General features: G+C 41.5%; 50 protein-coding genes and 1 tRNA gene (1 of these 51 cut by a window edge). 29 read left to right on the top strand and 22 right to left on the bottom strand.

Annotated elements, in window-relative coordinates:
• On the top strand, positions 1-306 hold the 3' portion of the coding sequence (locus AN213_RS07825) for a phosphoribosyltransferase (protein ID WP_054560872.1). It extends 261 nt beyond the left edge of the window; 306 of the gene's 567 nt are visible here — the last part of the coding sequence; the start codon falls outside the window, past its left edge; its stop codon occupies positions 304-306.
• Between the two features lie 216 nt (positions 307-522).
• On the opposite strand, the gene AN213_RS07820 is transcribed toward AN213_RS07825, so the two are convergent.
• Together AN213_RS07820 and AN213_RS07815 are read right to left on the bottom strand one after the other, a co-directional pair.
• Positions 523-2,442: a hypothetical protein gene (locus AN213_RS07820; RefSeq protein ID WP_055198190.1), complete on the bottom strand. Its 1,920-nt coding sequence runs from the start codon at positions 2,440-2,442 to the stop codon at positions 523-525.
• Between the two features lie 361 nt (positions 2,443-2,803).
• Positions 2,804-3,460, bottom strand: coding sequence for a Crp/Fnr family transcriptional regulator (locus tag AN213_RS07815; RefSeq protein WP_055198188.1), 657 nt, complete (start codon positions 3,458-3,460; stop codon positions 2,804-2,806).
• Between the two features lie 269 nt (positions 3,461-3,729).
• Here AN213_RS07815 and AN213_RS07810 point away from each other — a divergent pair, with 269 nt between their 5' ends.
• Positions 3,730-3,960 (top strand): YgjV family protein, encoded by a 231-nt coding sequence (locus AN213_RS07810; protein ID WP_054560869.1) that lies wholly within the window; start codon positions 3,730-3,732, stop codon positions 3,958-3,960.
• A 2-nt stretch (positions 3,961-3,962) separates the two neighbouring features.
• Here AN213_RS07810 and AN213_RS07805 read toward each other — a convergent pair whose 3' ends face one another.
• The 5 genes from AN213_RS07805 to AN213_RS07785 all read right to left on the bottom strand — a co-directional run bounded on the left by AN213_RS07805 (position 3,963) and on the right by AN213_RS07785 (position 6,736).
• Positions 3,963-5,603 carry an amidohydrolase gene (locus AN213_RS07805; RefSeq protein WP_055198186.1) on the bottom strand — a complete coding sequence of 547 codons (1,641 nt, stop codon included), beginning with the start codon at positions 5,601-5,603 and terminating at the stop codon, positions 3,963-3,965.
• A 93-nt stretch (positions 5,604-5,696) separates the two neighbouring features.
• Positions 5,697-5,930, bottom strand: a complete 234-nt coding sequence (locus AN213_RS07800; protein WP_054560867.1) for an EF-hand domain-containing protein — start codon at positions 5,928-5,930, stop codon at positions 5,697-5,699.
• 4 nt (positions 5,931-5,934) lie between these two features.
• Positions 5,935-6,168: an EF-hand domain-containing protein gene (locus AN213_RS07795; RefSeq protein ID WP_054560866.1), complete on the bottom strand. Its 234-nt coding sequence runs from the start codon at positions 6,166-6,168 to the stop codon at positions 5,935-5,937.
• A gap of 103 nt (positions 6,169-6,271) precedes the next feature.
• Entirely contained in the window at positions 6,272-6,499 is a 228-nt protein-coding gene (locus AN213_RS07790; protein WP_054551189.1) for a hypothetical protein, read from the bottom strand.
• A gap of 9 nt (positions 6,500-6,508) precedes the next feature.
• Positions 6,509-6,736, bottom strand: a complete 228-nt coding sequence (locus tag AN213_RS07785) for a cag pathogenicity island protein Cag25 (RefSeq protein ID WP_055020997.1) — start codon at positions 6,734-6,736, stop codon at positions 6,509-6,511.
• Between the two features lie 312 nt (positions 6,737-7,048).
• Between AN213_RS07785 and AN213_RS07780 the strand changes: the two genes are divergently transcribed.
• The 4 genes from AN213_RS07780 to AN213_RS07765 are packed head-to-tail and all read left to right on the top strand — an operon-like array spanning position 7,049 to position 10,890.
• Complete coding sequence (locus AN213_RS07780; RefSeq protein WP_055198184.1) at positions 7,049-8,506, top strand: HAMP domain-containing sensor histidine kinase; 1,458 nt, start codon at positions 7,049-7,051, stop codon at positions 8,504-8,506.
• Position 8,507: 1 nt separating this feature from the next.
• Entirely contained in the window at positions 8,508-9,035 is a 528-nt protein-coding gene (locus tag AN213_RS07775; protein ID WP_055198182.1) for a hypothetical protein, read from the top strand.
• Between the two features lie 2 nt (positions 9,036-9,037).
• On the top strand, positions 9,038-10,381 hold the full coding sequence (locus AN213_RS07770; RefSeq protein WP_055198180.1) for a sigma 54-interacting transcriptional regulator: 1,344 nt from the start codon (positions 9,038-9,040) through the stop codon (positions 10,379-10,381).
• A gap of 8 nt (positions 10,382-10,389) precedes the next feature.
• Positions 10,390-10,890, top strand: coding sequence for a DUF1543 domain-containing protein (locus AN213_RS07765; protein WP_055020994.1), 501 nt, complete (start codon positions 10,390-10,392; stop codon positions 10,888-10,890).
• A gap of 1 nt (position 10,891) precedes the next feature.
• Here AN213_RS07765 and AN213_RS07760 read toward each other — a convergent pair whose 3' ends face one another.
• From AN213_RS07760 to pdsR, 4 genes are all read right to left on the bottom strand, one after another.
• Entirely contained in the window at positions 10,892-11,101 is a 210-nt protein-coding gene (locus tag AN213_RS07760; protein WP_054551195.1) for a hypothetical protein, read from the bottom strand.
• A gap of 50 nt (positions 11,102-11,151) precedes the next feature.
• A complete protein-coding gene (locus AN213_RS20215) occupies positions 11,152-11,322 on the bottom strand; it encodes a hypothetical protein (RefSeq protein ID WP_156426462.1) in 171 nt (56 codons plus the stop codon).
• A gap of 116 nt (positions 11,323-11,438) precedes the next feature.
• Complete coding sequence (pdsS, locus tag AN213_RS07755) at positions 11,439-13,562, bottom strand: proteobacterial dedicated sortase system histidine kinase (RefSeq protein WP_055198178.1); 2,124 nt, start codon at positions 13,560-13,562, stop codon at positions 11,439-11,441.
• Positions 13,562-14,251 carry a proteobacterial dedicated sortase system response regulator gene (gene pdsR, locus AN213_RS07750; RefSeq protein WP_054560858.1) on the bottom strand — a complete coding sequence of 230 codons (690 nt, stop codon included), beginning with the start codon at positions 14,249-14,251 and terminating at the stop codon, positions 13,562-13,564. The genes pdsS and pdsR overlap by 1 nt, the downstream gene beginning before the upstream one ends.
• 219 nt (positions 14,252-14,470) lie before the next feature.
• On the opposite strand from pdsR, the gene pdsO reads away from it, so the two are divergent.
• Genes pdsO through AN213_RS07735 form a run of 3 tightly spaced genes read left to right on the top strand, consistent with a single transcriptional unit; the run spans position 14,471 to position 17,810 of the window.
• Entirely contained in the window at positions 14,471-15,208 is a 738-nt protein-coding gene (gene pdsO / locus AN213_RS07745; protein WP_055198176.1) for a sortase-associated OmpA-like protein PdsO, read from the top strand.
• Between the two features lie 26 nt (positions 15,209-15,234).
• A complete protein-coding gene (locus AN213_RS07740) occupies positions 15,235-17,235 on the top strand; it encodes a marine proteobacterial sortase target protein (RefSeq protein WP_055198173.1) in 2,001 nt (666 codons plus the stop codon).
• Complete coding sequence (locus AN213_RS07735) at positions 17,223-17,810, top strand: class GN sortase (protein WP_082422949.1); 588 nt, start codon at positions 17,223-17,225, stop codon at positions 17,808-17,810. Before AN213_RS07740 ends, AN213_RS07735 begins: the two co-directional genes overlap by 13 nt.
• Here the strand turns inward: AN213_RS07735 and AN213_RS07730 are convergent.
• On the bottom strand, positions 17,717-18,664 hold the full coding sequence (locus tag AN213_RS07730; protein ID WP_055198171.1) for a DMT family transporter: 948 nt from the start codon (positions 18,662-18,664) through the stop codon (positions 17,717-17,719). The genes AN213_RS07735 and AN213_RS07730 overlap by 94 nt on opposite strands.
• Positions 18,665-18,786: 122 nt before the next feature.
• On the opposite strand from AN213_RS07730, the gene proB reads away from it, so the two are divergent.
• The 5 genes from proB (at position 18,787) to AN213_RS07705 (ending at position 24,667) form a co-directional block, all read left to right on the top strand.
• Positions 18,787-19,890, top strand: coding sequence for a glutamate 5-kinase (proB, locus tag AN213_RS07725; RefSeq protein ID WP_054560854.1), 1,104 nt, complete (start codon positions 18,787-18,789; stop codon positions 19,888-19,890).
• Between the two features lie 64 nt (positions 19,891-19,954).
• Positions 19,955-20,926 carry a GGDEF domain-containing protein gene (locus tag AN213_RS07720; RefSeq protein WP_055198169.1) on the top strand — a complete coding sequence of 324 codons (972 nt, stop codon included), beginning with the start codon at positions 19,955-19,957 and terminating at the stop codon, positions 20,924-20,926.
• Between the two features lie 66 nt (positions 20,927-20,992).
• Complete coding sequence (locus AN213_RS07715; protein ID WP_054560852.1) at positions 20,993-21,352, top strand: glutathione S-transferase N-terminal domain-containing protein; 360 nt, start codon at positions 20,993-20,995, stop codon at positions 21,350-21,352.
• Positions 21,353-21,432: 80 nt separating this feature from the next.
• Positions 21,433-22,917, top strand: a complete 1,485-nt coding sequence (gltX, locus tag AN213_RS07710) for a glutamate--tRNA ligase (RefSeq protein WP_054560851.1) — start codon at positions 21,433-21,435, stop codon at positions 22,915-22,917.
• A gap of 223 nt (positions 22,918-23,140) precedes the next feature.
• Positions 23,141-24,667 (top strand): arylsulfatase, encoded by a 1,527-nt coding sequence (locus AN213_RS07705; RefSeq protein ID WP_054560850.1) that lies wholly within the window; start codon positions 23,141-23,143, stop codon positions 24,665-24,667.
• On the opposite strand, the gene AN213_RS07700 is transcribed toward AN213_RS07705, so the two are convergent.
• The gene (locus AN213_RS07700) at positions 24,664-24,921 is read right to left on the bottom strand and encodes a hypothetical protein (protein ID WP_054560849.1); all 258 of its coding nucleotides are present in this window, start codon (positions 24,919-24,921) and stop codon (positions 24,664-24,666) included. The genes AN213_RS07705 and AN213_RS07700 overlap by 4 nt on opposite strands.
• 183 nt (positions 24,922-25,104) lie before the next feature.
• On the opposite strand from AN213_RS07700, the gene AN213_RS20480 reads away from it, so the two are divergent.
• Both AN213_RS20480 and AN213_RS07690 read left to right on the top strand, forming a co-directional pair.
• The gene (locus AN213_RS20480; protein ID WP_055198167.1) at positions 25,105-30,426 is read left to right on the top strand and encodes a S8 family serine peptidase; all 5,322 of its coding nucleotides are present in this window, start codon (positions 25,105-25,107) and stop codon (positions 30,424-30,426) included.
• 333 nt (positions 30,427-30,759) lie between these two features.
• Positions 30,760-31,602, top strand: coding sequence for a MipA/OmpV family protein (locus AN213_RS07690; protein ID WP_054560847.1), 843 nt, complete (start codon positions 30,760-30,762; stop codon positions 31,600-31,602).
• On the opposite strand, the gene AN213_RS07685 is transcribed toward AN213_RS07690, so the two are convergent.
• Genes AN213_RS07685 through AN213_RS07675 form a run of 3 tightly spaced genes read right to left on the bottom strand, consistent with a single transcriptional unit; the run spans position 31,586 to position 33,863 of the window.
• Positions 31,586-32,776 (bottom strand): ATP-binding protein, encoded by a 1,191-nt coding sequence (locus tag AN213_RS07685; protein WP_054560846.1) that lies wholly within the window; start codon positions 32,774-32,776, stop codon positions 31,586-31,588. The genes AN213_RS07690 and AN213_RS07685 overlap by 17 nt on opposite strands.
• The gene (locus tag AN213_RS07680) at positions 32,773-33,462 is read right to left on the bottom strand and encodes a response regulator transcription factor (protein WP_054560845.1); all 690 of its coding nucleotides are present in this window, start codon (positions 33,460-33,462) and stop codon (positions 32,773-32,775) included. Before AN213_RS07680 ends, AN213_RS07685 begins: the two co-directional genes overlap by 4 nt.
• Positions 33,462-33,863 (bottom strand): DUF3019 domain-containing protein, encoded by a 402-nt coding sequence (locus tag AN213_RS07675; protein ID WP_055020985.1) that lies wholly within the window; start codon positions 33,861-33,863, stop codon positions 33,462-33,464. The genes AN213_RS07680 and AN213_RS07675 overlap by 1 nt, the downstream gene beginning before the upstream one ends.
• A gap of 538 nt (positions 33,864-34,401) precedes the next feature.
• Here AN213_RS07675 and AN213_RS07670 point away from each other — a divergent pair.
• From AN213_RS07670 to AN213_RS07660, 3 genes are all read left to right on the top strand, one after another.
• Positions 34,402-35,103: a DUF3581 domain-containing protein gene (locus tag AN213_RS07670; protein ID WP_054560843.1), complete on the top strand. Its 702-nt coding sequence runs from the start codon at positions 34,402-34,404 to the stop codon at positions 35,101-35,103.
• Between the two features lie 95 nt (positions 35,104-35,198).
• Positions 35,199-36,434 carry a DEAD/DEAH box helicase gene (locus AN213_RS07665; RefSeq protein WP_055198165.1) on the top strand — a complete coding sequence of 412 codons (1,236 nt, stop codon included), beginning with the start codon at positions 35,199-35,201 and terminating at the stop codon, positions 36,432-36,434.
• A 48-nt stretch (positions 36,435-36,482) separates the two neighbouring features.
• The gene (locus AN213_RS07660; RefSeq protein ID WP_055020984.1) at positions 36,483-37,451 is read left to right on the top strand and encodes a sensor domain-containing diguanylate cyclase; all 969 of its coding nucleotides are present in this window, start codon (positions 36,483-36,485) and stop codon (positions 37,449-37,451) included.
• On the opposite strand, the gene AN213_RS07655 is transcribed toward AN213_RS07660, so the two are convergent.
• A complete protein-coding gene (locus tag AN213_RS07655) occupies positions 37,448-38,404 on the bottom strand; it encodes a methylenetetrahydrofolate reductase (RefSeq protein WP_055020983.1) in 957 nt (318 codons plus the stop codon). The genes AN213_RS07660 and AN213_RS07655 overlap by 4 nt on opposite strands.
• Before the next feature lie 248 nt (positions 38,405-38,652).
• On the opposite strand from AN213_RS07655, the gene AN213_RS07650 reads away from it, so the two are divergent.
• Positions 38,653-41,538, top strand: a complete 2,886-nt coding sequence (locus AN213_RS07650; protein WP_055020982.1) for a pitrilysin family protein — start codon at positions 38,653-38,655, stop codon at positions 41,536-41,538.
• A 35-nt stretch (positions 41,539-41,573) separates the two neighbouring features.
• Here AN213_RS07650 and AN213_RS07645 read toward each other — a convergent pair whose 3' ends face one another.
• The 3 genes from AN213_RS07645 to AN213_RS07635 form a co-directional block, all read right to left on the bottom strand.
• Positions 41,574-42,515 carry a sensor domain-containing diguanylate cyclase gene (locus AN213_RS07645; RefSeq protein ID WP_055020981.1) on the bottom strand — a complete coding sequence of 314 codons (942 nt, stop codon included), beginning with the start codon at positions 42,513-42,515 and terminating at the stop codon, positions 41,574-41,576.
• Positions 42,516-42,845: 330 nt separating this feature from the next.
• Positions 42,846-43,163: a helix-turn-helix transcriptional regulator gene (locus AN213_RS07640; protein WP_055020980.1), complete on the bottom strand. Its 318-nt coding sequence runs from the start codon at positions 43,161-43,163 to the stop codon at positions 42,846-42,848.
• 3 nt (positions 43,164-43,166) lie between these two features.
• A complete protein-coding gene (locus AN213_RS07635) occupies positions 43,167-43,568 on the bottom strand; it encodes a hypothetical protein (RefSeq protein ID WP_173637075.1) in 402 nt (133 codons plus the stop codon).
• Positions 43,569-43,909: 341 nt separating this feature from the next.
• Here AN213_RS07635 and cysE point away from each other — a divergent pair, with 341 nt between their 5' ends.
• Positions 43,910-44,734 carry a serine O-acetyltransferase gene (gene cysE / locus AN213_RS07630; protein ID WP_054560835.1) on the top strand — a complete coding sequence of 275 codons (825 nt, stop codon included), beginning with the start codon at positions 43,910-43,912 and terminating at the stop codon, positions 44,732-44,734.
• A gap of 86 nt (positions 44,735-44,820) precedes the next feature.
• Positions 44,821-45,411 (top strand): hypothetical protein, encoded by a 591-nt coding sequence (locus AN213_RS07625; protein ID WP_055020978.1) that lies wholly within the window; start codon positions 44,821-44,823, stop codon positions 45,409-45,411.
• A 2-nt stretch (positions 45,412-45,413) separates the two neighbouring features.
• On the opposite strand, the gene xseA is transcribed toward AN213_RS07625, so the two are convergent.
• Positions 45,414-46,748 (bottom strand): exodeoxyribonuclease VII large subunit, encoded by a 1,335-nt coding sequence (gene xseA, locus AN213_RS07620; protein ID WP_055198163.1) that lies wholly within the window; start codon positions 46,746-46,748, stop codon positions 45,414-45,416.
• Positions 46,749-46,882: 134 nt separating this feature from the next.
• On the opposite strand from xseA, the gene guaB reads away from it, so the two are divergent.
• The 5 genes from guaB (at position 46,883) to rimI (ending at position 51,057) form a co-directional block, all read left to right on the top strand.
• Positions 46,883-48,352, top strand: a complete 1,470-nt coding sequence (gene guaB, locus AN213_RS07615; protein ID WP_054560832.1) for an IMP dehydrogenase — start codon at positions 46,883-46,885, stop codon at positions 48,350-48,352.
• Between the two features lie 100 nt (positions 48,353-48,452).
• Positions 48,453-50,030: a glutamine-hydrolyzing GMP synthase gene (gene guaA / locus AN213_RS07610; RefSeq protein WP_054551226.1), complete on the top strand. Its 1,578-nt coding sequence runs from the start codon at positions 48,453-48,455 to the stop codon at positions 50,028-50,030.
• A gap of 146 nt (positions 50,031-50,176) precedes the next feature.
• A tRNA-Trp gene (locus AN213_RS07605) sits at positions 50,177-50,250 on the top strand.
• Between the two features lie 68 nt (positions 50,251-50,318).
• Positions 50,319-50,624: a hypothetical protein gene (locus tag AN213_RS07600; RefSeq protein ID WP_055198160.1), complete on the top strand. Its 306-nt coding sequence runs from the start codon at positions 50,319-50,321 to the stop codon at positions 50,622-50,624.
• Complete coding sequence (gene rimI, locus AN213_RS07595) at positions 50,611-51,057, top strand: ribosomal protein S18-alanine N-acetyltransferase (RefSeq protein ID WP_054551230.1); 447 nt, start codon at positions 50,611-50,613, stop codon at positions 51,055-51,057. Before AN213_RS07600 ends, rimI begins: the two co-directional genes overlap by 14 nt.
• Here the strand turns inward: rimI and AN213_RS07590 are convergent.
• Positions 51,054-53,708, bottom strand: coding sequence for a hybrid sensor histidine kinase/response regulator (locus tag AN213_RS07590; RefSeq protein WP_055198158.1), 2,655 nt, complete (start codon positions 53,706-53,708; stop codon positions 51,054-51,056). The two genes, rimI and AN213_RS07590, sit on opposite strands and share 4 nt — an antisense overlap.
• Positions 53,709-53,959: 251 nt before the next feature.
• Here AN213_RS07590 and prfC point away from each other — a divergent pair, with 251 nt between their 5' ends.
• Together prfC and argS are read left to right on the top strand one after the other, a co-directional pair.
• A complete protein-coding gene (gene prfC, locus AN213_RS07585; RefSeq protein WP_054560830.1) occupies positions 53,960-55,543 on the top strand; it encodes a peptide chain release factor 3 in 1,584 nt (527 codons plus the stop codon).
• A 61-nt stretch (positions 55,544-55,604) separates the two neighbouring features.
• A complete protein-coding gene (gene argS / locus AN213_RS07580; protein ID WP_055198156.1) occupies positions 55,605-57,347 on the top strand; it encodes an arginine--tRNA ligase in 1,743 nt (580 codons plus the stop codon).
• The last annotated feature ends 324 nt before the right edge of the window (positions 57,348-57,671 follow it).

Raw genomic sequence — 57,671 nt, 5'->3', positions numbered from 1 at the left:
GAAAATGCCAATGCAGATAACTCATTACTAATCGTTGATGATGTTTTTGATTCTGGCCGCAGTATTTTTGCATTAAAAGAAAAGCTTTCGGAGTTAATGCGTTTAAACCTACCACGTGATATTCGCGTTGCATGCCCTTACTACAAGCCGAAGAACTCAAAGGTAGACATGGTGCCAGATTACTTCATTCATGAGTCTGAAGAGTGGTTAGTGTTCCCTCATGAGCTTTCAGGCCTAACGCCAGACGAAATTATCGAAGGTAAGTCTGATTTAGCGAACATCCACGACATTTTACTTGAAAAGTAACCTTGTTCAGATTATTCATAAAAGGCTCTTAGTGGGCCTTTTTTATTGTCTTTAATTAAGTGCGTAAAACTCCCCATTGATAATAGTGGTAGTTTAAGCAGCGTAAATGCATTGATGCTTATCACAAAAGAGAAACTTGGTGTTTATGTATATTTTTTAAAGGCAATAAAAAACCGCGCATAAGCGCGGTTTTAAAAGCTTTATTAGCGTTGTGGACTAGCCACCGTTACCGCCTGAGCCAGATGAACCAGTACCACCAGTGATTGGTTGCTCAACAACTTCACAAACTGTAGGAATATCAAGAGTTACAGGTGTTGTGTTTACCTCTAAATCTTGAGAAAGCCATTGTCTATTACCATAGTCATAATATCTAATTGAATAGCTTGAACCTTCTTCTAAAGCAACATTAAATGTAGCACCTTCTCCATAGTAAGTATTTACAAGTGCATTACCTGAGAATAGACGAGAATATGTAGGTGTAGGAACTGGATCAGCGTTAACATCAAAGTCTTCAGTGTTACTACAAACTAACTGAGTAGTAACTTGCTTAGAAATAATGCCAGGGTTTGAAGTAGTTAGCTTTAAAGTTTCGCCATCTAAATCACAAATATTACTAACGCTCAATTTCGTAGCAGTAGTACCTGCATCACTTGCTAAACCGGCTAAAACGTTTGCACCATTTTGACGTATTTTCAATGTTACAGGGAAGCCAGGAGGATTAGCTATATTAGCTTGTGAATAATCGCCTCTATTAGCTCTTAAATTACGAACATTACGGCGGAAACCGTTGTTCTCAATTACTAGACTATATCGGCCTGCATTTGGTTGGTCGTTACTGTCAACAATATCGAATGATACGCTAGAACATTGATTGTTGTTGAAGTAATCTAAGTTCCAATAAGATAAGTGATTAACGTCTACAGAAACATCAAACGTGTCTGCACTATCATTGTCTGTAACTTCACCATAGTTTTCAAAAGACCACTTACCAGCGTCTTCATCATAACTCCAAACTGGGAATACATCACCTACAGCGATTTTACGAGCTGTTGGAGAAGTTAACGTACAAACACCCATGCTGTAGCCATTAGCTTCTGCATATGCCGAAAGGTCAGTTGTACCAGCCGGAACTGAAACTGGACATGGGTTTGAAGTATTCTGATCTACCTGCATTGCAACAGTAAGAGAGTTTCCTTCACCGAATGTTTTTACTTTATTACCAGCATCATCAGTAAGCTCGATTGCAACGAAACCACCTGATGTAAATGAACCAGAAACATTTGAATCTGAGCCATCAGGGTTTGCAACAGAAAGGGCTAAACCACCAGGAAATGCATCAAGAGATGAATTTTCAACTGTAGCGTTATCAGCTTCAGTTTCATTACGTGTTGCTTCGTTGGCAAAGTAAGCCACAGTGATTTCAGGCACTGTTTCTAAAGCTGTACCGTCAGCAGTTAAAAACTGAGTACCATTTTTAATTTTAACAGTAGTACCACCAACAGCAACGCCAGCTTTGTTTACAGATTGAGGAAGTTCAATTTCTTCTTTATCACCAGAAACACTTAAGCCGGTTGTTGGATCATAGGCTACAGTTGTATTTTCACCTTCAGGTACTAAAGATTCTAATGACTTTGTTTCCGCAACAATAGGAACATCAGAATCAGCTAAATTACGTGGCGTTAGTCGGATTTCATCAGCTGCTACGTTTTCAGTAGTTGTTACTGTGAATGAGCCAGAATTATTTAAGTATCCTTCAGCAGAAACAACATAATCGTAAGTTACGCCGTCAGCAGGGATCGACTCAAGAGTAAAGCTGAAAGCTCCATCTGTGGTTGACTTGTCTTCATCAGAAAGTGCATCACCAGCAACACTTAGTAAGCCATCTTCAGAAGATGTAAATGTGATGGTTGCCGTCACTGATTCATCAAGCAATTCGCCTGTAGCATCAATTAAGCTAACAGAGATAGCACCTGCTTGAGTCTCAGCTGCCGTAGGTGGAACTGCTACATCTTGTGTTGGAACTGGTGGCTCAGGCACTGTGTCGTTTTTGTCATCATCACTCAAACAACCACTTAAGCTTAAAGTGACACCTAACGCTAGCGCTAGCTTGGTTAGTTTAAATTCATTGTTTCCCATAATCGTTACCTTTCTTTCCTTTCTCGTAAAGTAATCAGACTTTTATTAGAGCAAATAGTACCGGTTTGTGCACCGAAAAAACGCCACACATGGTTATCTGTTATTGAAGGATAAGCGTACATTATATATACGTCAAGTGAACATTATATATACTTTCATTAATAAAATAAGAAAGTTCTGTCTTATCTTTCAAGTGCAACAGCTGATAACACACCGCTTTGCAAAATTATAATATAGAGCTTTGCAGTAAAGAAGCTTAACTCTATGAATATTTATAGATTATCCAACTGAACTTGTGCTGACTTTGCTTTTCAGTTTGGTAATATTATTTTAAAGCATTTAAGAAAAATTTGTAACACATTTATAACTGTGCAAAACTTTCTACGTAGTCGCTAAGCTTGTCGATATCTACTACTTGTAAACCTTGATTGCTTCGCTGCACTAAGCCTTTTTCAACTAATTCTGTAACTACGCGTCTATACGCTCTTTCGGTGGTGGCAAAGCGCTCAGCTTCAGCATTCACGGTAGGGTAAGCACGCAGTAGTGTTGGGTTGCTGTTTTCAGCTCTTAATAAGCAATCTTTAGCTATATTGTAGCTAAGTGGTAATAGCAGCTTATCTAAGTTTATTTTTTGGTTTTCTTGGAACTTAGCAGCAATAGTTTGCGCTGTGTATAAGCTTAACTCAGGCTTTTCTAATAGTAGTGTGCGCCAATGTTTAAGCTCAATTAGGTTGTAACTTACATCGCTAAAGCACGTAACTGTGTAAATACACGGGTAGTTATTCAGAGCTTCAATCTCACCAATCAGTGTATTGTTACAATCAAGCTGGCCCAAAAGAAGGCGTCGGCCATTCCCCACGTCATAACTGAACGACACTGTGCCGTTTCTCACTAATACGAGTTTTGACAAGGGTTGATCTTGGTGGATCAGCACTTCTTTTTTAGCTTGTTGAAAACTACTGCCAGCAAATGTCAGTAATTGGTCAACAAGATAGCTTGAAAAATGATATTGAAACATTAACGCCGCTCTTCGGACAATTGTCCTATTTATTACATCTTAATGACGTTAGCATTAAGATTCTAAGAATTTACGCTAACTTGCTAGTAAGGTGTTTCACGTTACTGATACCTTCATTTCCCGTGTAATGATTTTAAAGCCAAGATTATTCTTAAGCTTTACAAGGTTTTTAGTAAGTTAGCTTTTTTATTTTATTGTCAAAGTAGCACTGAGTGCGTCAAAAAAAAATGACAAGCTCCAATGCTAACCTAAAGCCTAGGAGAGAACAATTGAGTTGGGAATATTTAGGCTATTTAGCGTCAGCACTGTTGGTTGCCTCTTTGACAATGAGCGATGTAGTAAAACTACGTTGGCTTAACCTAGCAGGGTGTATTGCATTTACCTTCTACGGATTGGCAATTGGTGCTGTCCCGGTTGCCTTCACAAATGGTTTACTGGCGTTTGTGAATATTTACCACATCATTAAATTAAAGCGTCAGCAAAAAGCTGACGCCGAGTAATATTATTCCTCTTTTTTATATTTTAGCTCGCCCGCAATCCAAGTTTGTGTCACGTTTATATCGTGGATTTCAGAAACTGGGGCTTTGTAATAGTCTTTATCAATCAAAATAAAGTCAGCCCACTTTCCTTGCTCTAAACTACCTACCTTAAACTCTTGATGTGCAGCATAAGCACCACCTAAAGTAAAAGCACGCAAAGCTTCATCACGCGATAGCAGCTCTTGTGGTCGCCAGCCACCTTCAGGAAGTTGATTATGATCCATTCGTGTAATGGCTGAATATAATCCATCAAACGGATCAGCAAGCTCTACAGGAAAGTCAGAACCTGCTGCAATTATTGAGCCTTGCGCTAAAAAGGTTTTCCAAGCATACGCCCCTTCAAGTTGTTTTTCAGTTAGGCGCTGCTCTGCCATATGCATATCAGAGGTTGCATGAACAGGCTGCATTGATGGAATAATTTTTAACGTTTTAAAACGAGGGATATCTTCAGGAGTAACAATTTGTGCGTGTTCAATTCGGTTACGCAGTAAAATCCCACCGGTTTTTTTGTATACATTTTCATAGGCATCTAGCACAACATGATTGGCTTTATCACCAATGGCATGGGTGTTCGCACTAAAACCATGAGCAAAGCTTAAGTTGAATAGTTGCTCAAGTTTTTCTTGGGTTTCAAGCATTAAGCCGTGGTGATTTTTACGATCTGCGTATTCCTCGATTAGAGCTGCGCCTCGACTTCCCAAAGCACCATCTGCATACACTTTGACACTGCGAATCGACAGCATGTCATTCATGTCTTTATATTTTCCGGCTTTGAGCATGGTTTCTAGTTGAGGATCGGCTGCACTTAACATGGCAACGATTCTTACGGGGAGGGTATTTTGCTCAGAGCGCTGCTTGTACACTTGCCATGTATCATAATCGATACCAGCATCATGGGTTGATGTAATACCCAAACTCAGCAAGTGTTCACCTGCATTATCTAATGCTGTATTTATGCTGGCATGACTTGCTTTTGGTACATGCTGGGTAATAAGTGTTTCAGCTTTATCGATGAATACCCCTGAAGGTAACCCAGAATCTAGCTTTAAAATTTCACCGCCGGCAGGAGAGGGAGTTTGTTTAGCGATACCTGCAAGTTCCATGGCTTTTGAGTTAACCCATACTGCATGACCATCAACGCGAGAAAGTACCACAGGTTTGTCTTTTACATACTTGTCTAAATCAGCTGCAGTTGGAAACTCACCGCCAGGCCATTGCTCTTGATTCCAACCGCGACCAATGATCCAACCTTGTTTATCTTTGGCAAACTCAGCCAGCATTTTGCCAACCTCATCTGCCGAGCGCGTATTCCTGACATCAAGTTGTGAAAGGTTATTCCCTAAACCAATTACATGGCCATGAGCATCGACCAAACCAGGCAATAGTGTGGCTTGTTTACCATCAATTGCGGTGGCGTCTGGGAAGCTGTTTTTAATTGAATCATTACCTGTTTTAACGACTTTACCGTCTTTAAAAACCAGTGCTGAAAAGTGTTGGGTTTCACCTTTATAGGTTGGCGTGTAGCCATTTACATTGTAAATAACTGTGGTGTTGGCAAAGCAGCTAAGTGAAGCTGTTGCTAGTAAGCTGATGATGAGTTTCATAATCTTCTAATAGTTTTTATTGATTTACGAAAACAGTATCAGAGTTGCAGTAAACTGCAACTCAGCAGCAGGTAAATAATTAACTGTAACTCTTTATTTGCTTGCGTAGACCTTAAATTCACTGAGCGATAATTTATTATCTTTATCGCTGTCGTAGTTTTTGAAACGTGACCACAGAGCAGGATCTCTCGCTGACTCTGAACGAGTCAGGTAGCCATCGTCATTACGATCAAGTTGTTTAAATTTTTCACCAATACTATCTGCAGCAAAACTTATTGTGCTAAATACACCACATAAAATTAGGCTGGCAAAGGTTAATTTTGACATTATTTTAACTCTTGTTTGTTAAATAGTGTTTAAATTCAAGGAGCGAGATTTGTTGATCTTTATCTGTATCCCACTGCGCTATGCGTTTTTGCAAGTGCGGTTGTGATGACAGTTCCTGCACAGATAAAAAACCATTTTTATCTTTATCGAGGTGATCAAATCGTTGTTTTACATCCAATGCTAAGCTATTGAAGCTTATAGTAATTAAGGTGCATGAAGCAAGCCAGAAAATTCTCATAATTACTCTCCTCTATAAATAAAAGTGCTTGCCATAATTTAACTCCCAAAATTTAAATCCGTTTACACATTCCCTCTGGGATTATGGCAAGCACTTTAAGCCGTTAAGGTTTGAATTTTTCAAACTCTTGTTCAGACAAAACCTGATCGCCGTTTTCATCCAGATCAGCAAATTGCTTAAGTAAGTTATCGTGTTTAGTTGCTTCAGTTAATGAAATCTCGCCGTCGGCGTTTGTATCAAATTTAGCAAATCGAACATCCATTTGTGATGCTAAAACAGTGGCGCTGATAACTAAAAACATCAGCGAGAATGCAGCTAAAAGTTGTTTCATTACAATCTCCTATTGAATAAACGACTGAAACTCAGAAAATGAAATTTGGCCATCTTGGTTACTATCAATTTGCGTAAAGTTGCCATGTAATAATGCATCTTCAGATGCTTCTGCTTCACTCAAAAAGCCATTACTGTCTTTATCAAGCTCGTTAAACGTTGTTTGCAAATCTAGTGCATAACTACTTAGCGAGATGAGACTTATAAGCAGGGTGGCTACCTGGGCCGTTACTTTCATTTTGTGTCCTAAATAACTAATTTGCTTAGTACTAATCAAAATCAGTGCCAATGTTGAAAGGTTTTAATTATCAATGGTTTATGGTTTTTATGTGGTTTTGAATGCGAAATAGTTACAGGGTGTTGTGTCTTTTTTGCAACGATTTTCAGGGGTTAAAAGTTTATCCTTATTATTTCAATTAGTTAGCATGTTGCCAAATAGCAACTTTGTATCGGTTTTTGGGTAAAAATTAGTACTTTTTAAGGTCGGATTCAGCGAGTGTCTAAGTTTGTTCACTAATAATCAGCATCTGAAATTATGTTGAGAGTGAATATGCAAAATACAGTAGCGATAAAAATAAAACAGTTACTCAATTGGCGACCTAGTCTTATTGGCCAGTTCGTCTGTAGCATTTTGCTGTCTTTACTACCGTTATCTTTGGTGGTGATTTTATTTTTAAATGCGCTTAATAAGCAGCTAGCGGTGACTCAAGAAATCGTCGGTGACAATTACGAAATCACTAAAGCATTTAATAACCTCAAACAAGACTTAAATAGCTTAGAAAGGGCAACTCGACAAAATTGGGTGCTTAAAAGTGAATCCCTCGATAGCTTGATTGCCAATAAGTGGCAATCGTCACTGCAAAGTGTCGATGAACTTATATTTTTAAGCCCAACCGCTGATTATGTCTCACAGTGGCGGCAATTGGCTGAGGTATTACAGTTTGCGCATCAACATTTATTAATAGAACAAAAGCAAGATGGTGAGCTGTTTGCACCCGCTAGTAAGCTTATCAGTGAGCAAACAAATTGGCTCAAAGAACAAAATGAATTACGCATCACAAAAAATCAGCAGCAATTAAAAGCACTTCAAGCTTCATTTATTAATTGGTTAGTTGCGTTAATTCCTCTCACGTTATTGGTCGGGGGCGGGTTTCTTTGGCGGATCAGCGGACGGCTTAGGGAACTCACACATGTGATTGATAAACTAGGGCAAGGCCATTGGCAGCAAAAAATTCAAGTTCGTGGCTCGTCAGAGTTAGTTGAATTAGGTAATAAACTAGAATGGGTTCAAGCACAGTTACATATGCTTGAGCAGCAAAAAGATACGTTTTTACGCCATGTGACACATGAATTAAAAACTCCCCTCGCTTCTATGGTTGAAGGCACAGACTTACTTACAGATGAAATTGTTGGTCCAATCAATAGCGAGCAACAAGCCGTCCTTGAGCTAATAACGCAAAGTATGGTGCGGCTCAGAGCCATGATTGAAAGCTTATTGAGTTACAACGCTATTCGCACGAGTAAGCAAAGCCTAAGCGAGCTTAACTTTAACTTGATGATGAATAAAATTGAGCGTCATTTTGAGCACCGATTATCAGCGCGTGATTTATCCATTACTTGGGTTAACGAGTTACCAAATAAAACCTTGTTTATCTCAATTGAGCTACTTGAAATGGTGCTTATTCAACTCACCTCAAATGCGCTAAAGTTTTCGCCGGAACATGAGTCAGTGACAATAAAAGCAAGCTTAAAGCAGGGACAGTTAATTTTGAGTGTTAGCGACTTAGGAGTAGGGATAGAGGATACTGAAAAAGCAGCTGTATTTGGGGCTTTTTACCAAGGTAAGAATGCAAAACAACATACTGAAATGGGCAGCGGGCTTGGTTTAACCATAGTTAAAGAAACCGTTGAACAATTAAACGGTAAGCTCTCTATTACAGATAATGAGCCACAAGGGTGTGTATTTACAGCCATTTTACCAATTCAATTAACCCAAGGAGTTAACTGATATGGGCTTAGCGAATAAAGCCAGTTTTATGCTTGTTATAGGCACACTTTTTATAACAGGGTGCACGATCACGCAAAAGCATGTCGAGCCAGAGCAAGTAGAGCCGACAACAGATGTGAAGCCTCAAGGGCAACCTAATCCCAAGCCTCGGCCGAAAAGTGAGCCGTTATACCCGCCTGCAAGTACTGTCATTGCTTGGCATGCTGCCAAGTGCGGTGGCTTTAAATCGAGTTCTGATAAATCAAATTATGTTGGCGAAAATGAGCTAAAGCGTCTGTTTGAGTCAATTTGTTTACTCGGTGCTTCAGAGCCAGAAAAAGCCCTTAATCAGCTTGAAAAAAGTGACCATGCTTTTTATTGGCCAGATGATATTAAGCAGTATCTATGGTTACAAAAGCAATATTTACAACAGAATTTAGCGGCGAAACAAGCTAAGCAAGCACTGAGTGATGAAATGGAAAAAACCTTATCGTCGCTTGCGACTATCGAACAACAACTTCTGCTACGTGAAGAAACCAAGGAGCAGTAACCATGAATGAAGTAACAAAAGCACGGGTTTTATTAGTAGATGACGATGCGAGTTTATTAAAGTTACTAGCGATTAGAATTGAGTCAAAAGGTTATTTGGTAAACACAGTTGAAAGTGGCATTGAGGCACTACAAATGCTAAAAAACCAAACCTACGATGCGGTGATCACCGACTTAAGAATGGATGAAATGGACGGCATGGCTCTACATCGCCAGTTACAAAGTCGTTACCCTTCAATGCCGGTGATTATGATGACAGCACATGGTTCGATACCTGATGCAGTAGAAGCGACGAAGCAAGGTATATTTGCATTTATTACCAAACCGGTTGATAAAGATGAGCTGTTCGACAGCCTTGCTAAAGCTATCGAGATCCATGGTGTACACGGTGATGAAACACCCACACAAACGAATATTGTCACCCGTAGCGGCGCGATGTTGCATCTACTTGAGCAAGTTAAATTGCTTGGTCCAACGCAAGTGAATGTGTTGATCTCCGGTGCCAGCGGCACAGGTAAAGAGCTGCTTGCACAAGCAATACATCAACACAGCCATGTTAGTGATGGGCCATTTGTGGCAATTAACTGCGGCGCAGTGCCGGGAGAGCTTTTAGAATCTGAATTGTTTGGGCATAAAAAAGGCGCATTTACAGGTGCAGTCAAAGACCATCAAGGTTTGTTTCAACAAGCACAAGGTGGTACCCTTTTTCTAGACGAAATTGGTGATATGCCGCTAAATTTACAGGTAAAACTACTGAGGGTTTTACAAGAGAAAACCATTCGCCCAGTGGGCTTTCAAGAAGAGATCCCAATTGATGTGCGGGTAGTGTCGGCGACTCATAAGAATCTTCCTGAGGCAATTAGCAATCAGCAGTTTCGTGAAGATTTATACTACCGATTAAATGTGGTGAACTTAAAACTGCCTCCGCTTTGTGAACGCAGAGAAGATATAAGTTTGCTAGCACAGCATTTTGCAGGTCTAATTGCTAAACGTATGGGGCAAGAGCAAAAGCAGTTTGCCAATGATGCAATGCATGCTTTGGTGCGCTATGACTGGCCGGGTAATATTCGTCAATTACAAAATGTAATAGAGCAGGTAGTAGCCCTTACACCTGGTAAAGTGATTGCCGCTCAGTTAGTAGAGAGTGCATTAAATAGTAATGTAAGTATTGCTGAGCCGCTTTCGTTAAACGATGCAAAAAAAGAATTTGAGCGAGATTATTTAATTAATATGCTGAAAATGTCAGCGGGTAATGTTGCTGAAGCCGCAAAGCTTGCGAAACGTAATCGCTCAGATTTTTATAAATTAATTAAAAAGCACAACATTAATGTTGAAAGCTTAATATAAGGAAAAACATGGCGCTTTTTTTAGTCTATCTGGGCGGTCGTATTCAAGGTTGCCACATTGAAATGCACGACGTTCGATTTGTCGTAGGCGATAACATTGAGCAAACTTACTCAAAACTAAAAGCACAGTGGGTGGGTGATAAAAGCAATGTGCACATGGATAGCTACATGCAAATTCAGCACATCGATGGCTATCAGGTCGAAGTGGTTGATACTGCGCATCACCAAACAGAAAAACTATATTTTGTGAATTTAGGTGCTTACCGAGCTGATAGTCTTGCGGAGCAACATGATTTTGCATTGTACGTTGCCCGTAGCAGTGAAGAAGCGAAGCAACGCGCTAAAGAGTCTTTATTGGCTGGAATGACTCATCTTCATAAAGATGATTTGCACGATGTAGACGATTGTTTTGCGATTGATTTGTTAGATAGCAACTTATCAATAAAATTAACGCCAAGCGGGCAAGCTCAAGCAATGAAGCCCGATTGGTTTGGCTATCACGTTCTTTGATCTATTCTTGGTTATCGTTTTTACTGGCAACTTTAAAGGCGATAATCACTAATCCAAACAAGGCAAATGGCAGTGCAGCGAGTAAATACTCAACGGTATGGCTGTCTTGGTAGTTAGGCTGGAGTAGGAAGTGACCTGCAACACAAAGCAAAATAGCCACGAACAAAACGGGCAGTAAAATCAGTTCTTTTTTAGGTGAGTGTTTTTTCATTACAAGGCGTTATATTCCAAAGGTGCGCCATTGTAATGAGCTACCCTTAGTTAGGTCAAATAAGTTGCTTTGTAGTTTGCTTTATATTGCGCTGTATCAACTTTTTTTGTGTCAGCTTTTACAGGCTGCTTTTTTGGAGCCGCTGGTTTATCGGTTGCTTCATTATAGCTAAATAGCCCCATAATGAACTCAATCTCTTCACGTTGTAATCCAGATCGCATGATGCCCTCCAAAGAATAATTTGCCTTTTGTATTACAAATATTACGTCCTGTAATCTGAATTATCGGTGAATACCCAGTCATTAAACTGTAATCATATGTAACGCAAATATGCTTATTAAATAGGCAGCTCCACAGTGAATACAACACCTGTGCCATCAGCTAAATTTTCTGCTAATACTTTACCGTGATGGTAATCGCAAATAAGCCTTACAATATAAAGGCCTAAACCCAAGTGTGGCTGCTGCTGATGTTGCTGACTTCTCACCGAGACCATTGAGTCGAAAATGTGTTCAACTAAACCGTCAGGGAGCAAAGGCCCTTGGTTGCTGATTTTTAATAATGCATGCTGCTCTTGCTTGGTTAAGCTGACTGAAATTGTGCTTTGCGGGGTTTTAAACTCAAGTGCATTATTGATGAGCTTATCGAGTAATTGCGCAATAAATTCTGGTGCGCCACTAACATTTAACGGCTCCTTACAAAGCGACAAGGTAAATAGGCTTTCACCATAGGTTATTTGATAGCCCTGCATGCAGCCGGTGATCACCTTGGTCAGGTCAAACTCTTCTGCCTCGGCATTTTGAATACTTTGTTCAAGGCGCGTTGCTTCACTCATGGTGGTAATAATTTTACCTAACCGCTCAACCCCTTCACTGGCACGGTCGAGGTATTTTTGACTCAGTTCAGATTGCGGCTGCATTTGTAAATTTTCAAGTGATGAGCGTACAACAGCCACAGGCGTACGAAGTTCATGGGAGAGTCGTGATGACATATTTTCTAAGTAATCAGTATAACCACTTAAACGGCTAACAATGTTGGCAAAGCTGCGAGAAAGGTCGCCAATTTCGTCATTCGAATCGGCATAAGTAATCTTGCCAGTGATCCGCCCTTGAGCATCAATAGCTTGCTCGGCATTATCACGTAAGCGGCGAATACGGCTGGAAATTCTTGAAGCAAAAAAGAACAGTGTCACAGTACCAACAAGCATCACCGCTAAAATCACATTAAAGAGCTTTTCTAAGGATTTATTACGCAGAGTGCGCACGCCGTTGGTGGTTTCTTCTGCGATTACTGCACCAATGACTTTATCTTGGATCCAAATAGGGTAGGCCGCCGATAAAATAACGGCTTTGTTATCTGGGGTTAAGCGCCATGATGATGCGGGTTTACCATTTAAAGCACTGGCTATGTGAGTACCTTGCATCGCTGCGACATCATGCAAGGTATCAATAAACTCATTTTCTGGGCGAGTTAAAATTTTATAGTAAAGTGGGTGTAAGTAATCTTGCTCAAAGCGTTGCCACCATGTTGTTGCAGGCTCCTCTTTTAAGCCGTCTGCCCAAACGCCATCGGCATGATGAATTGAGCCTGATTGCGCAAGGACACGATGATGGTTATCGACGACCCAAATTCGACTGCCACTGTGGCCCATGCCTTTCAAAATACGGTTAATTTCTGGTGAAGGCACTAAAACTGAGCCGATATCATTTGGGTTTTGCAGGTTTGAGGTCGACATTAGCTGAGGCTCAACTTTGTCTTCATCCCAATCTTCAATCGCAAAACCAAGCTTATTACCTAGCATCGAAAGCGGAAAACGCAGCTCTATGTTGTAACCCGTATCGGTGCTTTTAAAATAGCCTTGGATTTTAGTGACCGGCTCTTGTGTCGTAGCATCAAAGGCATTAACCCAACCATCTTGACGGGCAGCCACCACATAACTTTTAAATTCACCTTCAGGTGTTTTTAACATGATCTGTAAGTGATCATTACGGGTAAAGCTAAGCACATTTTTAGCACGATACACCAGTGAGCTGTCAGTGACTTTAAATGCCGCATAAAGGTAGTTTTCGTACTTGCCTACCATGTGATCAAAACTTAGATCACTTTCTTGATGCTCATTGCTTAGCCCCTGTAAGTAGCGTTTGTCATAATGCCAAAATAAGCTTTGGTAAGGCTGCCACTCCGACAATTTACCATCAAGCTGAATCGGGTTATTTAGGTTGTAAGCGTATAAATCTCGGCCTTTTACAACTTGATCTAAAAAGTTGGTTTGCGAGTCAAACAAAGCGGGGCGTTCATGTAATGCGGTTGCGAGTGCGCGGGTGGTGCCTACTAAGGTTTTTTCTTGCCCTTGTCTTAAGAACTTTTCCATTTCCCAAACATATTCATAGCCAAGCCAAGGCAATAAAAATAAAAAGCAGGATAAGAAAATAAACTTTGTTCTAAGCCCAAAACGCAGCATTAAGCTTGCTCCCAGCGATAACCCATACCGTAAACGGTATCAATGCAGTCAAATGCACCATCTAAAGCAATAAATTTTTTACGAATACGTTTTACGTGAGAAGTAATAGTGCTGTCATCAACATAAATCTTGGCATCACTCATTAATTCGTTGCGGCTTTTTACATGACCTGGACGCTGTGCAAGTGAATGCACCATCCAAAATTCTGTCACAGTTAAATCAACCAGTTGCTCTTGCCAAAAAACCTGCATGCGCTGAGTATCTAACTTTAATGGGCCGCGATGCAAAAGAGCGGTTTGATCGGCGGGTTGGTCGAAGGCATCAAGGCGTCTAAACAATGCGCCAATTCGAGCAGCAAGGTGCGCCATACTGATGTCTTTGGTTAAGTAATCGTCGGCTCCCATGCGCAGACCGCATACGGTATCAATTTCGCTATCGCGGGCGGTTAAAAATATAATCGGTAAGGTTTTAGAAAGACTGCGTAATGTTTGGCAAAGTAAAAAACCACCATCCACTTCATGGCCAAGGCCAATATCAACAATGGCTAAATCTGGTAAAGATTGACTAAATGCCAGTTCAGCACTGGATCTGTCAGCAAAGCCTACAACCTGATAGCCCTGAGCGCTGAGCATTTCTGTGTAGTTTTCACGGATTGCAGTTTCATCTTCAACGATTGCTATTTTCTTCATTGCTAATACTTACTTAAATTCTTTCTATAGCGAACTATACCTAATTTTTTGCCTTGCGTACTGGCAAAAACGCGATTGCCATTTTTCTGCCACAATTGCTCAGCAGTTTGCCTTTTTTGATCCCCTTTATTGCCATTTCGACTTGTTTTAATAGCTCCATACCAAGTTTGCAACACCAACCAATGTTGCCAAGCAATTAAGTAGAAAAAGGATTAAACCATGAAAAAATTAATTATTGCCGCTGTTATCACATCTGCTGTATCTGTAGCCCCTTTTGCAGATGCTGCGAGTCAAACTAAACAAGAAACACCAAAAGAAACAGCCATTGGCTTAGGTGCTGGCGCAGTTGTTGGCGGCATAGTCGGCGGCCCAGTGGGAGCATTTATTGGCGCGTTTGCTGGTGGCTTAATTGGTGAAAAAGAAGCGGCAGACAACACCATTGATGAACAAGCTCACGCATTAGTTGTAATGAAGGAGCAAACCGCTGATTACCAACAAGTGATTGCCGATAACGCAGCACTAAGTGAGCAGCTTGAATTATTAGCTGACGAAAAAGAGCAGTTACTACAAGCCCAATTAAACACCTTACTGGCGATGACGGTACAGTTTAAAACCGGCTCTAGCGAAATTGCCCCACACTTTGCTAATCAACTCGACAAAGTCGCGCAGTTATTGATTGCCCAGCCAAATTTGGCTATCGACTTAAATGGCTTTGCAGATCAGCGTGGTGATGAATTGGCTAATTTAATGCTCTCAAAACAGCGTGTAAATGCAGTGCAAAGCTACTTAATTAAACAAGGTGTGCCTCATACGCGCTTAACCGCAACCGCCTTTGGTGAGCAGCAAAGTGTTGCCGATTCAAATAACTACGAAGACAACGTGTTTGACCGCCGCGTAACCTTAACGACACGCCCTGTGTCACAAAGCAGCTTACGTACAGCACAAAGTAATCACTAATTCATCGGTCGATGGAGTGACATATTATGTTGAGTAACCGTACCAAAAGGCTCCTTTTTGGGAGCCTTTTTATCCTCTTATTAGGTTATGCAGTTAACCCTGCATTTGCAGCCAATGCCAGTGCCGAACTGCGTTTTTATGATGATTCAAATAGCCAAGTGTCGTCGGGCTTATTAGTGAAAAACGATGTCACTATGACGCTCACTGGGCTTATTAATCATGTTGTTGTTAAACAACGTTATCAAAACCCGCACCCGTTTGCGGTTAATGCACGCTATGTGTTTCCGTTACCTGATGAAAGTGCAGTTCATGCCATGCAAATGCAAATTGGTGAGCGCATTATCACCGGTAACATTGCCCTTAAACAGCAGGCTGAACAGCAATTTGAGCAAGCTCAAAAACAGGGTAAACGCGCCGCTTTAGTTCGTCAGCAACGTGCGAATATTTTCTCTACTGATGTGGCAAACCTTGGAGCAGGGGAAGAGATTGAAATTACCTTGCAATACCAAGAGATAATCGGTTTTCGAGATGGTGTGTTTTCACTGCGCTTTCCTACCACTATTACGCCGCGCTACGAACCTTTAACGGCAGAACTACAGCAAAAAGCGAATCTAGAAACAACAGACACAGAACAACAGAACGACGCAACAGCTAACACAGCGCAAGTGGCATCAGCGTGGCTGAAACCTGTTTTTCATCGCGCACAAAGCCAAGAGTCTGATGCGAGCCTAAACCTTGCAATTGCGATGGATATTGGCCTTGAACTCAGTGATATCAGCGCTAATTTAGCGGGTATGCAAATCGATAACCCAAGTTTTGGTCGGTACCAGTTATCACTTAATCGTGATGTTCCAATGGATAGAGACTTTGAGCTGACATTTAAACCCCTTGATAAAGCCCACTCACAGGCTGCATTTTTTACCGAAACAGTAGCAGGGCAAGAATATGGTTTACTGATGTTAGTACCGCCAAGCGATCACTTTACCTCGCAAGTTCGTCTTCCTCGCGAAATGGTGTTTGTTGTTGATACCTCTGGCTCAATGCATGGCCAATCAATGGAGCAGGCTAAACAAGCCTTGTTTTATGCCCTTTCGTTATTGGATGAAAATGACAGTTTTAACATCATAGGTTTTGATAACGAAGTGTCGGTATTAAGTGACACGCCAATGATTGCCAATGACTTTAACATTCGCCGTGCAGAGCGCTTTATTTATGGCTTACAAGCTGATGGCGGCACCGAAATAGCAAAAGCACTGACTCAGGTACTTGATGGTAAACAGCATGATGGCTTTGTACGCCAAGTGGTGTTTTTAACCGATGGCAGTGTGGGTAACGAAACGCAGCTATTTAAACAAATTCAAACAGATTTAGGTGACAGCCGACTCTTTACCGTCGGTATTGGTAGTGCGCCTAATAGCTTTTTTATGACCAGAGCTGCTGATATTGGCCGTGGTACATTCACTTTTATAAGTAGCACCAGCCAAGTACAGCCAAAAATGCAGCTGCTTTTTGATAAGCTGGCGCATCCCGCTGTTACAGATCTTGTTCTTGAAGGTGACAAAGCAGCCCTTGAGTATTGGCCATCGCCATTACCTGACTTGTATTTTTCAGAGCCGGTTTTGGTTGCCGTGAAGCTTGATGGCAGTCAGCACTTAACATTAAAGGGGCAGACAAACACAGGGCCAATGACGATTAATTTAGCAACTGCCAATGCTGCACACGGCGAAGGTATCGCTAGACTCTGGGCCAGACAAAAAATTAAGTCATTGCTGCTTTATAACGAAAAACAGGCGGTACGCGCAGAAGTCGAAGCATTAGCACTTCAGCATCATTTACTTAGCCCTTTTACGGCCTTTATTGCAGTTGATAACTACGCGGGGAATGAGATTGCAGAGCGTTCAATGCAAGTACGAAACAAGCTTCCTAATGGCATGACGCTACCGCAAACCGACGGACAAAGCCGGGTGTTTATGTTACTTGGGTTGTTGTTGCTTACATTCTCATGGTTATGGCAATGGCGACGCTAAAAAAAGCGCTGCCAGTTTGCAGCGCCTTACTTGGCATCGCATTGTTTGTTAATGGTGGCTATATACAGGCGAAAGCTTGGCTGGCACAGGCTCTAATTGAGTCAGCTTGGCAGCAAGCTTTGCAAAGTCCTAATCAGCAAGTAAGGCCCTGGTTTTACGCCGATGGTTATGTCACTGCACACATAAATTGGCCAAGCCAGCAGCAAGAATTGACTGTACTTGCCGGTGCGTCGGGGCGAAACCTTGCGTTTGCCCCCGGGCATTTTTTGCCAAGCGGTGAACTTGGCAGCTCAAAAGGGGTGTTAATAGCTGGCCATAACGACACCCACTTTGCATTTCTAAAACATGTCGCAGTGGGTGAGCAGTTCAGTATGCAGTTGCAAAGTGGCCAGATTGAGCACTATCAAGTTCGTAGCATTGATGTTATTCATCAAAGCGAACAGGGCTTTTTAGCACAATCAGGCCTTTATTTATTAACCTGTTACCCTTTTGACTCGTTAGCTTCAGGGACAGAGTTTAGGCTATTGGTGTCGGCTGATAAATTATCGTCGTCTACGTCAACTTTCAGCTCTTGATGACGTTGACTAACAATAACACCGGCGAATACCACTGCAATACTCACCCATTGCCATAGTGTGAGTACTTCGCCAAGTAAAATAGCTGACAAAATTAACGCAAAAATTGGAATGAGGTTTGAATAAGCAGCAGCAGTTAATACCGACACCTTACTAATGGCGTAGTTGTACATGCCATAGCCGCCTAAAGTGACACATGAGCCTAAATATAAAATGCTCAGTAGGGCACTTAAATCATGCTGATTTTCGCTGGGTAGTTCGATGAAAAATAAAAAAGGCGCAAAGAATAAGCTACCGCTAAACCCTTGAATTGCAATTAAAGTAAGTGGTGAGTAACGAGCTACTAGGTGTTTTACGCTCACGGTATAAAACGCCGCGCAAACCATCGCCATCAACTCTAAAAAGTTACCAAGCAGCGGGTTAGGGGCTTGCTCTGTGCTTGGTGACAATAGCGTTAATAAAATGCTGCCGCCAATACACAAGGTAAAACCAACGACGATGGCTTTACTGATGTACTCTTTTAGTATTAAGAACGCCAAAATAGCGACGATAATTGGTAAACAAGAAACAATTACCCCAGCTTGCGATGCCGAAGTGTATTCAAGGGCATGCCCTTCAAATAAATAATAAAAGCAAGGCTCAGCCAGCGACATACCAATTAAGTACTTCCAGTCACCTGGTTTAAACTCAAAGCGGATTATATAGCGCCATAAACATAAGCTAATCAATAATGTGGTTAGCATTCTTAAAAAAATCACTAACACAGGGTCATAAACATTGATTGCATGCTTTAAAGCAATGTAAGAGCTACCCCATAAAAAGGTCGCAATAATTAAGCATAAACTGGCTGGCATAGGTGTCGCTATTGAGTAAAAAAACGAGAGCGCGATCCTAGCATGAATTTTTTTAACTTGTTCAAAAACCGTTAGCTGGTATATATAAATTCTCTATTTTAATTACAGAATATAAGAATCAAATGCAAAGGCCACACGTCGTTGTTGTAAAGCTGGGCACAAGCGTGCTGACAGGCGGTACCGACAAATTAGATAAAGCGCACATGGTTGAACTTGTTCGCCAATGTTGCGAGTTAAAAAAGCAGGGTTATCAGGTTGTTTTAGTATCAAGCGGCGCGGTTGCTGCAGGTCGCGAGCAACTCATTACCCCCTGTGGTCGTTCTTTGATTGAAAAACAAATGCTTGCTGCAATCGGTCAAGGGCAACTTATTCATATTTGGCAGAGTTTGTTTGCTTTGTATGGTGTGAATGTTGGACAAATGCTACTGACCCGGGCCGATGTAGAAGACCGTGAACGTTACTTAAATGCCCGCGATACCTTAAATGCGCTACTTGCGCACAATGTAGTACCAATTATTAACGAAAACGACGCCGTGGCAACCGCCGAAATTAAAGTAGGTGATAACGATAACTTATCTGCTTTAGTCGCGATATTAGCGAATGCAGAAAAGCTGTTACTGTTAACTGACCAAGAAGGCCTATTTACAGGCGATCCTCGCTCTGATGCCAATGCGACACTTATCAACGAAGTTGAGCATATTAATGATGAGCTAAGAGAGCTCGCTGGTGGCAGTGGCACTACCCTAGGTACCGGTGGTATGGCAACCAAACTGCAAGCAGCCGATATTGCACGTCGCGCTGGTGTTGAGGTCATTATTGCCAAAGGCGCAGGCAAAAATGTGATACTAAATTGTATGGCTGACAAGCTTCCTGGTACACGCTTTTTAAAACTCACCGCACCAAAAGATGGCCGCAAAAAATGGTTACTTGCAGGACCTAAAAGCACGGGGCAATTAGTGATTGATGATGGCGCAAGCCTTGCACTTAAAGAGCGTGGCGCAAGCTTACTGGCAAAAGGCGTAAAAACTGTGCGAGGGCAATTTGAACGCGGTGATGTGATTGAAGTAGTGACGTGTCAAGGGCAATGTATAGCCAAAGGCCTTGTTAATTTTAACCACCAAGAAATAGATCAAATCAAAGGCTGTCATTCGTCGCAAATTACCCAGTTGCTTGCATTTGCACCAAGCAGTGAAGTAATTCACCGAGATGATATGATTTTGTTATAGTTTTTTAGTAATTCTGATAAAGTTAACTAAACTAAAGTAATAAGCAGTTTTGGGGACTTTTTAGATGGCGGCTAATGCTTGCGGACATGACTGGGTTGTAGAAATCACCCAACAAGAAGAAGAGCCTGAGCTCGATCAGGCGCTTATTAATGCCGTGAGTGAATTAGATGAATTCTCTCGTTTTGCTATTTACATCAATAAGTTTTTTAAACCAGGCCTGCCTGCAAGGCTGCTAAATAAAGATTCTGTTATCGAAGAGCTCAGTGAACACGAAGTCAATGAGCTCATCGAAAAAGTCAGCCGCAATAAAATTCGCATCAGTCGCAACTACGGCTTTATTTCTACTTATGTACCCATTTATTACATGGGCAATGTGGTTGGTGTACTGGTCATTGAGTCTGAAAAAGAGCTTTCAGAGCGCTGTAGCATGCTCGCCATCTACATGCTAAATATCTACGCGAATCAACTGTCGTTACTTTATAAGTCGCAACTTGACCCTTTAACTGAGCTTTTAAACAGGCAAACCTTTGATAAAAAGGTGATTGAAATTGCAGCCGATGCCGCTGTAGGCCATGAAAGCCATGACTCAAAGCAACGTCATTGGTATTTGGCGATGGTCGATATTGACCATTTCAAAAGCGTAAATGACAACTATGGGCACGTTATTGGCGATGAAGTGATCTTGTTAGTGGCGCAGCTATTAAAAAATAACTTTCGCTTTGAAGATTATGTTTTTCGCTACGGCGGCGAAGAGTTTGCTGTGTTATTTCAAGCAAGTGACGAGCTCGATGCACGCAATGCCCTTAATCGCTTTCGTGGCTGCGTAGCAGAATACCCTTTTCCTCAAGTCGGTAACTTAACAGTGAGTAGCGGTTTTATGCCAATCTACGAGTTCGAAATGGTTGCCAGCCTAGTCCAAAAAGCCGATCAGGCCTTGTACCATTCTAAAAACAGTGGTCGTAATTGCGTGACTGCCTATTCCGAGTTAGATATTCAACAAAGCCAGCCTCAAGATGATTCAATAGAGCTGTTTTAAGGTGTTGCAGCGCGCTTAGCTGTGTTAAAATTGCCCACTATTTTTAGAGCCACATGAGAAGGTAAGATGAAGTTTGTTCGTTGGTTGTTAGGCCGCATCATTTTGTTTTTTGATTTTGTATTCACACCACGCAGTAAAAAGCGTCCGGCAGCAGAGCAAGCAGCGCTTGACTCAGTGACGTCACAATTTAAGCTTTATCAATTTAAAGCCTGTCCATTTTGCGTGAAGGTACGTCGTGCTATTAAACGCCAAGGTCTATCAGTTGAAACCCGTGACGCTAAAGGTAACGAGCAATTTCGCCAAGAACTTTTAGAGCAGGGCGGCAAAGTGAAAGTGCCTTGTTTACGTATTGAAGAAAACGGCCAAGTAACTTGGTTGTATGAATCAAACGATATCATTGCTTATTTAGATAAAGTCGCTGCATAAAGCGGCTTTTCACTTCGATTATAGCCCGTGCTGTGCTAGCATTTGGGCAAATTTTTAATTGTCTTTTGAGAGATATAACCATGACAATTCGCACCCGTGTTGCTCCGTCACCGACAGGCGACCCGCACCTAGGTACTGCATACATCGCATTATTTAACTACTGTTTTGCTAAGCAGCAAGGCGGTGAGTTTGTGTTACGTATTGAAGATACAGACCAAGTTCGTAGTACGCCAGAATCAGAGCAAGCTATTATGGATAGCTTACAATGGTTAGGCTTAAACTGGGATCACGGTCCAGATGTAGGCGGTGAGTTTGGTCCATACCGTCAATCTGAGCGTAGCGATTTATATAAGAAATTTGCGCATCAGTTAGTTGAACAGGGTAAAGCTTTTTACTGTTTTGCTACGAGCGAAGAACTAGACCAAATGCGTGAAGAGCAAATGGCCGAAGGCCTACGCCCTAAATACGATGGTCGTGGTTTAAATCTTTCTGAAGATGAAATTAAAGCAAACCTTGAAGCGGGTAAGCCTTACGTAATCCGTATGAAGATCCCAAGCGAAGGCACGTTCAAGTTTAACGACTACCTACGTGGCGAAATTGAGATCCCATGGGAAAATGTAGACATGCAAGTGCTACTTAAAGCTGACGGTTTCCCAACTTACTTCCTTGCCAACGTTGTTGATGATCACCACATGCAAATTAGCCACATTTTCCGTGGTGAAGAGTGGATCAATTCAGCGCCTAAGCTATTAAAGTTATACGAAGATTTTGGTTGGGAAGCACCTGTACTAGGTCACTTACCATTACTTCGTAACCCTGATAAGTCAAAGTTATCGAAGCGTAAAAACCCAACTTCAATCAACTACTATAAAGAAATGGGTTACCTACCTGAGGCACTATTAAACTATTTAGGCCGCATGGGTTGGTCAATGCCTGATGAGCGTGAAAAGTTCACGTTAGCAGAGATGATTGAACACTTTGATATGAAACGAGTGTCGCTTGGTGGCCCTATTTTCGACATCGATAAGCTTAGCTGGTTAAACGGTATGTGGATCCGTGAAAACTTATCTGATGCAGAACTAATGCAACGTTTTGTTGATTGGAAGTTTAATACTGAGCTATTCGCTAAAGTATTACCAGAAGCAAAAACGCGTATTAATACGCTTTCTGACATGGTTGATCTTGCTGGTCACTTTGTGGGTGGTATTCCAAGCTATGATCCTGCGCTATTAACGGCAGGTAAAGCTGATGAAGATGCTATCCGTCAAGCATTACAGTTCTTCATCTGGCAATTAGAAGGTTTACGCAGTTGGGAAAAACCAGCGATTTTTGCTATCGCAAAAGAAGTGGCGACTTTCCATGAATTGAAGATTAAAGACTTCCTTGAGCCAATCTTTGTGGCTATCACAGGTAAGACATCTTCAACTTCAGTACTTGATGCGATGGAAATTTTAGGTTCTGACTTATCACGTGCTCGTTTACGTGTTGCACTAGCACATATTGGTGTGTCTAAAAAGCAAGCGAAAAAAATTGAGCGTGCATATCGCGATTATCCACAAGTTTAATCGTAATTGTTAGTTTTAAAAACCGAGCTTATTGCTCGGTTTTTTTATATTTAAATCAAAGTTAATGCAGATTTAACTTGTAAATAGGGACTGCTCTAATAGTATTAAACATGCACAATTTATCACTTGTAGATATATCTTAATGAAGCAGTATGAGGTAACTGCAAGCGAGGGATTATTTAAGCTGAGGCGAATGCTTTAGTTAGTTTTCAAGGAGAAAGTGATGTTTAAATACGTATTGGTCTGTTTGGCCATTTTAGGCTTTAGTTTGCCAAGTTTCGCGGCTGATAAACCCAATGTACTTGTTATTTGGGGTGATGATGTTGGTATGTGGAACATTAGTGCCTATCATCGAGGCATGATGGGAGGCAGTACCCCAAACATAGATAGAATTGCTAATGATGGCATGATATTTATGGACCATTATGCACAGGCCTCGTGTACTGCTGGCCGTGCTGCATTTATCACAGGTCAGTACCCAATGCGAACTGGTCTCAGTACGGTAGGGCTTCCTGGCGCGAAGCAAGGCTTGCAAGAGAAAGATCCCACCTTAGCAACTATGCTCAAATCAAAGGGTTATGTCACAGGCCAGTTTGGTAAAAACCATTTAGGTGATCGTGATGAGCACTTACCTACAAATCATGGCTTTGATGAATTTTTTGGAATTTTATATCACCTCAATGCCGGTGAATATCCAGAACAACAAGACTATCCTCAAGATGCCAAAACACAAGAAAAGTTTGGTTTAAAAATGCGTGGGGTCATTCATTCAAAAGCGCTTGGAAATGGCAAGCAAGAGATTAAAGATCTTGGTCCATTTGGGAAAGAGCGTCAGCGCAATTTAGACCAAGAAGTACTTGTAGAGTCAAAACGCTTTATCCGTGATGCAGTAAAACAAAATAAACCTTTCTTCGTTTGGCACAACACAACTCGTATGCATTACCAAACTAACCTTAATAAAGCTTATGACGGCAAAACTGGCTTTGGTTTATATGCTGATGGTATGGCCGAAATGGATGATGATGTAGGTGAATTACTTAACTTACTTGATGAACTTAAAGTAGCTGATAACACAATAGTGATGTTTTCTACCGATAACGGTGCCGCATCAAACTCATGGCCAGATGGTGGCAACCAGCCATTTCATGGTGAAAAAGGCGTTGGTGGCTGGGAAGGTGGCTTCAGAGTACCTATGGTTGTTAAATGGCCGGGCCATGTTCCTAAAGGTGTGAGCACCGGTGAGTTCATGACAATGGAAGATTGGATGCCAACGATTATGTCGTGGGTTGGCGATAAAGATTTAAAAGCTAATTTATTAAAAGGCACCAAGATTAATGGTCAAAAGTATAAAGTTCATTTAGATGGTTTTGATCAAAGTGATATTTTACTAAACAATGGTAAAACAAAGCGTAAAGAGTTCTATTATTTCACCGAAACTACCTTTCATGGAATGCGTTACGGTGACTGGAAGTTAATCTTTACAGAACAAAATCATTGGTTTAGGTCTACACAGCAAGCCCTTACTTCACCTTACATTATTAACCTAAAAATGGATCCATTTGAGCGATTCATTGATGCTAGGGGTTATGATGAGTGGGCAGAAAACCGTAGTTGGATTTTAGGCCCAGCAGGTAATCAAATTGCAGAGTTTGTAAAAACTTTTAAGGCTTTTCCACCTAGCCAAGAGAGTATGTCAGTACAAGTGGGTAGTGTTGCTGAAATGATTTCACAGCAAGCGTTAAACCGCTAAAAACGATAGGCTTTACCAGAACACAAGGTTGCAACATCACAGTCTTGGTAGTCACTGGTAAAGTCTTTACAACTCTCAACTAAGTAACCATTGCCGCCTCGATTTACTACTTCAAGTTTTAGCTGCTCAATAGCAATATTATTGGCCTCTGTAGGGCTATAACCACCAGATTGTGCTGAGCGCTCACCAAGACAACTAAGCTCTTCAACTTCACCTAAATAATATGCGCTGCCCCTTTTTCTATTTATCGGCATTGTAAAAATAAACTTAATATTGATACTTGTCTGGTAATTTAAATGTTAACAGTGTGTACAAAACGCTACACGAATGTACGCCATTTTTAAAACCTCTTGTGGTTATATTGTAGTCGCAAGCAGTGAAATGGATGTTCACAAAGCTTGAATAATTACTCCAACTAACTATCCAGGGGATACTTTATGCAAGTGAAAACACTCTCGATTGCTGTTGCCGCAGCTCTCTACAGTGCCAGTGCTGCTCATGCAGTGGGTGTTGATAACAATCAAGTAAAACACCAATTAAAAGCACCTAATATAACATTTGAAGAAGTAAAAGCGTTTAGCAAAGAGTTTAACCAAGGTGACTCTAGCAACATGCTACAAAACGATGGCCTAAATGTTCAGCTAAATAGCAAAGCAAATAAATTTGCTGAAGAAGGCATTGATGGTGAGCATATTTATATTATCCGTTTACGTGATAACTCTGTTGCTCTTGAAGCACGCGATTTAACCTCACCATTATCACAATCACTTCAAGCACAAGGCGTTTCAAAAGTATTTGAGAAAGGTCAAGCGGCGGTCTCTGCTGTAACTGATTATCAAAACAAACTACTTTCAAAACAACGTACTGTAATGCAAAACGTGACTGCGGTGACTGGTCGTACAGAGATGCGTCGTCAATTCACTAAAGCATTAAATGGTTTCTCTGTAAAAATGACAGAGCAAGAAGCGATGCGCGTTGCAGAGCTTGGTGCAGTCGTTTCTGTAATGCGTTCGAAGAACTATGATCTTCTTTCTGATGAAGGTCCTAAGCATATCGGCGCTGATCAAATTTGGGATGGCTCAAGCGTTCCTAGTGGCATCAAGGGTAAAGGTGAAGGCCAAATCGTTGGTATCATCGATACCGGTATTAACTCAGATCACCCTTCATTTGCAGCTGTAGGTGGGGATGGTTACGAGCATGAAAACCCGTTTGGTCCAGGTGTTTATGTAGGTGACTGTGTTGAAGAACCTGAAGAAATTCAATGTAATAATAAATTAATCGGTGTGCGTTCTTATGATGTGATCACTGATGCATTTGATGCCATGATCCCAGGCTGGCCAGCAATTGGTGAAGATTACCAAGGTCACGGCTCACACGTAGCTTCAACAGCAGCTGGTAACGTGGTCAAAGATGTACCGTTTATGCTTCCGAGCTTTGGTGAAAACACCGATGGTAATATCTTAAAAGAAGGTTTATTCCCTGAAATATCAGGTGTTGCACCGCACGCAAATATCATTGCTTATCAAGTATGTTATCCATCAAGTGACGAATACGCAGGCTGTCCTGGCGAAGCACTTGTAGCGGGTATTGAAGATGCAATTTCTGATGGTGTTGATGTAATCAACTTCTCAATTGGTGGTGCTGATTCTAATGTGTGGGCCGATCCAGTACAACTTGCATTCTTAGCAGCGCGTGAAGCGGGCATTAACGTTGCCGCGGCAGCAGGTAACAGTGGTCAAGCATGTGGCGCGGCTGAGTGTTTTGGTTACTTAGATAATTCATCACCTTGGCTTGCACAAGTTGCAGCAACAACACATGGTCGTACTGTCGCTGTTGAAACTGCGGTCGAGTTTGCTGGTTTTGCAGACGATACTTTGGGTTCAGAAGTACCTAGCTGGTCAGAAACAGGCCTTGTTGGTGGTTCAATTAATAGCGAAGAAATTACCGGTGTTGTTGTTTGGGCTAAAGATTACGAAGACGTAAATGGTTTTAAAGACTACAACGGTTACTGTACGGCAGATTATCCAGAAAACACCTTCAATTTCTACAAAGATGGTACTGAAATCGCGGGCGCGGCTGATGGTAGCACTGATGTTATTGTTATCTGTCAACGTCACGATCCAAATGATTCAGCAGCCAATGCGCGTACTGCAAAAGTTGATCATGTAAAAGCCGGTGGTGCGGATGGTTTCATCATGTTTAACCGTGACCGCGATCAAGGCACTGTGGCTGAAGGTTATTCATTACCAGGTGTTCACTTTACTTATGACCAATGGAATGGTGTTTATCCAGAAGATGGCTTAGAAGATTGGGTAGATAGTTACTCAGAACTTGGTCATATGATCACCATCAAACCAACAGTGATTGAGCGTCGTGTTGATGCAGAAGATGCTGACTGGTTGGCAACATTCTCATCACGAGGCCCGTCTTATTCTAATGTTGAAGTACTTGCTCCTACGCTCGCTGCTCCTGGTGTTGATATTTACGCGGCTTACTCTGATGAACATCCATTTGTAACGCCACATGGCCAAGATTACGCTGCAATTAGCGGCACATCGATGGCATCACCACATGTTGCAGGCTCAATGGCGTTGTTACGTCAAATTCACCCTGAGTGGACTGCGGCTGAAATCCAATCTGCATTATCGATGACTGCTGAAAACGTTGTTAAGTATCATCGCTTGAATAGTGCAAGTGATGTTGTTGCTGATGCGAAAACCTATCGTTCGGGCGCAGGTCGCATCAATGTTGGATTGGCTGCTAAAGCTGGTTTTGTCATGGATGAAACGGCAGATAACTTCTTAGCTGCTGATCCATATAATGGTGGTACACCACATAAACTTAACTTACCAAATCTAGTTAATTTCTCTTGTGCGCCTGAATGTCAGTGGGTTCGTACAATTAAAGCAACAGAAGATGGTACTTGGACTGTAAGTCATGAAGATGTAGAAAACTGGGCGTTTGATGTTAACTCACAAACAGCGCAAAACGGTGTGAATATCGATATCTTCCCGAAAACTTTCACGCTGAAAAAAGGTGAAACACAAACAATCATTGTTAAAGCATCGATCATGGATACCCAAGATTGGTTCAGTAACTCTGAAGTTGAGCTTCATACTAACCTTGTTTTCCAGGCTGAAGAAGAAAATATCCCTGATGCACATTGGCCTGTGGCGTTTAAATATGATCGTGGTAACTTACCATCATCTTTAGAGACAACAGCTCACTCAAACGTAGGTACTTATGTAGCTAAAGGTATTGTATTACCAAGTGTTGAAGCGCCAGTGGCCCGTGCATATGAGCCAGTAAAAGCAGATATCACAACGGTGACTTTACCAAAAGATGATGAGCGTACTTTCCCTTGGACGATGAATCGCACAGGTGATGTTGATGCAGCTGATATTTTAGATGAAGCAACATTTACTAAGTTTGTGACAGTACCAGCTAACTCAAAACGTTTTATCGCAGAAACTGTTGATGTTGAATCTGAGCTAGAAGGCACCTTGAACGTAGTTAACCCTATTATTTATATAGGTAAAGACTACAACGGTGATGGAATTGTTCAGCCACAAGATGAAATATTATGTGTATCTAATCATAAGATTTATAAAAACTTCTGTAATATCAATAACCCAGAAGAAGGTGAGTATTGGGTTGTTGCTTATAGCCCGAATAAAGCGTCAGTGGGTGCCGTTGAAGAAACATTTGAACTTGCAACAGCGGTTGTGTCAGACCAAGTAGCCTCTGGTATGACTGCAAGCCTTCCAGGAAGTGATGGTCAAAATACTGTTGAAATGACTGTTGACTGGGATATGGACATTGATGCTGACAGTGTGTACTACTCACTATTAGATGTAGGTACATCGGCTGTGAACCATGGTAACCTAGGTTCTATTCCATTTAAGCTCAACCGTGGTAATGACGTTGCTCATCTTGATGCACCATATACTGGTGCGAAAGTGGGTGATATGGTGCCTTACACATTTGAAGTGTTAGCAAATAATTCAGGTGTAGATCGAGAGTTCTCACTAGAGCTTGATATCCCTGCGGGTCTTGATATTAAAGCAGAAAACGTGGCGGTCTCAACAGCATCAGAAATCAATGTTGAAATTGCTGACGGTAAGGTGATTGTAACTGGTACGCAAGCGGATACTCGCGATGTTGAACCTGATTATATCGTCACAGATAACATTACCGATGAAATGTGTCGTACGCCTGATTTTGGTAACTCAAACCCGGGAGGCTATGTTGACTTAGCAGAGTTTGGTATTACACCTGTTTTATCTGGTTTTGAAGAGAATAATTATTACAACTCACGAAATGGTTACTCGTTACCAATCGCAAGTTTTTATAACGGCGCATATGATACATTCAGCCTTTATAACAATGCTGAAAATACCAATATCCAAAACTCGATAATCCAAATTCGTGGTATGGGTACAGTTAACACAAATGGTAGCCGATATTTCTTCCCTGTTCATAACCCGTTCCCTTATAACTCATTCCCATATGAGAATATGGGCCCATTATGGCGTGGTTGGGAGTTCACTGATAATGGCTTATTGCGCTCTGTAATGTCAGTTGGTTTATCGTCTAGCGAAGGTATTTCACTTGCAAGTACAACAACTGGTTGGGGCATTGTTGAGTGGGATAACGCATCAGACTATGATAATCCAGTATATGACCGTACAACAGGTAAATACACATACACTAAACGTGATAACTCTTTTGATTTCCAGGTGTTATTTAATGCAAATACACGCTTTGGTAAAGATGAGCATGAAATTTACTATGCATACGACAATCTAGACTACGGTTCGACGCGTCCTGCAGGTAGTATCGGCCTGCAAGGTTTCCGTGGTGCCCAGTTCGAGTATGGTCCACTTGAAAACTACCGTGGTATTCAAATCGCTTATAACAACCTAGATGAAGTGATCAGCGATGGTTACGTGGTGTGTATGGACTATGTAGGTCCAGAGTCATCACAATTTGAAGTGACTGCTTGGGCCGAAGTTACGCCGTCTGCAGCAGGTCAAACACTTGAAGTTGCAGCTAAAGCAGCAATCTCGGGTCTGAATGACATGACTTCAACAGCAACACTAACCATTCCAGGCAACATCACTGTGGTAGCCCTTGATGACATGGTAACAACAGAAGAAACACCGATTAGCTTTGAAGTTCATCACATTGATGAAAAGAACTCGAAGAATGAAATCTCGGTAATTTCTGACGACGTAACCTATGAAGTTGATGGCGATACAGTAACGATTACACCAAATGAGAACTTCTCTGGTGAGACAGAAGTAACTGTGATGGTATCTGATATTGAATACCCTTCAGATGCTGCAAGCACGACCTTTATGTTAACGGTTGAAGCAGTTAACGATGCACCGGTAGTGGTTGTTGAAGCAAGTGCTCAGCAAGTTACTGAAGGCAGCATGATTACCCTAGATGCATCAGCATCACATGATTTAGATAACGATGAGTTAACTTTCTCATGGGAAGGCCCAGGTACAATCGCAAGCCCAACATCAGCAATCACTGAAGTATCAGGTTTAACAGCTGGTGAGCATCAGTTTACTGTAACGGTAAGTGATGGTGTTGAACCGATGGAACTAGGTGTAGCAGTGACGGTAACGGCACAAGAGACAACCGTTGTTCCTGAAGAAAAAGCGAAATCATCAAGTGGTTCACTTGCTTGGTTAACTGTTCTATTAGCTGGTTTTGCAGGTGTTCGTCGCCGCGTAAAACGAGGCTAAGTACTCCCTAAGTATGTTATGTAACAAAGGGCCTTCGGGCCCTTTTTTTTGGTCTAGCAAAAATAAGTCGTACATTTTAATAACCAAAAAGAATAACTAACAACTGAAAACCTATGTAGCAAAATGTACATGCTATTTTATATTTTTTTCAGTGTGTTAGTTTGAAGATAGGGCGTAAATTAACAGTCTACGCCGCTTTGTTGGTCAAAAAAATTATACAATAAAGCGCGCAAGCGATATGATCGTCCCCGATTAAGTAAAGACTAAAGACTTTTTGGTAGTATTAAGTTGTCATAGTGATTGTTATTTATGACATAAAGGTGAATTGCGTTAATGAAGAAATTGTTTGGCTTAGTATGTTGTTTAACTGCATCAACTGCGTTTGCGCAGGCTGATGTTAAACAACCACAATTAATTAAAAAGTCGACAATACATGCCAGCATCACAGTGGGGTACGGGGGCATTGAAAACCCGGTACTTGATGCTGATGATGTCACTTCGCCAATTCTGCCAAGTTTTGCTTATTATGGTGATAACTGGTATTTCGATGATTTCTCTGTTGGCTACAGCCTATATGAAACAGAGAACTTCTACGTTGATTTACTGGGGCGCTTTAATGATGATGGTTTTTTCTTTGAGCTGGATGGGGTAGATAAACTCTATGCCACAGGTGTTGTTCGTTCGAGTTCAGGACGACCGACATTACCCACTGCATCACCAATTAATTTAACACCTATAGAACGCGACCTTTCTTACATGGCAGGGTTATCATCGGCAGTAAACGTGTATGATAATATCTGGTTAAGTGCTGCGTATGTGCACGATGTAACCAATGTTCATAATGGTTATGAAATATTGTTCAACGGCTATCATGTATTTGAGTTGTTTTCTGGTACTGCAGGTCTTGAAGCGGGCATTAATTACAAAAATGAAGAACTGATCGATTATTACTACACGGTTAACCCATCGGAAAGCAAAACGCGTTTACTAAGCTACAATTTAGAAAGTGCCACTAACTACTACTTCAAAGTAAGTTATGAATATCCGATCAGCGACAGTTTCAGTCTTGATTTCAAACTTAAACATACTTGGCTTGATAGCAACTTAGCTAACTCACATATGATCAATAAAAACGGTTATTTCTCAGGTTTTACGGGCATTACTTATCACTTTTAGGCCAACGAATGGTGATCTCTGCACCGCCTGTTTGCGAACTGTTAGCCAAGCTAATTTTACCGCCATGCCAACTGGCAATACGATGCACGATATAAAGTCCTAATCCATACCCACTCGCTAGTTTATCTCCTTCACCTTGTTTAAAAGGCTCAATTAACGCATCCGCATTAATTGGTAAGCCAGGTCCATCGTCTGTAATGCTTATACTGTAATAGCCCGCTTGTTCTGTGCTACTTATATGGATTGTGTGTTTTGCGTATTTTGTGGCGTTGATCAGTAAGTTTTGTACCGCGATTGCCATAAAGCTTGCTTCGCAATAGGCTGTGTCTATTTCAAGGGCTGGTATGAATTCGAGCTCTTTGTATAAATCGAATTTAGCAATTTCTGTGTTGATCAGTTTAGCTAAGTTAACTTTCTCCTGATTAAATACACTTTGCTGGTGCTCTAAGCGAGCGAACGATAAGTATTGCTCTAGACGTAATTCAATCTCATCAATATCACGCTCAATTTGGCTACCTTCTTGAGATTCCAAATCGGCAATCGACAAAGCAAATCGCATACGGGTAAGGGGAGTGCGAATTTCATGAGAAATAATACGCGATAAGTCATTATGTAGCTGAACAAACTTATTGATGCGCTCAGACATATGGGTGAAGGTGCTGGCTAATGGCGCAATAGATGAATTTGGTTTTATATCAAGCTCTATACGTTGCGGTTTCTTACTAAAACGATGAGCTGCGCGTTGTAATAAGCTCAAGTCACGAAATACTGGGCGAATGAATAATAAGATCATCGCACCAAGTAAAAAGTAAAAGGCAAAAAATGCAAGCCAGTCAGTTTTGGCTTGCGAAATCAAAGAAATGGGGCCAACTTTTTGGATGCTACCGTTATTGCCTTTGAGGTATATATACTGCTGATTGTTTTCGGTGACGCTGATAATGCCATCTTTATCGAATTTGGCTTGTAATGAATCAGGTAAAACAAGCTCGTTTTGGTTAAAGGAGCTGATCCTAGATTCTTTTTGCTCAGCTATTTGAGCAAGTTCAGCAACACTTATTTGCACACTCGGTATGTGCTCAGAAAAAAACTGATTATAAAGCTGGCCAAAAGCTAAAACTAAGGCAATTAAGCTTACTGTGATAATTAAGTAAAGCTTAAAAAATTGCTGCTTCATATTTTTGAAATATCCAAGCTGTATCCTTTACCTCGTACAGACTTGATATCTAGCGTTTCTTTTTGCTCGCTAATGGTTTCTTTTAGCTTTTTACGTAAACGGCTAATTTTTAAATCAATAGCTCGGTCAAGTCCGTCATACTCACGGCCAATAACATGCTTGAATAATACCTCGCGAGAAACCGGTTCAGGGGTGTTTTTCGCAAGGTAGGCAATGATCTCAAATTCACTTTCATTGAGGTTCAATGCTGTGTTATGAAAATAGATATCGCGTTTTTTACTATCGATACGCAAAATATCAATTTGGTGTGAAAAGTTATCTTGGCCAACAGTGTGGGCGATAATCGTTTTAACTTTGGCGAGTAACAATTCAGGCTTAATGGGTTTTACAAGGTAGTCGTAAGCACCTAGGTTTAAGCCCTTAATTTGTGATTGCACAGAATCCAGTGCCGTTAGAAAAATAACAGGGCAACTGTACTTTTCTTTCAATTGAGAAATTAACTCAAAGCCATTGCCATCCGGTAGCATCACATCACAGATGATCAGTGAAGGCATAAAGGTGATTTCACTGCTACGGTACGCCTCAGCAGTATTGAATACATCTATGGTATAGCCATGCTTTAACAAAAACGTTTGTATTAAGCTTGCTAATTTCACATCATCTTCAATTAAAAAAATATGCTGCATTATAAACTCCAGCCAAAGCGCCGTTTTATTCGGTAATCTTTAGCTTCATAGCTTGCTATTGACAGTAGTTGTTGCTTAACAACTTGATTGCTCAATGGATTAATTAATTTCACTGTAAGCGGATGCTCAGTCTTAACCGTTAATTTCTCGATAATTAAACCACCTTGTTTGTAACACTGCGTATATTGAGGACGCTGAGTTATTTCTAAACAAAGTTCTTTAAAGGGAGCAACACGAAAATGAATCTGTATATTAAACTCACAGGCTTTTTGTTTTGCATCTGTCACACACACGGTGGGTGAGACTTTAAAAAAAGGTTGCTCGGGACTGTCATCGCTTAAACAAAGCGACGAAAAACAAAGACAAAAAAACAGTAATAGCCAACTAAATCGGTTTATCATTTAACCAAGTCTCTGTTTTTTAGAAGTCTTTTCTTCAAAGTAACAATAACCATCGAAAGCTGATGTAACCTGCCCAACTCACTTTGAGTACTCATTTTTTTGCCGTTTATTATAATTATTATTTATGCAGCCTATGAGTGGCGATTACACGATAAAAAAGCGTGTCTATCATACCTCATTTATCGTTATAGCTACAAATAGGTGCTATGCAAAGCCAGTAATTTCAACCTATTGGCGTATTTTCTTTATATTCTAAAGTTAGCTTGTTGTTTTAAAAGGGAAACTGAATTTATATTTAGTTTTAGCTAATAGTTTTTCACTAAATTTAGTTGGGCCTTAGTCTTTACTATTCTGCGTTATTTGTTAATTGTTTCGTACAAATTGATACAATTTAAATTTAGCCTATCAAAACCACTATTTTAGCTCATGCATTTAAACATATGCTGAGCGCGTGATTAATAATTAACAGATTCGACCTCTATTTTCATTTTATCTGGTAGTATAGTCAGGTTATAAGTAGTTTAAGCAGTGAACAATTATGTTAAGTCCTTATTATCAGCAACATGCTGATTACGTTTCTATCTCACGTGAGCAAGGCTGTCGTTTTGCCAAGTTAGTGGCTGATGATTTCAATCCGTTACACGATAAAGATGCCAAAAAGTTTTGTGTGCCGGGCGATTTACTTTTTTCGCTGGTTTTAAACCGCTATGGCATCAGTGAAAAAATGGAATTCACGTTTGCAGGCATGGTTGATGAAAATTCAAAGCTGACTTTCCCTGAAGGGGCTGATGAGTTTGCGATCACCGATGGCGAAAAAGTCATGCTAAAAGTGAAACGCGAAGGGGCTGTTAGCCAATGTCCTGAGTTAACAAATAGCTTAATCAAAAACTATGTTGAGTTCTCTGGCACGACCTTCCCGCATGTTATTATTCCATTGATGGGGAAGCAAGATGTAATGATCAATCCAGCCCGTCCAATGGTGATTTACGAATCAATGCTGATTAATCTTGACCGTCTTGATATCAGCGCACCTGAGTTAGAGTTTGCTGAGCCTGATTTTGAGTTTACTGGCAAACGCGGCAAAATCACGCTTCGCTTCAACCTGTTAGAAAATGGCGAAAAAGTAGGGGCGGGTGAAAAACACATGCTTGTGTCTGGCATTCGTGACTATTGCCAAGCAACGGTTGATGACCTAATTAGTTTTTATAATCAACGTAAAGAATCACTTAAACCAGCGTAATCTTTACAATTGCTACAAAGGGCGCTGATTGCGCCTTTTTTGTTGCTGATGTTCCGCGTACAATAGCGCTTTTATAGCCAAATGTACTTCAGACTATGTCAGTAGCGAACTTTTCAGAGTTAAATCTTGCCCCTGCATTGCTAACAGCCCTGCAAGCAGAGAATTATCACACACCTACAGCAATTCAAGCGCAAACAATCCCACTTATTTTAGCGGGTGCTGATGTAATGGGCAGTGCACAGACGGGAACGGGCAAAACCGCCGCGTTTGTTTTGCCACTACTGCACAATTTGCTATCTGCTGAAGTACTCCCTGATGCCGTTAAAGTCCTAATTTTAACACCTACCCGGGAGCTCGCTCAGCAAGTATTTGCAAGTGTAGAGCGTTATGCTGCGCATACTGAAATAAAAGCAGTACTGGCTTATGGCGGTGCTAGTATTGGCCCACAAATTAAAGCCATAAAAGGGGCGCAGGTTGTAGTGGCAACACCTGGGCGTTTACTTGATCATGTGATCAAAGGCAGTATTAAGCTTTCAAGTATCAATGCGCTGGTATTTGATGAAGCTGATCGCATGCTTGATATGGGCTTTATTGACGAAATTAAACGTATCTTGCGCCATGTGCCGAAAGAGCGCCAAACCTTACTTTTTTCAGCCACATTTGACGACAGCATCTTTAAACTCAGTAAGCAGTTATTAAATGATCCTAAATTAGTTGAAGTGAATAAACGCAACTCAGCAGCGGTTGAAGTTGAGCAGCTAGTTTATGCGGTTGATGAAGACCGTAAGCGCGAGCTGGTATCTCACATGATTGGCATGAAAAATTGGCAGCAAGTACTGATATTCACTCGTACTAAACAAACCGCCGATGTGCTTGCTAAAGAAATGTGTAAAGACGGCTTAAAAACCGAATCTATTCATGGCGATAAAAGCCAAGGTGCGCGTGATAAAGCACTGCAAAATTTTAAATCAGGTGCGACAAGAGTACTGGTTGCGACAGATGTTGCTGCGCGTGGTCTTGATATTGCCTCACTCAAGTATGTGATTAACTATGAGTTGCCTTATGTGGCTGAGGACTACGTACACCGTATTGGTCGAACAGGACGTGCTGGCGAGAAAGGGATGGCGATGTCGCTGGTTAGCATCGATGAGCAGTGGCTATTGGACGAAATAGATATCTTACTCGACACAAGACTCACGCCGCAGTGGTTACCAGGGTATGAGCCTGATTTAACCAAAGAGCCAAAGCAAGTTCGTAAAAATACTAATAAGGCACGCCGCTCTCGTGATAAAAAACGTATTTTAGGGCAAAAAAGTAGGAGACGTTCCTAAATCTGGCATATATTTATACTATCCTCCGGCTAAAGTTGAGAGTTTAGTATGTTAGAAGAGAATAAATGGACGTTCCGCCGCGCTGATAAACAGTTCTCCTTAGAAAAGTGGCAGAAAACAATTGATCTCATGACCGAGTTGTTTTCTGCTCCCGCAGGTTTTATCGTTCATAAAACAGATGATGTTTATCGTATTATCGTCTCCAGTGAGCAACAAGAAAACCCCTATGATGCCGGGGCTGAATTAAGCGCCGACGATAATATCTTCTGCAAAAAAGTACTGCGTGACATGGCACCGCTTTATGTGGATCACGCCAGCCAAGACAGTCAATGGGATGACAGCCCTCTGGTAAAAGATGGTTTTGAGTCTTATCTTGGGGTGCCAATTAGCTGGCCAAGTGGCGAGCCCTTTGGCACCTTTTGTGTTATGGATTTTAAACAAACCCATTATCAACAGAGCTTTTTAGAACTAATCGAGCAGCTTCGCGATATGGTCGAAGATGACCTTGCACTGTTAGACAACTTTACGCAAATGCGTGAAATTGCCATGCTTGATTCATTGACCAATATTTATAATCGCCGTGCAATAGATTTGCTTTGCCAACATAAATTAAATATATCGAAACGACTTGGTTTTGATATTAGTTGTCTATTTATCGATATAAACAGCTTTAAGCCACTCAATGATACGTATGGCCATGAAGTGGGCGATCTCGCGCTGATTTGTTTAGCTGACACCATGAAAGAATGCCTACGTGAAACCGATATTATTGGCCGCCTAGGGGGCGATGAGTTTATTGCGTTATTGCAAGTTCAGCCCGGTGATTGCATAGACAGCATCGCTGATAAGCTCAACACCACCTATCAATCTAATTTAGAGAAGCGGGGCATTCCTGTTACGAGCTTAAGTATTGGTTCAGGGGTAATAGCTCAGCCAAAAGAAAACTTTGCTGAGCTATTAAAACGAGCAGATGAAGATATGTATGAGAAAAAGCAAGCTTCTAAGGCAGCACGCTAAGCTATTTGCTTCTCAGCTAGGTTTAACTCCATAGTTGCTTTAAGTAAACGGTAAAGGTTAATTGACGCATCAATTTCTTCTTTACGATTGGTTAAGCTCTCAATATTTAAACCTAGCGGTACATCTAAATGTGCGCAGCTTTGTAAAATTAAGTCGAGATTCTCACGGCAAATTCGCACTGATTCACTCAATGTATTTGCCGAATCTAACATGCGGTATTTAGTCGCTTCTGGTACAGAAATACCTAACCATTCCATAAATTCTAAGGTTTTTTCACCACCACAAGGGGTAAACGTCAGAATAATGCGTTTTGGTGCTGTGCCTTGTGCTTTACAGCTACGCGCATAGCTGGTGATTAAATCAATCGTTGCTTGGGCATTGTAAACGGCTTGTGAGATGAAAAACTTACAACCTTGCGCTGTTTTTTCAACTAAACGCTCATGTTCATTACGTTTGCTGGCATGGCGCTCGGCAATAGTAACACCACCTAAAAATACATCACTGTTCTGTTTTGCCAGCGTTTTATATGCATCAGGTAGGCTTAATTTGATGTCGCCATGAGATGATGGGCTACCCACCAACACTAAGTTTTTTAGTTCAAAGTCGTTACGTGTTTCGTTTAACCATTCGGTAAATTCAGCTTCTCCACGCTGGGCAACACTTTTATAAGTGATCACATCAAGTTGTGACAAGCTACGTAGTAACTGACTGTATTCACGAGGATCTACCGTTTCTTTAAACGGAAAAGGACGCGGCTTTGCAATACGGCTACTCTCATCTTGAATGTCGTAGATGATTACACCGTCGTATTCAATTTCGTGTAAACGACCGAGCAGCTTCTGAGCAATGGTCTCAAGCTGTGCTTTATCAGTACCAGACTTTGGTGGTGTGGTACCAATTAGGTAGACACCTTGATTGGTGTCTTCAATTTTCTCTTGTAATGATAAAGCCATAATCCTCATTCCAGCTCGTGCTAATGTCTATGACAAATAATATAGCAGCCATTTAGACGTCTAGATAGATTTTTTTTCTTGAAAGTTTTTCAATGACTATGAATTTTACTCAAGTTTAAAGCTGAGCGTTTCGCAAAATTGACACACCTGTTTACATAAATTATTGCTCTGACCCTCATATTTTCTGGCGCTTTGATGCATAATCAAGCAGCAATGATTATGAGAAAAATAACTAACAAGGGAACATTATGAAATTTAGATTATTAGCAACCAGTGTTGCTGTAACACTTGCTTTAAGTGGCTGCGCAAGTAACTCACAGTCAACGATGGTTAAAGAAGTCGAAATTGAGCAGCAAGTAAGCCAAGATGATAACCGTGTATTTAGCCAAGATTACCTATTAGAAGAGCTTGAGAATGGCCTTCGCGTGATGGTAGTTAAAACAGATTACCCAGATGTTGTGTCACTGCAAATTCCAGTATCGGTTGGTTCACGTAATGAGGTTGAAGCAGGTAAAACCGGTTTTGCACACTTCTTTGAGCATATGATGTTTAAAGGCTCTGAAAAATTCCCACAAGATGTGTATTCAGATATTTTAAAAAACTCGGGTGTTGATAATCGCGCGTATACGACCAACGATTACACTAACTATCACTTAAACTTCTCAAAAGAGCACTTAGATAAAGTGCTCGAAATTGAAGCTGATATTTTCCAAAACCTGACTTACAGCGAAGAGCAGTTCCGCACCGAAGCGCTGACTGTAAAAGGTGAGTATTTAAAGAATAATGCTAGCCCAATTCGTAAGTTACTTTCTGCGGTTCGTAACGAAGCATTCGAAAAGCATACCTATAAGCACACCACCATGGGCTTTTTCGAAGACATTGAAGCTATGCCTGATCAAATGGCCTATGGTAAAGAGTTTTTCGCTAAATTTTATAAGCCTGAGTATGTATCTTTAGTCATTGTTGGTGATGTTGATCCACAAGAGACCATGGCAATGGTGAAAAAGCATTGGGGTAATTGGAAAAAAGGTGATTACCAAGCAGATATTCCTGTTGAACCAAAGCAACAAGCCGCAAAATATGTACATGAAAAAAATGATGGTTTACCAGGCCACTGGTTGCTTGTGTCTTATAAAGGCACTGAATGGGATCCAACTCAAAAAGACCGTGCTGCTCTTGATTTGATCTCACAGCTGTATTTCTCTAACAACTCGGCACTTTATCAAGAGCTTGTTGTTGATAAACAAATTGCCAGCCAAATGTTTACCTATAACCCAGATACTAAAGATCCGGGTTTATTACATGTGTTTGTAAAAGTCGAAAACGAAGCGGACCTGGCTAAAGCCCGTGATGCGATTAACCGTACCTATGCACAAGCGCGTACTGAATTAGTAGATGCGCAAAAGTTAGCGGATTTAAAATCAAACCTAAAGTATAGCTTTATAAATGGTCTTGATTCATCGCAGTCAATAGCTTCAACACTTGCAAGCTACATGCACTTTGAGCGTGATCCTGAAGTGATTAACCAACTTTATGCCACAGCTGACAGCATCACTCCGGATGATATCAAAGCGGTAGCAAACAAATATTTTGTTGATCCGAGCCGTACCACGGTGACAATGTCGGCGCTTGATAAAGTGGCTGGTTTTGAGCAAGAAGTTGATTTAAATGCCTTGGTTGCCAGTATCGAGCAAGCCCCAACAGAGCGTCACTTTAAAGTACTTGATAAAACCAATAGCTCACCACTGGTTGATGTTAACTGGTTATTTAATACCGGCGCAGCGGCTGATCCACATGGTAAAAAAGGCTTAGCAGCACTCACTGCAGCGATGCTAGCGCAAGGTGGCTCAGAAACTATGAGCTACAAAGATATTCAAAAAGCGTTATACCCACTAGCGGGAAGCTTTGGCTATCAAATCGATAAAGAGATGATTTCACTACGCGGCCGTGTACATAAAGACAATGCCGCGCAGTGGTATGCACTTGTTAGCGACCAGTTGTTAAATCCTGGCTTTAGAGAAGATGATTTCAAGCGTCTGAAAAAAGAGCTTATTGATAGCATTAAAGCAGGCCTGAAAGCGTCAAATGACGAAGAGCTAGGTAAAGAAGTGCTTTATCATCAGCTTTATAAAGGCCACCCGTATGAAAGCTATAACTATGGTGATTTATCAGACCTTGAAGCACTGACACTTGACGATGTAAAAGCGTTTTATGCTAACCAGTTTACTCAATCTAAGTTAACAGTAGGTCTAATTGGTGCGATTCCGAGTGATGTTAAATCGACGATGATGAAAGATTTAACATCGCTTCCACAAGGTAAAGAAAGCCGCTTAACGATCCCTGATGCGCCAGAACTTAAAGGTCATCATGCAACGATTGTTGAAAAATCAGCGCAATCTACCGCTGTGTCATTTGGTTTCCCAATCGATACAATTCGTAGTAGCGATGACTGGACAGCGCTTTGGTTAGTGCGTTCTTACTTTGGCGAACACCGCAGCTCAAACAGCTTCTTGTATCAGCGCATTCGTCAAACCCGTGGTATGAACTATGGTGATTATGCATACATTGAGTACTTCCCGCGCGGTATGTTCCAAACGAAACCTGATGCTAACTTAGGTCGTTCAGAGCAAATTTTCCAAGTGTGGTTACGTCCGCTTCGTTCTAATAACGATGCGCATTTTGCAACGCGTACGGCATTATTTGAGCTTGATAAGCTAATTAAAAATGGCATCAGCAAAGAAGATTTTGAAGCGACTCGTAACTTCTTAATTAACTTTGTGCCACAAATGGTTGCAAGCCAAGATCGCCAGTTAGGCTATGCACTTGATAGTGAGTTCTATAACACTGAGAGCTTTGTTGACTATGTGCGCGGCAAGCTTGAAAAGCTAACCCTTGATGATGTTAACCGTGTTATTCGCGATAACCTGCAAACAGAGAATATTCACTATGTGTTTATTACTGGTGACGGCAAAGACATGCAAAAGCGCCTTGCTTCAGAGCAAACATCACCAATGGTGTATAACGCTGAAAAACCAGCAGAACTTGTTGCTGAAGATAAAGTGATTGCAGACTATAAGCTTGCAATACCAGCGAAAAACATTTCAGTACTTGATGTCGAAAAAGTATTTCAGTAATAACTGAATAAACAGGCTCTAATCAATGCCCCTAATCAGGGGCATTTTTCTATGTTTAATGGCTCGATGTTATCAGCAACCACAAGCTGATTTCGGCCAGCTTCTTTTGCTTGATAAAGCGTGTTATCAGCCATTTCAATGAGTAACATGGCATCATCAATGCTACTAGGGCAGATAGTTGCTAAACCAATACTAACCGTCAAGGGATGACCGGCAAGCTCTGGTAATTGAAGCGTATTTAGCGCTGCCATAAAACGCGTCACGAGTTTTTGTGCTTGATGGCTTTGCGTGTTACCAAGTACCAGTACAAATTCTTCACCGCCGTATCTAGCGCACAAGTCACCAGGTCTGCGAGTATAATCTGGTAATAGTTTTGCCACTTCTTTCAAGCAAATATCACCCACCAGATGACCAAAGTTGTCATTAAGAGACTTAAAGTTATCAAGATCGATCATGGCTAACGACAAGGGGTGCTTTAAACGTGCACAGCGACTCCATTCCTGTTTATAAAAATCATCAAAATGACGTCGGTTAGCTATTTGTGTGAGGCCATCGATACGGGCGAGTTCTTGTACTTGCTGCTCGGCGATTTTACGTTCGGTAATATTCAAGTGGCTGATCACAACATAACCTGCTGTGCCAAGTTTTAAAGGCACTGCGCGCATCATAAACCAGCGGTTTTCGGTATCACTGTGGCAAGGGTACTCGAGGTAAAACTCGGAGAGTTGTTGCTTAATAACTTGGTTTATTCCGGTGTAGGCTTTTGCACCAAATTCATCGCCATTGGTAGCAGCTGATTTGCAAATAGCAAGGTAGTTTTGATCTTCCCATTGAGTGTTACACTGGCAATTATTCTCATCGCCAAATGTCTGCCAACTACGATTTACAAACTTGATATCACCCGAGTCATTAATCACCACAATATGCTCAGAGATCGTATCGAGTATTGATTTTAGAAACTCTTTTGATTCAACCACATTAGTTCCTAGCCATTGTCACTTTTTTAAGATTAGCAATAAATGCTGGGTTTTCACCGTGGTTTACATAAAAAACAATTAATAAGGTATTGTCTTTTACTTATAGCTTGGCTATTTGAAAGTAGATATCTACAGATATCTGTAGGTGCTGATATGAAAAAACTGCCAGCACCTAGCTCAACGTTCAGTTCTGACAGTTATATTTTATTTATATGCTTAGAAATGCTAAAGCATTGCGCCAATTTTAACTGCTAGTGCAAATAGCATGGTTGCTATTACAAAGCCGATAAGTGTAGCGTAGCCGCGTTGTTCTTTGGTCATCTATCACTCCTAAAAAATAACAAATACCGTTGCCATACCAAGCGCAAAACTTACAAACGAAGAAGCCGCTACGATTGCAGCGAGATTTTGCTTACTCACTGCATGTGTTGTGCTTTGTTCTGGTGTTTCGTCATCGAGCTTAATAAGCTCACCTTGGCGCACTTCAAAAACTGCGCATAGGCTCATAGTGGTTTCTTTTGATGCCGCACCTTCTTTTTCAACTCGTTGAATAGTACGTAGGCTTACATCACAGGCATCGGCTAGTTGCTGCTGCGTCCAATCGAATTTAAGCCTGAGTGCTTTTATTGTATTGGGATTCAGTTGCATTACTTACTTCCCAAGAAATGGTTCAATAAAAGTAACGACAGCATAACCCGATATTGCCCCACCAATAAAACAACCTAAGGTAACCAAAGCTACTTGTTTTGGATTATCAGTAAGTGAGGTTTGTGTGCTCTGTTTAACTAATTTGTCAGCTTTATAAAACGAACATTCAAGCTTGCCTGTCAGTATATTTTGCATCTCAAATTTGACTGCATAAGCATTACCTTGGTAGTTAAAGTCATGATGGCTTTTAAAGCCGAAGCTGCGTTTTTCACTTACCAATTCGTCGTTTACATATACTTTTTCTTTACCGCTCATGATATGACCAAAGCATGCGATTTGGTTGTCACCATCTTGAAAGTAAAATTTATAACCTAGCTTGTGTGAGTTTAGTACGTCGTTTTTCATCATCGTTTCCTTGTTAAGTTGATGATGTAAATTTAATGATTATTTTTGTTTTTTACGCCGTCAGCGATATGCCAGTTCCTATTTTGGCATATGACAGGCAAGATGTCATATCTGTTTTGTCATTGAAAAATAAGCACTTTAATTAAGTTTCTCGGCTAGAGTTAGAATTTGCTACTGTCATATGCGATTGGCAAAAAAGCACAGCAAAAAGAGTAAAAATAGGTATTGTTACTCTGGTTATTAGATATAACCAGAACAAATAAACAACGGGTTAGTACATCTTGCTACAAATCCGTTAAACTTAAGGCTTAGCAGTTAGGTACAACCAGAAAGGCAATATTATGCGTCATGAAATTTGGCAAAAGCTTCGAGATGAAGCAAACGAAGTCGTTTCCCGTGAACCGCTTTTAGCAAGTCACGTTTATTCGTGCGTGTTAAATCATGAATGCTTAGGTTCGGCGCTGAGCTTTATTGTGGCAAATAAACTTGCAGATGCGGTGGTATCAGCATTTACTATCCGTGAATTATTCGACCAAGCCTTTGTTAAATGTGATCTAATGCTGACGCATGTGGCTCATGACATAAAAGCAGTTAAAGATCGCGACCCTGCGGCCGATAGTTACTTAACTGTTATTTTGAACCTTAAAGGCTTCCATGCAATACAAGCACACCGACTCGCAAATTGTTTATGGCAACAAAACCGAAAAGAGCTTGCTCGCTTCATTCAAAGCAGAACCTCAGAAGTATTTGGCGTTGACATCCATCCTGCTTGTAAAGTTGGTCATGGTATTATGTTTGACCATGCAACTGGGATTGTAATTGGTGAAACAGCAGTTATTGAAGATAACGTATCGATTCTACAATCTGTAACCTTAGGTGGTACGGGTAATGAGCAAGGTGACCGCCATCCAAAAATTCGCGCCGGTGTTTTGATTGGCGCAGGTGCAAAAGTACTAGGTAATATCGAAGTAGGAGAGGGGGCGCGTATTGGTGCAAACTCTGTCGTGTTAAGTGCAGTTCCAGCACACACAACTGTGGTTGGGGTACCTGCTAAAGTGGTCGGCAAACCGAGCTGTCCCTGTCCAGCAGAGAGCATGAACCAAAACTTTTTAGATGATGGTACGACTACCGCTAGTAATGCCTCCCACACCAGTGCTATGTTGTAGTTTTACACTTTAAAAGAGCAATGGAATTGTCTAAGTTATCCTTCGGATTAGCAGTTACAGCGTCATTTATTTGTGGCGCTGTCGCTATGTCACTTTTTCAATCAGACCCACAACAACAGCCACACACTTACCAGCAAGAATTTGTTGAAGAACAAATAGTTCAAGCACCAGAGCAGCAAGCCACTGCTATAGCGCCTGTTATTAATAAACAAGTCGCTGAAGTTAATTCAGATAGTTCAGTAGCTGATAGCAAAAGCGAGCTTGAGCAACAAATAGTAGAGTTAAAGTTACAAGTCGAAAATCAACAAGCTGTGATTGCTAGTTACCGTTCAAGTGCGATACCTCCACAGCAAATCGACTCACACCTGGATGAACTTTATACCTTGTTAGAAGAGCAATCTCGGGATGAGGCTTGGGCCTACCAAGTTGAAACAGCCATGAGTGATTTTTTAATCATGGCCGATTTACCAGTGCAACCACAGCTCAGTGTCTCTACATGCAAAAGCTCTGTGTGTCAGTTTAAGCTATTGCAACCAGAGGATGTTGATGATTTGCCAAGTCATTATTGGCGTAACATGACCGATAAGATGATGGAACAAAGCTGGTGGAAGCAATTTAAATTTACCTCCACCACCTCAAGTGACGATAGTCTAACAATCATCGCAAGCACGCAGTAATTTTATACAACTTTTGATTGTAGCTGCCCATCTGCAAGCTCGGTGGTTATAAGCTCACCAGAACTTACATCGTTAACCGATTTCACTACACTACCGTGCTGGTTTTTAGTAATACTATAACCACGTGCTAACACACTGAGTGGGCTCACAGAATCTAAACGGCTCGCTTGTAAAGAAAGCTGGTTTCGAGAACTTGAAAGTTGTTGCTGCATCGCTTGTGTGAGGCGGGCATGCAATTGCGCCAGTTGATGCTCGCTTTTCGCTAGCTGCTTTTCAGGAGAACGTTGCATTAAGCGTGGTGTTAGGTTAGTAAGTACTCGCTCATGTCGCTGGATTTTGCCACTCATTGCGCTGTGTAAGGCCAAACTAAGTTCATCTAGTTTTTGCGCTTGTTGATTGAGTTGATTACGGGGATGGCATAGCTGCAAGCGATGCTCAAATTGAGTGGCAGTACTGCGTTTTACAGCTAAAGCGTGTTTAAAGGCATGATTTAAGTGCCTAACTAACTGCGTAACTTTGTTATGTAGCTCTTCGGTATTTGGACTAACTAGCTCGGCGGCTGCAGAAGGTGTTGCGGCGCGAATATCGGCAACATAATCACTAATTGTGGTATCGACCTCGTGACCAACGGCGCTAACAATAGGTAAGCGACTTTCAAAAATAGCGCGAGCTAGTTGCTCATGGTTAAAACACCACAAATCTTCGAGTGAACCACCACCACGACCTAATATAAGCACATCTACTTCGTTGCGCTGATTGGCGATGTTTATTTTTTCTATTAATTGGCTGTGGGCATCTGCACCTTGCACCATAGCTGGGTAAATCACGACTTCAAGCTGCGGAGCACGGCGTTTAAGTACCGTTAGAATATCGCGTATAGCCGCACCTGTGGCTGAGGTGATTACCCCAACGCGATTAATATTGGTTGGTAATGGTTTTTTATGGGCTGAGCTAAATAGACCTTCGGCAGCTAAGCGCATTTTTAGCGCATCGAATTCTTGCTTTAATAAGCCTTCACCTGCAGGGGCCATATGCTCAACAATCAGCTGATAATCACCACGAGGTTCATATAAAGATACGCGGGCACGCACAGTTACTTGTGCACCATTGCTCGGGCGAAAAGTTTGGCCGCGATTATTGCCGCGCCACATTGCCGCTTTTACCTGTGCTCGGTCGTCTTTTAAAGTGAAGTACCAGTGTCCAGATGCAGGGGCTATAAAGTTAGAAATTTCACCATTTAAGATAAGCGATGAAAAGCCTTGTTCAAGAACATGGCGAATTTCCTTATTTAGGCGCGAGACCGTGTAAACAGGCTGTGTTGATTGCGTAAAAGCCATTAAAAACCCCAGTAAAAAATTCTCTGTGTACTTTAACACAAATAAATGAATAATTTTATTTACTCGTGCTCACAACGCTGATAAAATTTGGCCGCAATTCCTTATACTCAGATCCACATGTGAGAAGTTGCACTATGCTAAGAATCGCTAAAGAAGCTCTTACCTTTGACGACGTACTTTTAGTACCAGGTCATTCTACTGTTTTGCCACACACGGCAAATATTTCAACTCGCTTAACGCGTGGTATCAATCTTAACTTGCCGCTAGTTTCAGCATCTATGGATACTGTAACAGAAGCACGCTTAGCGATTGCTTTAGCGCAAGAGGGCGGTTTAGGTTTCATCCACAAAAACATGACAATTGAAGAGCAAGCTAAAAACGTTCGTAAAGTTAAAACTTACGAAGCGGGCATTGTTTCTTTCCCTGTTACTGTGACTGCGGATCTTACAATTGCTGATGCTATCGCGCTTTCAGAAGACAAAGGTTTTTCAGGTTTCCCTGTAACCGACGCTGACAATAACCTTGTTGGTATTGTGACAAGCCGTGATATGCGTTTTGAAACGAAACTTGAGCAACCTGTTTCTACAGTAATGACGAAAAAAGAATCGTTAGTGACTGTTAAAGAAGGTGCAGACCGTGATGAAATCTTAGGTCTAATGCACGAGCACCGTATCGAAAAAATTCTCGTAGTTGATGATGCATTTAAACTTAAAGGCATGATCACTGTAAAAGATTATCAAAAAGCACAAGACAAGCCGCATGCATGTAAAGACGATCAAGGTCGTCTACGTGTAGGTGCAGCTGTTGGTGTTGGCGCAGGTACTGATGAGCGTATCGCAGCACTTGTTGAAGCAGGTGTTGACGTATTACTTATCGATACATCACATGGCCACTCACAAGGTGTTATCGACCGTGTTGCACAAACACGTCAAGCATACCCAGATCTACAAATCGTAGCAGGTAACGTTGCAACAGCTGAAGGCGCGATTGCCCTTGCTGATGCGGGTGTTGATGCTGTTAAAGTTGGTATCGGCCCTGGTTCTATCTGTACTACTCGTATCGTAACAGGTTGTGGTGTTCCACAAATTACTGCTATTTCTGACGCAGTTGAAGGCTTAAAAGGCCGTGATATTCCTGTTATTGCTGACGGTGGTATCCGTTTCTCTGGTGACATCGTAAAAGCACTTGTTGCTGGTGCATCATGTGTAATGGTGGGTTCAATGTTAGCCGGTACTGAAGAAGCACCGGGTGAAGTTGAGCTATATCAAGGTCGTTACTACAAATCATACCGTGGTATGGGTAGCCTTGGTGCTATGGACCAAAAAGAAGGTTCATCAGACCGTTACTTCCAAAAATCGAACGAAGCAGACAAGCTTGTTCCTGAAGGTATCGAAGGCCGTGTTGCTTATAAAGGTCCTATCGCGACAATCATTCATCAACAAGTGGGTGGTCTACGCAGTGCAATGGGCTTAACTGGCTGTGCAACAATTGAAGAGTTAAATACTAAACCTCAATTTGTTCGCGTAACTTCAGCTGGTATGGGTGAGTCACACGTTCACGACGTGCAAATCACTAAAGAAGCGCCAAACTACCGCCTAGGTTAATTACCTTAAGGTATTGAAATTACATGGGCTAGCATTTGCTAGCCCTAATTTATTGATCATCTCCCTTTGGGAGAGCAGTTCCTGACTAACGAGATACTCCATGAGCAAAGACATTCACGATTCACGAATTCTCATTTTAGATTTTGGTTCGCAATACACACAGTTAATCGCACGTCGTATACGTGAGATTGGTGTTTACTGTGAGCTATGGGCATGGGATGTAACTGAAGAGCAAATCCGCGAATTTAATCCACAAGGTATTATTTTGTCGGGTGGCCCTGAGTCTACAACACTTGAAAACAGCCCACGTGCTCCTGAGTATGTATTTAACGCAGGCGTTCCAGTACTTGGTATCTGTTACGGCATGCAAACAATGGCAACGCAACTAGGTGGTAGCGTACACAGCTCTGATAAGAAAGAGTTTGGTTATGCGCAAGTTGAAAAAGTAGGTAACTGTGCGTTATTCGATGCTATCGAAGACCACATTACTGATGGCGGTGCAGGCGTACTAGACGTTTGGATGAGCCACGGCGATAAAGTGATGGAAGTACCTGAGACTTTCAAAACAACTGCTAAAACTTCAACATGTCCACATGCTGCAATGTCTTGGGAAGAAAAACGTTTTTACGGCGTACAGTTCCACCCAGAAGTAACTCATACTCACCAAGGTTTACGTTTACTTGAGCGCTTCGCGATTGATATCTGTGGCTGTGAAAAACTATGGACACCAGCTAAAATCATCGACGATGCTATTGAGCGTATTAAGGAAACTGTAGGTGATGACGAAGTTATCTTAGGTTTATCAGGTGGTGTTGATTCATCTGTTGTTGCCATGCTTATTCACCGTGCAATCGGCGACAAGCTAACGTGTGTATTCGTTGATAACGGTCTTCTTCGTTTAAACGAAGGTCAGCAAGTTATGGACATGTTCGGTAACAAGTTTGGCCTAAACATTGTTAAAGTAGATGCTGAAGATCAATTCTTAGCAGACTTAGCAGGTAAGTCAGACCCAGAAGATAAGCGTAAAGCGATTGGTCATACCTTCATTAAAGTATTTGACGAGCAAGCTAAAAAGCTGAAAAGTGCTAAATGGTTAGGTCAAGGTACTATCTACCCAGACGTAATCGAATCTGCTGCATCTGCAACAGGTAAAGCACACGTAATCAAGTCTCACCACAACGTAGGTGGTTTACCAGACGACATGGAAATGGGTCTTGTTGAGCCGTTACGTGAGCTATTCAAAGATGAAGTACGTAAAATTGGTCTTGAGCTTGGTCTACCATACGACATGCTTTACCGTCACCCATTCCCGGGTCCTGGTTTAGGTGTTCGTGTACTTGGTGAAATCAAGAAAGAGTACTGTGACTTACTACGTCGCGCAGATGCTATCTTCATTGAAGAACTACACAAAGCTGAGCTTTACCACAAAGTAAGTCAAGCCTTCACTGTATTCTTACCAGTTAAATCGGTAGGTGTAATGGGTGATGCGCGTAAATACGACTGGGTTGTATCGCTACGTTGTGTAGAAACAATCGACTTTATGACAGCACGTTGGTCACATTTACCTTATGAGTTCTTAGGTGTGGTTTCTAACCGTATCATCAACGAAATCGATGGTATCTCACGTGTTGTTTACGATATTTCAGGTAAGCCACCGGCAACAATCGAGTGGGAATAATTTTATTATTCTGACCTGAATTGGTACAAAAACGGCGAATTAGCTTGCTAATTCGCCGTTTTGTTTATTTAAGAAGCAGTTAAACTAAAAACTGTGTTTTTTTACTTTACCTTTGAAAAAAGCTCTATATAATTCGTCGTCATTGCAGGGGCGTAGTTCCAATTGGTAGAACGGTCTCCAAAACCGACGGTTGGGAGTTCGAATCTCTCCGCCCCTGCCATTTCTTCCTTCTTTACTTTAATCGCAAATCTCCCTATATTACTTGCTCTTAATCATGATTGAGTTGTTATGAATCCAAGTTACGCTGCGATATTCTCTGTACAATCTTTAGAGTTGAATCAACACTATCGAACTGCGCCTGATACTTCTGCTGGCGAACAGATATCAAACACTCAACAAGAAACATTGACGCTTCCGTTACAGTTTCACCAAGACCTCGAAAAAGCATTTGCGCCGTTAGTTATTACTCAAATCGTTAAAGCAACGAGTATTAGCTGGCAAGAGGGCTGCTTAGGCTTACCAAGCGATAAGCTCAATGGCGAACAGAAAAAACAACTTTGGTCTTTAATCGGTGAACAACTTGATAAGCTTTAAACCTGTAGATGCAACCTATATTAGCCAGTTAATGGCTATCGAAAACGCCTGCCATAGTCACCCGTGGACAGAGAAAACTATGCTGTCGTGTTTAGCTGGGCGTTATTTTAACCTAGCTGCTTTTCAAGGTGATGAGATGCTAGGTTTTTATATTGGTGAACAAGCAGGCCCAGATTACACTTTAATGGATATTTGTGTTGCGCCGAAGTACCAAGGGCAGGGCATTGCTAAGCAGTTGTTAAATGCATTTATTGAGCACGGCGAGCAGCACCAAGCTGAAAACCTATTCTTAGAAGTGCGTGAGTCGAACGCTCCTGCTATTGGCCTGTATGAAAGCGCTGGCTTTTCACATATGTCGGTGCGAAAGAACTACTACCCAACCGCGACAGGCAACGAAGACGCTATTTTAATGGGGATGAGCTTTAGCCTTTAAGATGCTTCTTCAAGGGCATTGATAAGTGCATCGTAGCATTGCTCTACCTGTTCAGTTTGATTACTGCGTAGCGCATTTTCAAGCTGACCAGCTGTCTTATGAATGGCCTCAAAACTAAAACACCCCGCACTGCCTTTTAAGCTGTGTGCTAATGAGCGTAGGGCTTCCCATTCTTTAGCGCGATACAACTGCACAACTTGGCTTAAGTAATCAGGTAGTTTTGAGCGATAGTTGTCGTTAATTTGTTGGAATTTTTCACTCTTCAGTAAGTTTTCCCACTTGTTTTGACTGTCTTTTTCGATATGTAAGTAGCTTACAAGCACTTGCTCTAGGGCATCTTTGTCGATTGGTTTGGCGAGTGCTTCATCACAGCCCGCTTCAATGTAGGTGTCAACATCGGTTTTCATTACATTGGCCGTAAGCGCAATAATAGGGCCATCATAGGCTGCGTGACGTAGCATTTGCGTTGCTTCTAAGCCACCCATGACTGGCATCTGCATATCCATGATGATCAGCTGATAATCGTTAACTAATGCCATTTCTACTGCTTCAGCACCGTTTTTCGCGATGTCAGGCTCAAGCCCCCAAGTTTGTAACAGCAGTTTGATCAGCAACTGGTTATCTGGGTTATCTTCGGCCACTAGTATATTGGCATCAAAACTGTTTGCTGCGAATGAAAGCTGAACGTCTTTACTTGGCGATAATTGCTCATAGCTATGAATAAAGGCTTCGTACTTAAGCTGCTCGGCATTTAAGTGAGCAGCAACTTGTATGGTAAAACAACTGCCGTTTCCAGGCTCACTAATCAGTTGCACATCACCACCCAATAACTGGGCTAAGTTCTTCGATATACACAAACCAAGACCCGTACCACCAAAGCGGCGAGTTGTCGTCGCATCGGCTTGTTCAAACGGTTTAAATACCCGTTCGACTTCGCGCTCAGACATACCGATACCGGTGTCTTGAATAGCAAACTCTAAATGCTGTTTTTCGCTGTTGTAGCTAATATCAATCGAGATGCTGCCTTTCTCAGTGAACTTAACCGCATTACTGGCAATATTGATCAAGATTTGTTTTAAACGTGTGGTATCGCTATTAATAGTTTTAGGTATTGGTAGCTTGTAGTTGATATTAAACGCCAGTTGCTTCTCATTAGCTAACGGACGAATAATCGAATCAATATCATGAATAAGCTGCACTACATTACATGGCCCGCGCTCAACGGCGAGTTTTTCAGCTTCAATTTTTGATAAATCAAGAATGTTATTGATGAGCTCAAGCAAGTGTTTAGAGTTACGTAAAATAGTGCTTAAATGCTGCTCATCATTCACCGCATCCTTGTTGTGCAGAAGTTGCTCTGTAAAGCCCATAATTGCGGTAAGTGGGGTACGAATTTCATGACTCATATTCGCTAAAAAGCGGCTTTTCAGTTGGTTAGCTTGTTCAGCTTGCGCAATTGCTACTTCTAGCTTGCTATTCATTGCTTCGAGGGCTTTAGTACGGCTTTCTACTTTTTCCTCTAGGTGATGTTTATATTCTTCAAGCTCGTCTTGGTAATGACGAATTTGGTTCACCATGTGATTAAAGTCATTAAAAAGCACACCTACCTCATCGTTTGTATGGGCGGGTAGGTATACAGATAAGTCACCATCCCCAACTCGATGACTTGCAGCCCCTAATAATTCGACTGGGGTAAGTAGTAAGTTGCGCACCACAATGTAGATCAAAATAGGCAGTGAAATCACTGAAATAATAACAATTAATGCAGTAATTAAACTGATGGCTTTACCAGATTGATATAGCAAATCTTTGGGAGTGGTAGAGATAAAATAATCACCGTCGGTCATTTGTACCGCGTAGATGATGCGCTCTTCTTTATCGATACTCGACAGCTCAATATTGGCTAGTTTGCCGTAATCGGCCAAACTCTTAATTTGTTCAAGCTCGTATTCACTTAGGTAGCTGCCGCGTAGGTCATAGTCTGAGCTAAATAAAATTTGCCCTTTAGTAGTCAAAAATAAATTTAGGGTGTTATTAAATGGTGCTTCTAAAATACTGGCATTTAATATCGATGGTTCAACATGAACAACAATAAACCCAAGTTGCTGCGGCTGTTTTAAGTAGTAATCAATATTATAAATTGGGTGCACAAAGTACAGGCTAGTTGAGCCATCTTCTTTGGAGATCATAAATTGCTGTTGGCGCAAATTTGATTGCAGTACTTGATCAAAAAACGGGTAACTTTTCGGCGCAGGGGTTAATTGACTTGAATAAAATGCATCGCTTTTACCGTCTGGAGCAACATAGTTAATGCTTACTATATCAGGGTAAGCTTCTGAATAGCTTGCAAATACATTCATTAATTCGCCAAGGCGTTCAATGTATTGATTTTTTGATTCAGGTTCGCGGGCTAAAAAGTCTGCCAATACAGGGGAGGTCGAAAGCAACCGGGTAATCGAGTGAAATGAGTCAATGTAATTGAAGATTTTTTGCTGCTGTTGCTCAACAAAGCGACTGACAATCAGCTCAGCTTGTTTTTTTGTTGAATTGGTCACATTGGTTAACGTAAAGCCACCTAAAAACAACAAAGGTAAGATCACTAATGGTGTGATATACCATAATAATCGAATACTGAGCTTACTGGTTTTCATGACCTAAATTGATATCCCTCCGTGCAATTTATCAATAGTATGCGTTACAACTTGATTACACAAGCTTAGCAAAAAAGTGAACAACGAAAATCCGCAACGAAAGGTGAATAATTACTTACAATCGCTGCTTTTTTGGCTAAGACAAACAAGGTATAATACTTGGCAATTCTATTTTATTTTTACAGTGCGCACCGAGCTTTATAATTTATAAGGCAGTTAAGTGCGCTTTGTTATGACTAAAAGCAGCTTACATGTCTAATTTAACTACCGAAATTAATAAACGACGCACCTTTGCGATCATCTCGCATCCGGATGCGGGTAAAACCACTATTACAGAAAAAGTTCTGTTATTCGGACAAGCGATTCAAAAAGCGGGTACCGTAAAAGGTCGTGGCTCAAACCAGCACGCAAAATCAGACTGGATGGAAATGGAAAAAGAACGTGGTATCTCGGTAACTACGTCTGTTATGCAATTTCCTTACAATGAGCGTCTAGTTAACTTACTTGATACTCCAGGACACGAAGACTTCTCTGAAGATACTTACCGTACACTGACTGCGGTTGACTCATGCCTAATGGTAATCGACGCAGCGAAAGGTGTTGAGGATCGTACTCGTAAATTAATGGAAGTAACACGCTTACGTACCACACCTATCGTAACTTTCATGAATAAGTGTGACCGTGATATTCGTGATCCAATGGAGTTATTAGACGAAGTTGAAACTGAGCTAAACATTGCCTGTGCGCCGGTAACTTGGCCAATTGGTTGTGGTAAAGAGTTTAAAGGTGTTTACCACATTCACCGTGAAGAAACGATTTTGTACAGCACAGGTCAAGGCCACACAATTCAAGAAGTGCGCGTTATTAAAGGTTTAGATAACCCTGAGCTTGATACTGCGATTGGTAGCGAACTTGCTGAGCAGCTTCGTGAAGAGCTAGAGCTTGTCATTGGTGCATCGCACGAGTTTGATTTAGATCAGTTCTTAGCTGGCGAATTATCACCAGTCTACTTTGGTACAGCACTTGGCAACTTTGGTGTTGACCATGTTCTTGATGGCTTAACTGAGTGGGCTCCTGCGCCATTACCACGTGAAACAGAAGACCGCCAAGTTGCGGCAACTGAAGATAACTTCTCTGGTTTCGTATTTAAAATCCAAGCGAACATGGACCCTAAACACCGTGACCGTATCGCCTTTATGCGTATTGTATCTGGCAAATATAGCCAAGGTATGAAGATGAACCATGTGCGTATTGGTAAGCAAGTCAGTATTTCTGATGCGGTAACCTTCATGGCCGGTGACCGTGAGCGAGCGCAAGATGCTTACGCAGGTGACATCATTGGTTTACACAACCACGGTACAATTCAAATTGGTGATACCTTCACGCAAGGTGAAAAAATGAAGTTTGGTGGTATTCCTAACTTCGCGCCAGAATTATTCCGTCGTATTCGCTTAAAAGATCCATTAAAACAAAAGCAATTGTTAAAAGGCTTAGTTCAGTTATCTGAAGAAGGTGCTGTGCAAGTATTTAGACCGCTTATCAATAACGACCTTATCGTAGGTGCGGTCGGTGTACTACAGTTTGACGTAGTTGTTGCGCGCTTAAAAGCAGAATACAACGTTGATGCGATTTACGAAGGTGTGAGTGTTAACACTGCACGTTGGGTAAGCTCAGACGATACCAAAAAGCTTGAAGAGTTTAAGCGTAAGTGCGAAAGCAACTTAGCGCTTGATGGTGGCGATAACCTTACTTATATCGCCCCAAGCCGTGTAAACCTAAACTTGTCGATGGAACGCTATCCAGATATCAAGTTTAACCATACGCGCGAAAACTAATACGCTAAGTCTGCTTCAAATTTAAGTGCCCGTACAGCGGGCCATAAAGGTAAAAATTACAATGAATATTCGTACTCTTTTAATCGACAAAGCTATTGCTGCTATGGTTGCAGCAGGGTTACCTGAAGACACTAATCCAGCGGTAACACAAAGCACACGTCCACAGTTTGGTGATTACCAAATCAATGGCGCAATGGGCGCGGCTAAAAAATTAAAATCAAACCCGCGTGAACTTGCACAAAAAATTATCGATAACCTAGACCTTGCTGATATCGCAGAAAAAACTGAAATCGCGGGCCCTGGTTTTATCAATATCCACTTAAAGCCTGAGTTTTTATCAGCTAGCTTAAAAGCGGCAAATGAAGACGAAAAGCTAGCAGTTGCGCCTCATGCAACAGCGCAAAAAGTAGTTGTTGATTACTCATCACCTAACCTTGCTAAAGAAATGCACGTAGGCCATTTACGTTCAACCATCATTGGTGATGCAGTTGTTCGTGCCCTTGAGTTCCGTGGTGATGAAGTTGTTCGTCAAAACCATATGGGTGACTGGGGTACTCAGTTCGGTATGCTAATCGCGCACTTAGAAGATCAAATCAACCAAGGTGTAGACTTAGAGTCTGTAGCGCTGGCCGATCTTGAAACCTTCTATCGCGATGCGAAAAAACGCTTCGATGATGAAGAAGGGTTTGCCGACAAAGCCCGTAATTACGTTGTTAAATTACAAGGCGGCGACGCACACTGTGAAAAACTTTGGAAGTTATTCATTGCCACTTCTGTAAAGCATTCTGAAGAAGTTTATAAGCGTTTAAACGTCACACTTACGCAAGATGACATCATGGCAGAAAGTGCTTACAACAGCGAACTTGCAAACATTATCGCACTATTAAAAGACAAAAACATTGCCGTTGAGTCTGATGGTGCGCAAGTGGTGTTCTTAGATGAGCTTGCTAACAAAGACGGCGAGCCTTCAGTGTTTATTGTACAGAAATCAGGTGGTGGTTTCTTATATGCAACAACCGACTTAGCTGCTTGTGATTACCGTTCAAATAAACTGGGTGCTGATCGCATCTTAATCTTTGTAGATGCACGTCAAAGCTTACACTTTAATCAAGTTGAGCTCACAGCACGTAAAGCCGGTTTATTACGTGATGAAACAAGTTATGAATTTTGCCCATTCGGCACCATGATGGGTGAAGACGGTAAGCCATTCAAAACACGTACTGGCGGTACCGTTAAACTTGCTGATTTACTTGAAGAGTCAATCACGCGTGCAGCAGCTAAACTTGCTGAGCGTGAGTCAGATTTAAGCGACGAAGAGCGTAGCGAAATTGCCCGCAAAGTAGGTATTGGCGCAGTGAAATATGCGGATCTTTCTAAGCACCGTACTAGCGACTATATCTTCAACTGGGACACGATGCTGAGCTTTGAAGGTGCTACAGCACCTTACTTACAATATGCATACACACGTGTTCGCAGTATTTTCCGTAAATCAGGTATCGATGCAGCGTCATTAACAGCAGATATTGCAATCAACGAGCCACAAGAAAAAGCGCTGGCACTTAAACTTCTTCAGTTAGAAGAAGTACTCGATCTAATGATCAGCGAAGCGACACCGCACGTATTATGTGGATACCTATACGAACTAGCAAGCCTATACATGACGTTCTATGAAGCATGCCCAGTTCTAAAAGAAGGCGTAGAACCAAGTGTTCGTGACAGCCGTTTAGTACTGTGTAATTTGGTTGCTAAGACATTGAAGTCAGGATTGGATCTTTTAGGTATCGAAGTCATGGAGCAAATGTAATCTGCTTCGTGTAGTTCGCTTTAGCTGCGTTAATGAGTTTATTTAGCCTAAGTCACATACAAAACACGTATGCTCCTTGGCATAAATAAACTCATTGCCTTGCTAGCACTCCTACACTTGCAGAAAGTATAAGAACTCATAGGGATAAGTCGGTTTTCCGTCTTGTCTTAGGCTAAACTACTTAGGTAAATTCTGCTTCGTAGGTTGGGTAGAGCGCAGCGAAATCCAACATAAATCGAAGGCTCTAGACTCTAGGCGCTAGGGGAGTAGCTTGTAGAACCTAGAACCTAGAACCTAGAACCTAGAACCTAGAACCTAGAACCT

Origin of the sequence: Pseudoalteromonas sp. P1-8, from assembly GCF_001399985.1 — a bacterium.
Classification (GTDB): domain Bacteria; phylum Pseudomonadota; class Gammaproteobacteria; order Enterobacterales; family Alteromonadaceae; genus Pseudoalteromonas.
Note: the sequence above shows the minus strand (reverse complement) of the source record. Positions and strands in the feature narration are given on the sequence as shown.

What these genes read in the sequence shown, in the direction of transcription:
- AN213_RS07815 (WP_055198188.1), bottom strand. Translation starts at nt 3,460, where the DNA reads ATGTTTCAATATCATTTTTCAAGCTATCTTGTTGACCAATTACTGACA.
- cysE (WP_054560835.1), top strand. Translation starts at nt 43,910, where the DNA reads ATGCGTCATGAAATTTGGCAAAAGCTTCGAGATGAAGCAAACGAAGTC.
- argS (WP_055198156.1), top strand. Translation starts at nt 55,605, where the DNA reads ATGAATATTCGTACTCTTTTAATCGACAAAGCTATTGCTGCTATGGTT.
- AN213_RS07820 (WP_055198190.1), bottom strand. Translation starts at nt 2,442, where the DNA reads ATGGGAAACAATGAATTTAAACTAACCAAGCTAGCGCTAGCGTTAGGT.
- AN213_RS07805 (WP_055198186.1), bottom strand. Translation starts at nt 5,603, where the DNA reads ATGAAACTCATCATCAGCTTACTAGCAACAGCTTCACTTAGCTGCTTT.
- AN213_RS07660 (WP_055020984.1), top strand. Translation starts at nt 36,483, where the DNA reads ATGTTAGAAGAGAATAAATGGACGTTCCGCCGCGCTGATAAACAGTTC.
- AN213_RS07600 (WP_055198160.1), top strand. Translation starts at nt 50,319, where the DNA reads ATGAATCCAAGTTACGCTGCGATATTCTCTGTACAATCTTTAGAGTTG.
- AN213_RS07635 (WP_173637075.1), bottom strand. Translation starts at nt 43,568, where the DNA reads ATGAAAAACGACGTACTAAACTCACACAAGCTAGGTTATAAATTTTAC.
- xseA (WP_055198163.1), bottom strand. Translation starts at nt 46,748, where the DNA reads ATGGCTTTTACGCAATCAACACAGCCTGTTTACACGGTCTCGCGCCTA.
- pdsR (WP_054560858.1), bottom strand. Translation starts at nt 14,251, where the DNA reads ATGAAGAAAATAGCAATCGTTGAAGATGAAACTGCAATCCGTGAAAAC.
- AN213_RS20215 (WP_156426462.1), bottom strand. Translation starts at nt 11,322, where the DNA reads ATGCGATCTGGATTACAACGTGAAGAGATTGAGTTCATTATGGGGCTA.
- AN213_RS07785 (WP_055020997.1), bottom strand. Translation starts at nt 6,736, where the DNA reads ATGAAAGTAACGGCCCAGGTAGCCACCCTGCTTATAAGTCTCATCTCG.
- AN213_RS07640 (WP_055020980.1), bottom strand. Translation starts at nt 43,163, where the DNA reads ATGCAACTGAATCCCAATACAATAAAAGCACTCAGGCTTAAATTCGAT.
- AN213_RS07625 (WP_055020978.1), top strand. Translation starts at nt 44,821, where the DNA reads ATGTCACTTTTTCAATCAGACCCACAACAACAGCCACACACTTACCAG.
- AN213_RS07720 (WP_055198169.1), top strand. Translation starts at nt 19,955, where the DNA reads ATGGCGGCTAATGCTTGCGGACATGACTGGGTTGTAGAAATCACCCAA.
- AN213_RS07775 (WP_055198182.1), top strand. Translation starts at nt 8,508, where the DNA reads ATGGGCTTAGCGAATAAAGCCAGTTTTATGCTTGTTATAGGCACACTT.
- pdsO (WP_055198176.1), top strand. Translation starts at nt 14,471, where the DNA reads ATGAAAAAATTAATTATTGCCGCTGTTATCACATCTGCTGTATCTGTA.
- pdsS (WP_055198178.1), bottom strand. Translation starts at nt 13,562, where the DNA reads ATGCTGCGTTTTGGGCTTAGAACAAAGTTTATTTTCTTATCCTGCTTT.
- AN213_RS07780 (WP_055198184.1), top strand. Translation starts at nt 7,049, where the DNA reads ATGCAAAATACAGTAGCGATAAAAATAAAACAGTTACTCAATTGGCGA.
- AN213_RS07715 (WP_054560852.1), top strand. Translation starts at nt 20,993, where the DNA reads ATGAAGTTTGTTCGTTGGTTGTTAGGCCGCATCATTTTGTTTTTTGAT.
- AN213_RS07650 (WP_055020982.1), top strand. Translation starts at nt 38,653, where the DNA reads ATGAAATTTAGATTATTAGCAACCAGTGTTGCTGTAACACTTGCTTTA.
- AN213_RS07760 (WP_054551195.1), bottom strand. Translation starts at nt 11,101, where the DNA reads ATGAAAAAACACTCACCTAAAAAAGAACTGATTTTACTGCCCGTTTTG.
- AN213_RS07705 (WP_054560850.1), top strand. Translation starts at nt 23,141, where the DNA reads ATGTTTAAATACGTATTGGTCTGTTTGGCCATTTTAGGCTTTAGTTTG.
- AN213_RS07675 (WP_055020985.1), bottom strand. Translation starts at nt 33,863, where the DNA reads ATGATAAACCGATTTAGTTGGCTATTACTGTTTTTTTGTCTTTGTTTT.
- AN213_RS07690 (WP_054560847.1), top strand. Translation starts at nt 30,760, where the DNA reads ATGAAGAAATTGTTTGGCTTAGTATGTTGTTTAACTGCATCAACTGCG.
- AN213_RS07590 (WP_055198158.1), bottom strand. Translation starts at nt 53,708, where the DNA reads ATGAAAACCAGTAAGCTCAGTATTCGATTATTATGGTATATCACACCA.
- AN213_RS07665 (WP_055198165.1), top strand. Translation starts at nt 35,199, where the DNA reads ATGTCAGTAGCGAACTTTTCAGAGTTAAATCTTGCCCCTGCATTGCTA.
- AN213_RS07800 (WP_054560867.1), bottom strand. Translation starts at nt 5,930, where the DNA reads ATGTCAAAATTAACCTTTGCCAGCCTAATTTTATGTGGTGTATTTAGC.
- proB (WP_054560854.1), top strand. Translation starts at nt 18,787, where the DNA reads ATGCAAAGGCCACACGTCGTTGTTGTAAAGCTGGGCACAAGCGTGCTG.
- AN213_RS20480 (WP_055198167.1), top strand. Translation starts at nt 25,105, where the DNA reads ATGCAAGTGAAAACACTCTCGATTGCTGTTGCCGCAGCTCTCTACAGT.
- AN213_RS07730 (WP_055198171.1), bottom strand. Translation starts at nt 18,664, where the DNA reads ATGCCAGCCAGTTTATGCTTAATTATTGCGACCTTTTTATGGGGTAGC.
- prfC (WP_054560830.1), top strand. Translation starts at nt 53,960, where the DNA reads ATGTCTAATTTAACTACCGAAATTAATAAACGACGCACCTTTGCGATC.
- gltX (WP_054560851.1), top strand. Translation starts at nt 21,433, where the DNA reads ATGACAATTCGCACCCGTGTTGCTCCGTCACCGACAGGCGACCCGCAC.
- AN213_RS07670 (WP_054560843.1), top strand. Translation starts at nt 34,402, where the DNA reads ATGTTAAGTCCTTATTATCAGCAACATGCTGATTACGTTTCTATCTCA.
- guaB (WP_054560832.1), top strand. Translation starts at nt 46,883, where the DNA reads ATGCTAAGAATCGCTAAAGAAGCTCTTACCTTTGACGACGTACTTTTA.
- AN213_RS07685 (WP_054560846.1), bottom strand. Translation starts at nt 32,776, where the DNA reads ATGAAGCAGCAATTTTTTAAGCTTTACTTAATTATCACAGTAAGCTTA.
- AN213_RS07795 (WP_054560866.1), bottom strand. Translation starts at nt 6,168, where the DNA reads ATGAGAATTTTCTGGCTTGCTTCATGCACCTTAATTACTATAAGCTTC.
- AN213_RS07700 (WP_054560849.1), bottom strand. Translation starts at nt 24,921, where the DNA reads ATGCCGATAAATAGAAAAAGGGGCAGCGCATATTATTTAGGTGAAGTT.
- AN213_RS07735 (WP_082422949.1), top strand. Translation starts at nt 17,223, where the DNA reads ATGGCGACGCTAAAAAAAGCGCTGCCAGTTTGCAGCGCCTTACTTGGC.
- AN213_RS07790 (WP_054551189.1), bottom strand. Translation starts at nt 6,499, where the DNA reads ATGAAACAACTTTTAGCTGCATTCTCGCTGATGTTTTTAGTTATCAGC.
- AN213_RS07765 (WP_055020994.1), top strand. Translation starts at nt 10,390, where the DNA reads ATGGCGCTTTTTTTAGTCTATCTGGGCGGTCGTATTCAAGGTTGCCAC.
- AN213_RS07770 (WP_055198180.1), top strand. Translation starts at nt 9,038, where the DNA reads ATGAATGAAGTAACAAAAGCACGGGTTTTATTAGTAGATGACGATGCG.
- AN213_RS07680 (WP_054560845.1), bottom strand. Translation starts at nt 33,462, where the DNA reads ATGCAGCATATTTTTTTAATTGAAGATGATGTGAAATTAGCAAGCTTA.
- AN213_RS07655 (WP_055020983.1), bottom strand. Translation starts at nt 38,404, where the DNA reads ATGGCTTTATCATTACAAGAGAAAATTGAAGACACCAATCAAGGTGTC.
- guaA (WP_054551226.1), top strand. Translation starts at nt 48,453, where the DNA reads ATGAGCAAAGACATTCACGATTCACGAATTCTCATTTTAGATTTTGGT.
- AN213_RS07740 (WP_055198173.1), top strand. Translation starts at nt 15,235, where the DNA reads ATGTTGAGTAACCGTACCAAAAGGCTCCTTTTTGGGAGCCTTTTTATC.